The sequence below is a fragment of the Enterococcus sp. LJL98 genome, assembly GCF_054871745.1.
This window is the reverse complement of sequence record NZ_JBTXLU010000002.1, coordinates 57,672-115,342: the sequence shown is the minus strand read 5'-3', so window position 1 is coordinate 115,342 and position 57,671 is coordinate 57,672. Positions and strand designations below refer to the sequence as shown.

Here is a 57,671-nt window from a genome sequence, read left to right as displayed (position 1 = left end):
AACAAAAGAAATCGGATGTATGCTATGATGCCAACAGTTTAGAGTCTAATAAATAATGTGATTGCTTACGAATGATCAGCGATTGATACTTTCGATAAAACAATTGAGATTGGCAGGGAGATTTGCATGACAAACGCAACACCAAAGGTTCGTATGACACCAAAAGTGTTTTTGAATCAATTATTAACGGGGGCAGCTCAAGGAACGATTCTTTCATTGATTCCAAATGCTGTCATTGGTACGCTTTTTAAAAATTTTTCACATCTGGTAGTGATTCATCAATTGCTTGAAGTCGCCCAATTATTTCAAGTAGCCATGCCTTTTATTATTGCAAGTTTGATTGCCAAGCAATTTGATTTGGCTCCGATGAAGACCATGATTGTCGGAGCTGCTGCTTTTGCAGGATCTGGAGTCATTCAGTTTGATTCTGAAATCGGTCGCTTTGTGGCAGAGGGGACGGGAGATATTATGAATATTATTCTCACAGCCGCGATTGCGATTTTATTGTTTATGGGAGTGGGTTCACGCTTTGGCTCAGTGGAAATTATTGCTTTCCCCCTTGTCGTTGGGAGTCTAGCTGGTTTGATTGGGAAACTCCTTTATCCGTATGTTACGCAAATGACTCTTACTATCGGTCAAGTGATTCATCAATTTACCACCTTGCAACCGATTGTTGTGAGTATTTTAATTGCTTGTTCTTTTGCGCTATTGATTCTTTCACCCCTAACAACAGTTGGTGTCGCAATGGCGATTCAGTTAAACGGATTGTCTGCTGGAGCCGCTGCCATGGGAATAGCCTCGACAACGATTGTACTTGTGATTCATTCTTGGCGAACCAATCAATCGGGTGTTACTTTGGCCATTGCCTTGGGTGGCATGAAATTAATGATGCCCAACTTATTTAAATATCCCATTATTGTTTTACCTTGTCTCTTTACCGCAACCATCGCAGCGATTCCTACGGCATTTTTTAATATTTCAGGAACAGCGAGCTCAGCTGGCTTTGGTTTAGTCGGTTTGGTGGGTCCCTTAACGTCTTTGGAACTAGGGTTAAATGTGGTGCTTTTTGTTCTTTGTTGGTTTATTGTTCCGATTGTTTCTGGCTTATTTGCCCAGATGCTTTTTGAAAAGATTTTTAAACTTTACGATAGTCAGGTAGTTTTTAAATATCAAGGGTAGAAAAAACTTTTCGTTGTTGTTTTTATTTAAATGTTCAGAATTTTCAGTGAAGATGGAACATTCGAACGAGAATAAAACTTCCTGTTTTTTTAGGAAGTTTTTCTTGTATATACGAAGATGGAAAAGAAAAGGAGTGTTTTTGCATGAAAAAAGAGGGAGAAATGTTTTTAAGTTCATTGTTTTTAGGTCTATTGTTAGCTTTGTTCTATTTGTATACAGAAAGTGAAATCGTTGTGTTAGCAGTCACTTTCATAGTGAGTGGCGTGATTGAACGAATCTATGTATTTGGTAAGAAAGAAGAGAATAATGTGGTGTTCAACCACTATAAAGACTTACTAATTGTATATATGTACTTAGCAATGATTTCGATTTTGTTATTAAAATACGTTATTTTTCCTATATTTCAGATTGAACAAGGAAGTAACGGCTTTCTCTTCTTGTTCTTAATGGGCTTTTTTCTTCTAACCTTGCTGAATGTTTACCTGTTTAAAGGGGTGAAAAAAGTGATTGATGACTTCGTTCGGAGAAGGGGTTAGTGAAACGAAGGCTGATTTAAGCGAGTAGAGAGGAGAGTCGCTTCATTTCCTTCACCAATCATAGAAAATCAAGAATCTGCCGGTTTGTGCTATACTACAAGAGCATTTTGATTTGTTTTGTTATTGGAGGAGTTTTTTTATGCGTTTTAAACAATTTTGGGAATTAGCGGAAGTCTACACGGCACCCTTAAATCTCTTTTTAGTTTTATTAGGATGGGCTTATGGCAGTTTTCAGTATGGGATTCAATTAAATGCCGCCTTTTTTTTATATGTCTTGACGATTTTGTTGTTTCACTTAGCCGTCAATATTTTTAATCATTATATGGATTACCAAAATGCATCGGATGACCATGACTACAAGGAAAAATCAAATATTATTGGCCGAGACCAGCTTTCGTTAAAATTGGTTCGTTGGTATTTTGTTTTCTTTATGGCAGCTTCTTGCTTCTTTGGTCTCCTTTTAGTATGGCAAACGAGCCTTTGGTTACTGATTCCAGGAATGCTTGGTTTTTACATTGGGTTGTTTTATTCCTCTGGACCACGACCGTTAAATAGTCTACCGATTGCAGAAACGATTACCTCTTTGGCAAGTGGCTATCTCGTACCATTCGTTGCCTTTTATGTGTTAACTTTTGATCGACAAGAGAGTCTCTTAAAAAGTATGGATGGGAATTTTTTTCTTGTTTGTTTGCCCTTGGTTTTGATGATGTTTAATAATTTAATTGCCAATAATACTTGTGATTTAGAAGAGGATATTGTCAATCATCGCCAAACCCTTGTTTATTATATCGGCAAAAAAAATGCCGTCGGATTATTAAGATTTTTTTTGATGGGCAGTTTTCTTTTGTTACCAGTGCTGGTAATTGTCGATTTATCTCCATGGCCAGTTCTACTCTTGCTGCTTTTCCTACCGAAGCTGCTCCAAGGATTGCGTCCATATTTTGCCGTTCAAGAAAAGCAAAGGACCTTTCCTTTAGTCTTAAAAACAATGTCGGTCATGATGATTGGCTATCCTTGCCTTTATTTTATCGGTGTAATCTTTCGCTTATCTGTTCATTAAATACAGTAAAAACTCGACGAAAAAGCAGTCCAAGAGGCACTTTTTCGTCGAGTTTTTTTCTTAGTTTTTAGAAAATTGACTGTTGTAGAGATTGGCGTAGAAACCTTCATTCTTCATAAGTGTTTCATGGTCTCCTTGTTCGATAATGTCACCTTGATTCATGACTAAGATTTTATCGGCATTGCGAATGGTTGATAAGCGGTGAGCGATAACGAAAGAAGTTTTGCCTTCCATTAATTTGTCCATCGCTTGTTGAATCAACTCCTCGGTACGAGTATCTACTGAGCTCGTTGCTTCATCTAAAATCAACATTGGTGCTTGTTTGATTAAGGCACGAGCAATCGTCATTAATTGTTTTTGACCGACAGAAAGCTCTACGCTGTCATCTAAGATCGTGTCATAGCCTTTTGGTAAAGTGGTGATGAAGTGGTGTAAGCCAACCGCTTTACAAGCATCAACGACTTCCGCTTCAGTAATTTCTTCTTGGTTAAAAATCAGGTTGTCTTTGATACTTCCCTCAAAGAGCCAAGTATCCTGTAAGACCATACAAAATTGATTGTGGACTTCTTCGCGTGTCATCTGATTAATGGATTGTCCATCGATTTTGATGTCGCCGCTGTTCACTTCATAAAACTTCATTAACAAGTTAACGATCGTTGTTTTTCCGGCCCCCGTTGGACCGACAATCGCAATTTTACTACCCGCTGCTGCTTCAACCGAAAAGTCGTTAATAATTGTTTGATCCGCTGTATAACCAAAATTCACGTGTTCAAAAGTGACGTTGCCTTTGGTGTGCGTCAACTGTGTTTTTTTGTTTTCTTCATTGGCCATTTCTGGTTCACCGAGAAATTCAAACACGCGGTTAAGTGCGGCACTTGCGGATTGTAAGTTGCCGAATGCTTGCGCAAGCTGTGACAAAGGATTGGTAAATAAGCGAACGTAAATCATAAAGGCGACAATCACTCCAAAAGTAATCGTGCCATTTAACGCCAACATTGAGCCAATCACACAGACCATCACGTACCCAAAGTTTCCGATAAAGCCCATCATCGGCATCATGATACCAGATAAAAATTGTGCTTTCCAAACGCTGTCGTGTAAGTCGGTATTTAACGATTTGAAATTTTCAGTGACTTCTTTTTCAGCGTTATAGGTCGTAATGACGCTGTGGCCAGAGTAGATTTCTTCTGCATAACTAGAAATAGCTCCTAATTTCGTTTGTTGTGCAACGAAGTGTTTTTGGGAAGTGCCAAGAATCACACCAACCAATACGAAACCAACGAAAACGGATAAAATGACCGTTAGACTTAAGCGCCATTCACTCCGGAACATCATGATAATTGTCCCCACAAGTAGTGTGACGGAAGGGGCCAGTGTTCCTAAACTTTGACTTAACGATTGTCCCACCGTATCGAGGTCATTGGTGACCCGACTTAATGTATCGCCTTGTTTGTGCGAGTCAAAATACTGTAGTGGCAACCGGTCGATTTTTTCTGACACATGCCGACGTAGTTTTTTAGAAAAGTTTTGGGTGACAGTCGTAATGATATACCCTTGAAAGTAGGTCATTACGGCACCGACGATGTAAATAATCGCTAAAAAGAGGGCGATTTCTTTGATTTTATTTGTATCAATTGAAGAAGTTAAACCTGCGGCAATCGTATCAGTAATTTCACTGAGGCGATCAGGTCCCATAATCGTTGTAATGCTTCCAATTGTTGCTAAGACCAAGGCGAGGATAAATGGCAACGTATAGGCGCCGGCATATTTTTGAATGTTCGCCCAAGTCAGATGGCTTTGTGCTTGTTTCTTTTTACTCATTGACCAGTTCCTCCTTTGATAATTGAGAATACGCAATTTCTTGATAGACTTTGTTTTCTTTTAATAATTCTTGGTGTGTGCCTTTGCCAACAATGCGACCTTCATCTAAAACGATAATTAGATTCGCATCCATAATGGTACTGATTCGTTGGGCAACAATTAATTTGGTCGTTTGAGGTAATTGTTCTTTTAAGACACTACGTAAGGTCTTGTCCGTTTGATAGTCTAAAGCTGAAAACGAATCATCAAATAATAAGATTTCTGGTTGACGGGCGATGACACGAGCAATTGCTAATCGTTGTTTTTGCCCACCTGAAAAGTTGCTTCCTGCTTGTGCAACAGGAGCTGCAAGTTGTCCTTCTTCGCGTTCAACGAAGTCTTTGGCTTGTGCAATGGTCAAGGCTTCATAAATCGCTGGTTCATCTAATGGTGAGGCCATACTGGTACCCAAGGTCATATTTGAACGAATGTCTCCGGAAAATAGCACGGGTTTTTGTGGAATATAGCCAATCAGATTGTTCAACGTTTCGTGATCAAAATGATCTAATTTTTTTCCATTCAGTAAGATTTGACCTGTGGTTGTATCAAAGAGTCGCGGAATCAGTTTTAAGATGGTACTTTTTCCACTTCCCGTCGAACCGATAAAGGCAACGGTGTCACCTGCTTTTGCAGAAAAGCTAATATCATGTAGGACGGATTCGGCAGCGTTTGGATAAGTGAAGGAGACGTGATCGAATTGGATCGTTCCTTTTTCTTCAAGTGCTTCACTCTTTTGATTGGTAAAGTGAACAGAAGAAGAAAGGTGCAAGACTTCATTGATTCGGTTAGCCGCAACCATTGCACGCGGTAAAATGAAGAAAATCATGGTCATCATCATAAAACCCATTACGACTTGCATAGCGTAAGAAGTAAAGACAACCATATCAGAAAAGAGGTTGATTTTGTCCATCCCCATTGCGTCTTGAATTAAAAAGGCACCGATTAAATAAACTGCTAGGGTGAGACCAGTCGAAACAAGGGTCATCACTGGATTTAAGATGGACATCATTCTTCCTGTAAATAAGTTTACCGATGTCAACTCATCATTGGCTTTTTCGAATTTTTTTTCTTGGTAATCTTTGGCATTGTAAGCGCGAATGACACGTAGTCCTGTTAAGCTTTCACGGGTCACACTGTTGAGATTATCGGTTAAGGTTTGAATCATGGCAAATTTCGGACGAACGAACACCATTAAAATACCAATCGCGGTCATCAAGAAAATGACAGCAATCGCAGTTGTGGCAGTCCACTCCCAATTTTTATTTGCAATTTTTGTAATCGCCCAAACAGCAGTAACTGGACCTTTAATAATGACTTGAAGGCCCATCGCAATTAGCATTTGAATTTGCGTTAAGTCGTTGGTTGTTCGTGTCACCAGACTCGGTACTGAAAAGTGCTGAATTTCATTGGTGGAGTAGCTCGTCACTTGATTAAAGATTTGTCCTCGAATGCGAGTAATCAGTCCTGCTGCAATCCGAGCAGCAAAAAATCCGACGAGTACGGCACAAGCAAAGCTCAGTAATGAAAGGCCAATCATCTTAAATCCTGGCATCAGGATGTCATTGGTTGTCGTACCGGCTTGTTGTAAAAGCGTGGTGATTTCTGCCATGTAGGCTGGAATTTTTAGTTCTAAATTGACTTGTACTAAAATAAAAAGAATACTCAATACAAATAAAAAGCGTTCGGTGTTGCTAGATCGTTTAAAAAGACTAAACATGTCGATGGGTTCCCTCCTAGAGATAAGATCATAATTAACAAATATTACTGGATATTGGTTTTCATTGTTTCAACGACACGTAAAAAATGGCTCAAGTCGTCTTCACTTAAATTTTCTTTTAACTGCTTTTCGATATCTTCAAGCACAAGATGAATTTTTTTTGTGCTTTCAATTGCTTTTGCCGTTAAGACAATTTGATTGCGTCGCTTGTCTTTGGTCGAGACGTGACGTTCCACCAGCCCACTTTTTTCCATCCGATCGATTAACTGGCTAGCGGTCGGCTTACGAATGGATAAGGCTTCTTCAATATCTTTTTGATAGATTTCTCGTTCTTGTTGATGATAAATCAGATGAATCACCATCGCTTGCGGGTGGGTTACATGCGCAATTTGATGGGAACAAGCTTCCTGCTCCATCTTCCGACTAAGTAAAAGTGATAATTCTCGAATATGAAAACCAAGTTTGTTTTGATGAAAATCCATAACCATCCTCCTAATATAGTTAACACACGAACTATTATTGTTGATTGCTTAAAAAAAGTCAATCCATACGAATTATTTTCTTGAAAATTTCAATAAATAAAACGGACCAAATAAAAGACAGTAGAGTTGATATCAATGCTTTTGTTCCCTCATCTAATTTTCATGCTTTCAGCCTTTTTCGTGTAATACACGAGAAAGCATGTTAAACTATGGAAGCGAAAAAATATTATTAAGCAAGTCGAAGGCAGACACTCGTTACTTGTTTAATCGAAGGATGTTAGTAGATGAGTCAAAATAAGTTTTCAGAATATCGTTTAGAGGATACCATTATTCGTTCACTGACGGTATTAAAGTATGTCGAGCCGACACCAGTACAAAGAGAGGTCCTACCCTTACTGCTAGAAAAACAAGACGTGGTGATTAAATCCCAAACAGGTAGTGGGAAAACAGCTGCTTTTGGAATTCCATTAGCCCAATTCGTCGCTTGGGAAGAAAGAGCGCCGCAAGCCTTAGTATTAACGCCGACTCGAGAATTGGCGATGCAAATTAAAGAAGAGATTTTTAATATTGGACGTTATAAACGGTTGAAAGTTGAAGCTTTATTTGGCAAAACTTCCTTTCAATCACAAGTAAAAAGTTTAAAGCAAAGGACCCATGTCGTCGTTGCAACACCCGGACGTTTACGCGATCATATTGAAAGAGGCACGATTGATTTAAGCCAAATCAAAACGTTGATCATTGATGAGGCGGATGAAATGTTTGCCATGGGTTTTATCGATCAAGTAGAAGAAATCTTGTGGGAATTACCTCAAGAGCGCACCACCGCGCTATTTTCAGCCACCATGCCTGATGCCGTGAAAGAGTTAACGCATCATTTCTTAAAATATCCGAAATTCGTTGAGATTGCAGCGGATGAACAGTCGAAAAAAAGAATTCGCCAACAATTTATCCGAGTAGAAGAGGAGGAAAAATTAGCTACCTTAAGAGATTTATTTGTTGTTGATAACCCAGATAGTAGTATTTTATTTTGTAACACCCAAGTCATGGTCGAACGTTTAATGAAAGAGCTGGATCGTGCAGGGATTAAAGTCGATATGCTGCATGGTGGCATGGACCAAAAAGACCGGACCCATGTGATGAATGATTTTAAACGAGGGTATTTCAGACATCTTGTCGCAACGGACGTGGCCGCACGTGGGATTGATGTGTCGGATATTGCATTAGTTGTAAACTATGATTTACCAGATAAAACAGAAACGTACGTTCATCGGATTGGTCGAACTGCTCGATTTGAAAACAAAGGCAAAGCATTGTCTTTAGTGAATCGTCGCGACACTCGTTCATTTGAGGCGATTTTAGAAGCGCAAAATCATTCCTTGGAAGAAATTCCTCGCCCTAGTCGTGCCACGGTGGATAAGTACCGCTTGGCATTTGACCAAAAACAAAGGAAAAACCCGATGCTGCGCAAAGAAATTGGACTTGAATTTAAAACAGATATTATGAAAATTCATATTAATGCTGGGAAAAAAACAAAAATGCGTCCAGGAGACGTTGTAGGTGCGTTATGTAATATTGAAGGGATAACAGGTGAGGACATCGGAGTCATTCATTTAATGGATGTTTCGACTTTTGTTGAGATCTTAAACGGCAAAGGTAAAAAAGCCTTAAACGCGTTACAAAAGATGCCAATCAAGGGGCGTAAACGCCGCGTTAGCCGTTCAAATGAAACCGAGTATGAGCGTCACTTACGTAATGGCTATTAATTAGAGAAACAAAAGTTTAGAAAGGGTCGAAAGACTGTTTGCTAAACTTTTTTTATTTCGCTTGAAAAAGCGAGTATACTAGTATCGTAGAGAAAACATCCTAATCACGAGGGGAAGGCACCCGATTTGGTTTTTCTTTGGTGAAAATCGTTAATCCCTGAACCCTAATGATTCCTTTATCATCCTCTCGCTAAAAAAGAAAAAATCATTCGAATTGAAAGGAAAGAAAAATCTTGTTCATTGAAAAGAAAAAACTTTGTTTAGATGACGTAGAAGCAGGAAGGCATTATAAGAATTGTCAATTTACTCATTCGATGGAGCGTCTGCGATTTTCAGATATCACTTTTGAACGTTGTGAATTTCAACAGATCGACTTTGACGACAGTGAGTGGTTAGATTGTCGTTTTATTCATTTAAATTGGTCGAACAGTACGTTTAACAATAGCATTTTTTATCGTTGTGTTTTTGAAAAATGCAATTTAACTGGCGCAAATTTTTATTACAATAATTGGAAGAATAGTCAAGTCGTTGAATCGAAAGCGAACTATTTAAATTTCAGTGAGTCGGCGATTGAAACATGTGAATTTAACGAAACAAATTTACAGGAATCTTATTTTCAAAACGTAAAAATCAAAAAAGGGTTGAAATTCCTTCGTTGCGAATTAGAGGAGGCTGATTTTTTAGAAACGAAACTGAAAGATGTTGATTTTTCAAAAAGTTATTTTGAGTCATTAAGAGTCTCCATCGATCAAATGAAAGGTTGTATAATCAGCCCATTGCAAGCCAGTATTTTCATTCGTTTAATGGGCGTGAAAATTTCAGATGCCGATTAACGATTGGATATCGGATTAGCATTTTAAGTAGGAGACCAAGTCTGAGATAAAAGAATAGCCAACATTGAAAACCGAATGGTAAGAATAATAGGTAAAAAATGCCGATGAAATGGATTGACATCTGTTTTCAGCTTTGCTATGATTTGTTTTACCTTAAAAATAAATGAGTTTTTAATGAGTGAAAGATATTGAAGAGGAAAGTAAGTTGCTGAAATCGTTGAGAAGAGAGTCCTGATTGGTGAAAAGGGATAACGAAGAAGCAATCGAAAATGGTCTCTGAATCGTTTAAGTGAGCAAAATGAGTGAGCTTAAAACGGAAGCGCCCGTTATCGCGCCGCAGTATGCGAGTGATCAAGTACTGAAAGAGGTGAGTCCTTGGACTTGCAAAAAAAGGTGGTACCACGAATGAATCGTCCTTTTATTAGAAATTATTTCTAGTAAAAGGACTTTTTTTATTTTTAGGATGGGAGGAAAAAATAAAAAGCGGAACAAAGTATAATCTATGAGGGGGAAATCAAATGAAGAAATGGTTAAAAGCTTTCATTAGCTTCACAATTCTAGCGAATCTAGGGTTATTTATAGTGGGGTGTGGAAAAAAGTCAGAGGGAGAAAATGTCGTAAAATTGGGTGTTGTAGGTGAAAACAATGAACCTTGGGAGTATGTACAAGAGCAGTTAAAAGCACAAGGAATTGAGTTGGAACTAGTGAAGTTTACCGACTATCGTCAACCAATCACAGCCCTTGAAGATGGGTCTATCGATCTGCACTCGGCCTTAACCGAAATTTTCATGGATAGTATTAACGAAGAAGCTGGTTTTTCAAACACGACGATTGCCTACACGACACTTAATCCTTTAGGTATTTATTCAGAAAAGATTCAGACCATTGATGAATTAGAAGATGGCGCGTTGGTTGCTTTACCAAACGATGTTTCAAATGAAAGTCGGGCCTTGTTACTTTTACAAACGGCAGGGCTAATCGAACTGGATGCAAGTAAAGGCCTATTGCCAAGTGTGAGTGACATTACAAGTAATCCCAAAAAGTTAGATTTTAAATCACTTGAAGCCAATCAAACGGCACGTGCATTAAAGGACGTGACCATATCCCTGATTAATAATGACATGGCAGCAAATGCAGGTTTTGTACCGACAGAAGATGCGATTTACTTAGAGCCAATTTCAGATAGCTCCAAACCATATTATAATGTCATTGCTGCGCGTGAGAAAGATAAGGACTCTGAACTTTACGGTAAGGTTGTCGCAGCATACCAAACAGAGGAAGTAAAAGAAGTCATCGCAGAAAGTACGAAGCGTTCAAGCGTCCCAGTCTGGTAAATATCTGCTTATAAGTGAAAACGAACCCCTTTTGTTGAAGAATCTGAGGCAAAAGTGCTCGTATCTTTAAAATATAGCTTGCTCTCGAACCGGTTTTATCATTTATACTCAAGTTCATTCAAAGAAAGAGGGTATGATGATGCAAACGTATATGAAAATAAATCAAATGTATTTGTTCGTTCGGCTCCACCTTTCAGGCAATCAATTAACTATTTACAGTCAAAAAGGAATCGGTCGTACGAAAAAGAAAGTGATTGACTTGGAAAAAATCGATTGTTTACATGAAGCACACGCTTTTGGTAATCAACAAATTTATTTTTCCTATGAAGGCAACCATTATTGGATTTACGAATCGGGCTTAGGTCTGCTCGAGTACCTGACCAATCATTTTGTGGCGAAGGTGGGTTAGCAAAAATCAAGCCGCATTTACGACAGGAAGCAATCGTAAATGCGGCTTGATTTTTTTATTTCCCCCAAAACTCCTGGGCAATCGCTTGGCCTTGAGCAATCTTTTTCCATTGTTGGTCAATCGAAAGTTCGTTTCCGCTGTCGCAAGAAGCAAAACCGCATTGATGCGAAAGGAAGAGTTGGTCTTTTGGAAGGACCTCGCTCGCTTTTTCAAGCATTTGGTAAACGCGTTCTTCTTCATCAAGGTGTGCTGTTTTGCTTGAAAGTAGCCCTAATACAACTTCCACTTCAGGCCGGTCTTGTAACACCGCTAGTGCACTTAGATCACCCGCACGTTCATCATCCCACTCTAAAAAGAAGCGGTCGTAGCGTTGGTCACGCAGGAATTTTTCAGCAATCGATTCATAAGTCCCACTGGCTGCGTGGCGACTTTCATAATTTCCACGGCAGTTGTGTGTCCAGACTTTCAATCCTAGTGTATGGGCGTAATCGGCGATTTCATTATTAATTCCAACAAATGTATCAGCTAATGCTTCGAGCCCTTCTTTTCCTGCGGAGAAAAAACTTTGATCGTTTTCTTCAGAGAATAATTCCCATAAACAATCGTCAAATTGAATAATTTCGCCACCTGCTGCTTGATACTCGTCTAAAAATTCTTTATAAGCTTGAATGAGGCCGTCCTTTAATTCTTCTTTTGTTTGGTAGACTTGGTCTGGCCCATAAATCTGATTGATAATTCCTAATTCTGTGAAGGCATGAGCGGCACCCCAAACGGTTAATTTGGCAGGATGGTCGCCTGCTTGTGCTTTTAACTTTTTGTAAAGTGTATTGAAATGATGATTTTTTCCAGAAAGGGGTTGTGTGATTCGGACACCGATGTCTTTACGCGTTTCATAGGTCCCACCGTCATGATCTTGGAAAGTGTACCCTGTTTTTGCGATAAAACGTTCGACGCCTTCAAATCCCCAGACGAAATCAAGATGCCACATGGAGCGAGAGTACTCACCGTCTGTAACGATGGCAATGTTTTCTTCAATTTGTTTTGCAATAATTTTTTCGATTTCCGCAGTTTCTGTTTCTTTGTACCCATCAAAGTCGTCATAGAATGGATACTGAATATCATCCCGGACTTCGATTTGATTTTTGTATTCCAATAAATTTTTGGGGCGTAGTAAAGAGCCCACTAGTTGAAAGCGATCGGTTGTCATGTCTTTTTCCTCCTGATAAAGTGAACAAGTATTTGATGAAATCAGCATAACAGAGATTTTGAAAGATGACTTATATGGATTAATAGGAACGAGTGATAGTTTTAAACTATGACTTGTTCCTATTAGTCCATCAAACGGAAATAAGCATCGTTCAAAGGTCTTGAAAATACGCTTTCAATTGGAATGTGTTATACTGTGAAAAAGCAAAGGGAGTGGTTATGCATGGAATTTGTCACATTGAATACAGGAATTAACATTCCAATTGTTGGTAGTGGAACGAATACGTTTGGCAAGGTTGATCGTCAATATAAAGGTGAAATCAACCATGACACAACGGAATTACTCACTGCGATTCAAGCGGGGTATCGTCATTTTGATACCGCAATTTCCTATCGAAATGAAAAGGTTGTGGGTCAGGCCATAAAAGAAAGCGGTTTGCCACGTGAAGCCTTTTTTCTTACAACGAAAATTCCGGGGACACCTGAACACACGGACTGTGAACAATCCGTTATTCGAGCGGTGACAAGTAGTCTTGAACAGCTGGGCACCGACTACCTTGATTTGTTTTTAATTCATCATCCTTGGGCGAATTTAGGCGAGATGGTTTTAGTCTGGCAAGTATTGGAAAATTATGTTGAGCAAGGGACGATTAAAGCAATTGGGGTCTCCAATTTTGAAGAAAAAGAACTTGCTTATTTATTGGAAAATGTCCGGATAAAACCGGCTGTAAATCAAATTGAGTCTCACCCTGGAAATTGGAATGATGCCTTACTAGATTTTTGTTTGAAAAATGAGGTGATCCCGGAAGCTTGGGGACCTTTGACAAATGTCAGTGAGGAGGCCAAAGCACTTTTAACGGAAATTGGGCACTCTTATGGGAAAACTTGGGCACAGGTTGTTTTGCGCTATCAAATTGAACGAGGGGTGATTGTCATTCCAAAATCGCATGATATTCAACGACAAAAAGACAATTTGGCTATTTTTGATTTTACCTTAACGAAAGAAGAACGAGAACAAATCGCTCAACTGTAAGCGAAATGAAAAGCTATGACTGCTGTCATGGCTTTTTTGTTTGTTTCTTTTTCGCTAAATAGAAGACAGTGCTTTAGTGACGGAATCAGTGAAAATAACCCTTTCGTCATCATTTAGAAAGTGAATGAACCGATAATTTTCAGAAAAAGACTGCTTTTTTATTCAAAATTGTTTACATTTGGGACGATTCTTGCTAGGATAGTCATAATATTCTGTGCAAATTTTAATCTTTTGTTTATATTTTTATAATCTAAATTTAATTAAGAGGTGATGAGATGAAGTGGAACCGGAGTTTACCCAATGGGACGAAGGATAAATTATTTAAAGAGGCTGTTCAGAGCCATCAATTAGAAAGTATGATGAATCATCATTTCGAATCCCGCGGGTATCAACGGATTGAAACACCTTTAATTGAATTTGAAGAAGTCTTTGATGGGATGGATCAAAAAGCAACTTCTCGCTATCGTTTTTTTGATGATCAAGGAAGAATTGTCGTCTTGCGTCCAGATATGACCTTGCCAATTGGTCGAGTGATCAGTACAACCGGCGTAATTCCCCCAGTCCAATTATTTTATAGTGGGAAAGTTTTTCGGGTCAACAAAGGACATTCAGGAGAGTACAACGAACAATTACAAGCAGGGATGGAACTCATCGGCTACGATTCGTTAAAAGCTGAAACTGAGTGTTTAATAAATGGGGTCGCTCTCACACAAAAAAGTGGGATTTTTGATTTCCAAATTGAAATCGGACATGCGGCAATTTATCAACGAATTGTTTCGAGTTTGCACTTAACAAAAGTGGAGGAGAAACAATTTAAATGGGTATTGCAAAGTAAAAATACACGAGAAATGCAAATCTTTTTAAAGGCGTACCAAGCGCATGTTTTGTATCCCTTGGTGTCTCGTTTGCCTCGATTGTTTGGTGAACCAGCAATTTTAGACGAGGTGAAACAATTGACGAGTGATCCTGAAATTTTAATGAGCATTCAAGCAATTGAAACACTGATTGCTCGAATTCAACAAGTTTATCCAGAACAAGAAGTTACAGTTGATATTGGTTTGGTTCAAGAATTTAAGTATTATACAGGAATCACTTTTAAAGGTTACAGTGATCAGACTTCGGATTGTTTTTTTAGTGGCGGTCGCTATGATGAACTACTGACGGAATTTTCGGTCGAACCACTACCAGCCGTTGGGTTAGTCTTTTACTTAGATCGTATGCTCTACTTAAAAAATCGGAAAGGAACCTTCAATAAACTTCCGGGAATTCAGACCTTGGTTTTCTTTGAAGACGATGCCTTGTTGCTTGCTGAAGAAACATTGGCACAAGAATCGCTCAGTCGCTTCAGTTTGTATGCAACCTTAGAGGAAACCTTACAACATGCCCAAAAATGGCAAATTCCACGTGTGCTCCATGTGAAAAAGCAAGGTGTCAAGGAGATTCGGATAGGAGGCGTCAAAGGTGAGTAAATTAAAAATTGCTTTAACCAAAGGACGAATTGAAGCGAGTACGATTCAATTGTTAGAAGAAGTCGGGATTCGTTGTGATTTTTTACGTAATAAAAAACGAAAACTGGTATTTGAGAGTCCTTACGATGACTATGAGTTTATCTTAGTCAAGGCAGTTGACGTCTTGACTTATGTCCAACAAGGGGTAGCTGATATTGGGATTGTTGGGAGCGACGTGTTGAACGAAGATGAACGAGACCATTATGAAATGCTGGATTTAGAAATTGGACGCTGCGAGTTTTGTGTGGCTTCGACGCCGGATTATGCCATCGATGATTATCGTCGAAAAATTATTGCGACCAAGTATCCAAGAACAGCTGCAAAATATTTTCAAGAAAAAGGCGAAGACATTGAAATGATTCAAATTGAAGGATCCGTCGAAATTGCGCCTTTGTTAGGTTTGGCCGATGCCATTGTCGACATTGTCGAAACCGGAGACACCTTAAAAGAAAACGGCTTAATTGTTTTTGAAAAAATGATGCCAATTTCCACTCGTCTGATTGTCAATCCCGCCTCTTTAAAACGAAAGAAGCAAGCGATTTGTCAATTGGTCGACCAGTTAGAAACGCATATTCAACAAAAGAAAGTGGGGGTTTCGACATGAAAATCATTTCTGGCAGTTTCGATGAATTAAAACAAGTCCTTGAACAACAAGTCGATCCGTTAGAAGAAGCAGAGGTCGAATCAATTGTTAAAGCGATTCTTTATGATGTCAAAACAACAGGCGATGAAGCGCTTTATCGTTATACAGAGAAATTTGACCAAGTAACATTAACCGATTTCCGTTTATCAAAAGAAGCGATCGAAGCAGGCTATCAAGCGACAGCGCCCGCAGTAATTCAGGCGTTAGAGCAGGCAAAGCGTCAGATCACCTCCTTTCATGAAAAACAAAAACAAACGGGATTTGTTGATGCTGAAAAAACGGGTGTCATTCGCGGACAACTCGTACTTCCAATAGAAACAGTTGGTATCTATGTACCAGGAGGGACGGCACGTTACCCGTCTTCCGTTCTAATGAATGCTTTGCCAGCAAAAATTGCCGGTGTGCAACGCATCGTAATGGTGACGCCAGGTGCACCCGACGGCTTGCCTCATGCACTTTTAGCAGCAGCAAAAATTGCCGGTGTCGATGAAATTTATCAAATTGGTGGTGCCCAAGCGATAGCTGCTCTTGCCTATGGGACGGCAAGCATTCCAAAAGTGGATAAAATTGTTGGACCTGGCAATCTGTTTGTTGCAACAGCCAAGAAAATTTTGTTTGGCGAGGTGGCGATTGACATGATTGCGGGACCGTCAGAAGTTGTTGTTTTAGCAGATGAGCAAGCGAATCCGCGTTTTATAGCCGCGGATCTTTTGTCACAAGCTGAACATGATCGCTTGGCACGAGCGATTTTAATTACAACAAGTCAAAATCTTGCCGCAGCTGTTCAAGTTGAAATCGAAGAACAGCTGATCCAATTGCCAAGAGAAGCGATTGCGCGTGAAGCGATTGAACAACGCAGTGGCATTTTTCTTGTGGAAGACATTGAAACCCAATTTTCTTTGATGAATTTCATTGCTCCGGAGCATTTAGAAATTCAGCTAGTGGATCCGATGTCGCATTTAAGTCGGGTGAAACATGCTGGGTCTGTTTTTTTAGGGGCCTATGCCTCAGAACCATTGGGTGATTATTTGGCTGGACCGAATCATGTCTTACCGACGAGTGGTACCGCTCGCTTTTTCTCGCCATTAGGGGTCGAAGACTTTGTAAAACGTACGGCTTTTCTTTCTTATACGAAAGAGGCGCTTGCACAAGAAAAAGACGCTGTGGCTATCTTGGCTCGAGAAGAAGGGTTGGAAGCACACGCTCGTGCAGTAGAAATTCGATTTGAAGAAGTAGCATCAAAAGTGGAGGCTAGAAAATGAAAAGAGAAGCAAGGTTAGAAAGAAAAACCGGAGAAACTGCCATTAAGGTCTTTTTGGCACTTGATGAGCAAGACCCCGTTTGCGAGATTCAAACGGGCGTTGGTTTTTTTGATCATATGTTAACATTATTTGCGCGCCATAGTTGCATTAGTTTTAAATGTGAAGCAAAGGGTGATTTAGAAGTAGATAGTCATCACACGGTTGAAGATGTGGGAATTGTAATTGGGAAATGTTTGAAGGAAGCATTAGGTGAGAAAATCGGGATTACTCGATATGGTCATGAGTATGTACCGATGGATGAAAGTTTAGGTTTTGTGGCATTAGATTTAAGTGGTCGTTCTTACCTCGTTTTTGATGCGGCTTTTGATCACCAAAAGGTAGGCGATTTTGATACAGAGTTAGTTGAAGAATTCTTTCAGTCCGTCGCTTTTAATGCAGAGATGAATTTGCATTTAAAAGTTCTTTATGGGAAAAATACCCATCATAAAATTGAAGCCCTTTTTAAAGCATTTGGCCGAGCCTTAAGACAGGCGATTGCCATTGATCCGAAGATTAAAGGTGTGAATTCAACCAAGGGTATTTTATCATGAACAATCGGCAACAGGAACTTCAATCATGATTGAAGTGTCGATTTAAAAGAACATTTGCAGATTCAAGGAAAGTGGTGTCTATATGATTATTTATCCGGCAATTGATTTGAAAGCAGGACGGTGTGTCCGTTTATATCAAGGTGATTTTGCACAAGAAACGGTGGTCAATCCCGATCCAATTCAACAAGCAAAAACATTTGAAAAAGAAGGAGCCAAAGCGTTGCATCTTGTTGATTTAGATGGTGCTTTAAGCGGTGATTTAACGAATGAAACGCTTATTCATGGGATTCGTGAAGCAGTCCAAATTCCTCTGCAAGTTGGTGGCGGTATTCGCTCAATGGCGCAAATCGCTCGATACCTAGAACAAGGCATTGATCGTGTAATTATTGGCTCAAAAGCAGTTGAAGATCCGGGTTTCGTTGCTGAAGCAGTTGCTCAATATGGCGATCGAATTGTCGTTGGGATTGATGCCAAGGAAGGATTGGTTGCCACGCGTGGCTGGTTAGAAGTGTCAGAAAAAGACTATTTGAGCGTTGCAGAGGAAATGGCGAAGCTTGGGGTAGCCACGGTTATTTTTACCGATATTGACAAAGATGGGACATTACAAGGGCCAAATCTCATTCAACTCCAAGCGCTTGCGCAAAGGGTTCCTCAATTACAAGTGATTGCCTCTGGTGGCATTTGTTCGAAAGAAGATCTGGAGGCAGTCAAAGCGCTCGGTCTGTCCGGCGTGATTTCAGGAAAAGCATTATACAATGGCAATTTAACGATGAAAGACGTTGTGGAGGTTGGTCTATGAGTAAGTTAAAAAGAATTATCCCCTGTTTAGATGTGACAGCAGGACGAGTGGTTAAAGGAGTCAATTTTGTCGATTTACAAGATATCGGTGATCCAATTGCGATTGCACAAGCGTATGAGGCGGCAGGTGCAGATGAACTGGTCTTCTTAGATATTACAGCGACCGTTGAAGGGCGTAAAACAATGATTGATTTGGCTCAGAAAACGGCTCAAGCGATTCAGATTCCCTTGACCGTTGGTGGGGGTGTGCATTCAATGACGGCCATCGAAGAACTATTAGCCGCAGGAGTTGCGAAAGTATCGTTAGGTTCTGCCGCCCTGACCCATCCGTCGTTTATTCAAACCGCCGCAGAAACATTTGGTTCAGAAAAAATTGTTTTGGCGATTGATGCAAAAAAAATTGCTAGCACCAACCGTTGGAGCGTGTATCGTCAAGGGGGGCGCGTGGATACTAAGATTGATGCCATCGAATGGGCACAAAAAGTGGAACAATTAGGGGCAGGAGAAATTTTATTAACGAGTATGGACGGCGATGGGACGAAAGCCGGTTACGATCTTCCTTTAACCAAGGCAGTGTCAGATGCAGTGTCCATCCCAGTAATTGCTTCGGGCGGTTGTGGCAAACTCGAAGACATTGTTGAAGTTTTTCGTCAAACCTCCGTTCAGGGAGCTTTGGCTGCTTCCGTTTTTCATTACGGGGAGATTTCAATTGCTGAAATCCAAGCAAGATTAAAAACAGAAGGGATTGTTGCGTAGTGTGCGCTCCTGATTTTTCAAAAGGGCTAATCCCAGCAATTATCACCGACTTTCAAACGAAAGACGTCTTGATGTTAGCTTATATGAACGAAGAAAGTTACCAAAAGACGTTAGAAACAAAGGAAACTTGGTTTTACTCTCGCTCCAGACAGGAACTTTGGCACAAGGGGGCGACAAGTGGACACGTTCAAATAGTGAAAAGGATGCGACTGGATTGTGACTGTGACACCTTGTTGATCCAAGTCGAACAAAAAGGTGTGGCCTGTCATACTGGAGCGAAAAGTTGTTTTTTTCAAGTCGTAAAAGAGGAGGCAGACCATGGATAGTTTGGTGACTTTATATGAAGAAATCGTCACTCGGAGAAATACACCCAAAGAAGGGTCCTATACGAATTATTTGTTTTCGAAAGGCCTCGATAAAATCTTGAAAAAAGTTGGGGAAGAAGCCACTGAAGTCGTGATTGCAGCGAAAAATCACGACAAGGAAGAGCTCGTCGCTGAAAGTGCAGATTTGCTTTACCACTTACTCGTTCTGTTGGCTGAAAATAACATTTCATTAATGGAAATTGAAAAAGAATTAAGCGATCGACAAGGGAAAATCAGTCAAACAAAAGAGCGAGAAAAGATTATTGATCTCTAGGAAGGAAAAATAGATGAAAGAAAAAACGACCCTCTCCAGTTTAAGCCCCTATGTTCCAGGACGTCCGATGGCAGAAGTACAAAAAGAATTTGGTCTAGAAAAAGTTGTAAAATTGGCCTCTAACGAAAATCCTTTTGGCTCATCAAAAAAAGTCCAGGTGGTTCTTGCTGAGTCCTTAACAAACTTAGAATATTACCCAGATGGGAGTGCGAAAGACCTAAAAAGAGCGATTGCAAACTTTCATCAAATTTCGGAGGAGCGTGTCTTAGTTGGGGCGGGCCTCGATGATGTCATCCAAATCATTTCTCGGTCGATTTTGAACCCAGGTGATGAAGTGATTGTAGCAGACCCGACTTTTTCTCAATATGAATTACATGGAGTGATTGAAGGGGCGAAGGTTGTCAAGGTCCCAGTGCTCTCAAAAACCGGTGAAATGGACTTAGCTCAAATGCTTGCAGCGCTGACGCCTTTAACGAAAATCATTTGGTTGTGTAATCCGAACAATCCAACAGGAACTTACCTGCCTCAAAATCAAATTCGTGCATTTATTGAAAAAGTACCAGAAGATGTTTTAGTCATTAGTGATGAAGCCTATCAAGAGTACGTAACGGTCGAAAAAATTTCAACGAGCTTCCCTTTGTTAAATGAATTTTCGAATCTATTAGTCATGCGTACATTTTCGAAAGCTTATGGTTTGGCAGGGCTTCGAATCGGTTATGCCGTGATTCCTGAAAAGTTGCATCGCGCTTTTGAGATTGTTCGTCCGCCGTTTAATACAAGTAGTTTAGCACAAAAAGCAGGGATTGCCGCTTTGGCCGACCAAGCTTTTATCAAACAAACGGTGCGAGTCAATCAAGAGGAATTAGGGAAATGGGAACGATATTTGGATGAAAAAAAATTAGCTTACTATGTTTCTCAAGGGAATTTTATTTTCTTTCATGTCGAACAAGATGAAAAGCAACTAGCGAAAGCGTTGATGGAACGAGGGTTTATTGTCCGAGCTGGTTTGCGTTCGGAATGGTTGAGAATCACGATTGGACATTCAGAAGATAACCAGAAAATTCGAGAAATTTTAGAAGAGTTATTATAAAAAGGAAGGAGGCTATGACAAACGTCCTCCCTCCTTTTTTGATTGAATTTAAATGGGGATGGAATCTTTTTACGGTCATTGCCCTCCTCTTGAAGCCATCGATAGAAAAAAACATCCTAAAACGCGGATGTTTTTTAGCGGTACAGCAATAACCCCAGGATGCCCGTTGCGATTAAAATGAACATGGGATTGATTCTCCACTTTCGTAAACAAAAGAAAGAAAGCAGGAAAACAGGGACAGCAAGAAAGTTTATGGCTCCTTCAGTGAAATCAAAGGAGAGATTGCCGAAGAAGGCGATAGATAAAATTGAAATGGAAGCAGAGGCGATGAGGCCGACAGCAACCGCTTCTAATCCATTAAAAATATATTGAATCAATCTGGAATCTTGTTTTTTTTGAAAGAAACGATGTAAGAAGAGTGAAATGAGACAACCGGTGATCACCGTACAGACCGTTGCGACAATCGCTCCAGGTAAACCACCAATCCGCAAGCCAACAAAAGTTGAACTGTTTACGGCTAAAGGACCTGGTGTCATTTGAGAAATCGTAATGATATCGGTAAATTCCTTGATTGTTAACCATTGATTTTCAGTGACGATGATTTGTTGAATGAGTGAAATGGTCGCATATCCTCCGCCAATACTAAATAAGCCGATTTGCAAAAAACTAAAAGCGAGCTTCAGTAACACACTCATTTTAGCTTCCCTCCTTTTTGGCTAGAAACAATAAGAAGGCAATCATAACTAAAATTAAGAACATGGGGTGTAGGTTGAAAAAGTAGTTGGCGACAAAAACAATGATTGGGATAATAATAAAAATTTTCGCGTTTTTTTTCATGAGTTGTTGATACATAGTAAGAACCAAATCAACAATAATCGCAGCAACGCCAGCTTCCATGCCTTTTAGGACACTCGTAACAACCGGATTGGTCGAAAAAGAGGTATAACTATAAGAAATGACGGATAGGATAAGAATGGATGGGAGAATCGCCGCAATTCCACTGAGTAAAGCGCCTGTTTTTCGGTTGACTCTTTCGCCAACAAGTACCGCTAGATTCACTGCAATGGCTCCAGGAGAAGTCTGGGCAACGGTAGAGAGTTGATAAAGTTCATCTTTTGATAGGTATTTTTTATTCAGAACAAAGTATTTTTCCATCATTGGAATAACCACATAACCGCCACCAAAAGTAAACATGCTAATAAAGAAATTTGTTAAAAATAAGTATTTGTTTTTACTCAAAGAAACACCTCAAACTTTCATGTAATCACCTTTAATTGTACCATAGAATGGGCCAGAAACCCTTGTTTTATTGAAAGAAGTCCTAGTCAAAGGTTTGGTTTTATTCTTTAGGATGAAGAATTGGCTAAGAGGAAGAAGGCTAAAAAAATCCTGTGAATCAAACAGAAAAAGACTAAAAAAGTTTTGAATAATCGTGTCATTTTTTTTAAAAAAGTTGCTTGTAAGGGTCAAAGTGTTTGTGTATAATTAGTTTACAGTAAGAATATGATGATACGTAGATGAGAAAAGGTGTGGATTGATTTTACAGAGAGTTCCTGTTTGCTGAAAGGGAATACTTCAAGAAATATGACAATGGTCTCTGAGTATTAGTCACTGAATTGACAGAAGTCTTTAAGTGCTACAGTTTCGCCTGTTATCGCGATAGAGTATGACGGTACTCGAAAAAGTGGTTTACATTTTTTTATGTAGGCAAAAAAGGTGGTAACGCGGATATTTGATAAATTCAGCAAACTCGTCCTTGGCAAGTTATTTGTCATGGACGAGTTTTTTATTTTTATCAAGGAAAATGTTGGGAAGAAAATGGAGGGAAAGTAATGAGGAAAAGTAAAGGTTGGAAATTTTTTTTAGTGGGCGTTTTATTTTTTTCTGCAGGTTGTGGCTTAATAGAAAAATCAGATTCTGGGGAAATAGAGGATAAAAAAGAGCTAACAGTTGGTTTTATTGCAGGGACTCCTTATCGAGACCAGTTTGAACAAGGCATTGCCCCAACGCTAGAAAAGCAGGGCTATGCTCTTGATTATAAGGAATTTACGGAAGGAATCCAGTTGAATATTGCTTTGAATAGTGGCGATGTCGATGCCAATGTTTTTCAACACGAACTTTATATGGAATCTATTAACGAACGGGAATCCTTTAATAATATCGCCCTTATTCAAAATCCTACGCCCCCTTTAGGTTTATATTCGAATAAGCATGATTCGACTGACCCGGTGAAAGGTGCACGGATTAATGTTTCAAATGAAGCGGTTAATTTAATAAGGGGGTTACAACTGTTAGCTGATTTAGGTTGGATTACCATTAGAGAAAATATTAATCCCGCCACTACCTCCCTTAGTGATATTGTTGAAAATCCTTACGAACTGACATTTGTTGAAAGTGATCCAGCTTATGCGCCTTTAATTTTAGAAGACGTCGATTTTTCGATTATTCAAGGAGCAAATGCGATTGAAAGTGGCTTGTCTCTCACTTCGGCCTTGGCACTTGAGAAGGTGGCACCTCGTTTTACGATTATTGTTGCAGTTGCTAGTCGAAATCAATCTTCTCCTTTTGTGGAAGATTTAGTCGCAGCTTATAAAAACCCCGTATTTCAAGATTACATCGATGGGCAATCTCAATATGATGGTTACGCTCGCCCCGATTATTTTGTGACAAGAAATGAGTAGTAGGGGTTAGACCTACTCGAGAAATTTCAAAAAACACCAGTAGAAACGACTTGAATTTTCGTTTGACTGGTGTTTTTCTCTTGAAAATTGGAACCTCTCAATCCCCTTTGAATGTTAGTCCTTCGTAAAATCCAAATAATACTTATATTTACCACCCACATAGTAACACTCTGTATATTCTGAAAATTGGTTCGTGACGTCCTGATTAAATCGGACACGTTTTAGGATGGGTTCTGCTTTGCTTAATTTCAATAGCGTTTGCAGTTCTTTCGTCGCAATCATTGCTTCCACGTACTCGATTTCCTGTGCTGGATAAATCTCGAATTGTTTTAAATATTCATAAAAAGAACCATAATAGTCTTTGGATGTTAAAGAAAAATAGGATTTGTAAGGAACATAAGTGACGAAATAAGCAAGAAAATCTTCGTCGGTTCCTCGCACTCGTTTAAAAAGTAAAACATCTTCACCTGGATTAATTTTTAAATACTTGGCGATACGATAGTCTGCTGTAATTTTGCTGACTTCTGCCTGTAGGGTCGTCGCGATTTTCCCTTGCTCTAACATTTCTTGGGTAAAACTTTTAATCATCGTGACGTGATTGGTTGTTTCTGGAGAAAAGTGATTGACGAAAGTCCCTTTCGCTTTTTTTCGAATGAGTAAATTTTCTCGGGCGAGCTCGTCAATGGCTTTTCGAATCGTGATGCGACTGACATGGTAAATGTCGCATAAATCCATCTCAGTAGGAATGCGTTGTCCTTCGGTCCATTTCTCTGTCCGGATATTTTCTCTTAAGTCATTGGCGATTTGGGCATAAAGGGGTTGAGATTTTTGAGATTGTTGCATAATTGTCTCCTCCTTGTGTCCTATTGATATAACAATAGAGTCTAAAGCTTGATTTCATAGGATTTAAAATAAACAAAACGAGGGTTGAAAACGTGTTATAGTGTAGTCAAATAAATAAAAAGGGGACTACATTGATGAAGTATAACTTCAGACCAACGACAAAAGTCGCAACACCGAATCAAATTTTTACGGATTACCTATCTATTGTGACACAACTGAATCAAGAAATCCAAGACAAAAGTATGAATGTTATAACAATTGAAAATTACCCCATCGTCAATGAAGTTGAAATCAAAGAAGCCATTCTTCAACCATTAGAACCAACACTTACGGTTCATACAGATGAAATTTTTATTTCCTCTGAAGCATTGGAGGCGATGATTGCCCATCATTTAACTGATGACCGGGTGTTTGGTGTGATGAGTCACCATCATCTAGAGGCGTTCATCGATCGAAAGAAACTAGAACAGGTAAAAAAACAAATTCAACAAGTTATTTCTGAAAACGGTTTAGTTGCTATTTATGGAGTGGGTGCCAGTTTAGTGACGAAACCAGATTTACTTATCTATGCAGATTTGTCTCGTTGGGAGATCCAAATCCGTTATAAATCAGGTGAATTTAGTAACTGGCATGCAGACAATGCCGGAGAAGATGTGAATCGGATGTTAAAACGTGGCTATTTTTTCGAATGGCGTGTCGCCGATAAACAGAAGAAACGCGCGTTACCCGCATCGACTTATGTTCTTGATACACACCAAGCAGGACAACCAGTGATGATCAAAACGGCAGACTATTTAGCAGGGTTACAAACAATCGCCAAACAACCCTTCTCCTTAGTCCCGTTTTTTGACCCTGGTGTTTGGGGTGGTCATTGGATGCAAGAAACCTTTGATTTTCGAAAGGAAGAGGTCAATTTAGCTTGGAGTTTCAATGGTGTGCCAGAAGAAAATAGCTTACTCCTTGACTTTGGCGTGGGACAATTTGAAACACCAGGAAATAACTTAATGTTCTTTAACGGGGAAGAAGTTCTAGGCGATCGTGTCTTTGGATTGTTTGGAGAAGAGTTCCCGATTCGTTTTAACTTCTTAGATACCGTAGGTGGACAAAATTTAAGTTTACAGGTCCATCCAAAACTAAGTTATTTACAAGATACTTTTGGTGCAAATTACACGCAAGACGAAAGTTATTATATCTTACACGTAGAACAACCAGAAGCCAATGTTTACTTAGGATTTAAAAATGGCGTTGAAAAAGAAGATTTGATGGCGGCTTTACGTCGTGCAGAAGCGGGTGAAGAAGTCTTTGATGATTCGAAATACATTTATCAGCAACCAATTAAGAAACACGATCACTATTTAATCCCAGCAGGAACGATTCATTCCAGTGGAGCGGATAGTGTTGTCTTAGAAATCAGTGCCACACCGAATCGCTTTACGTTTAAATTATGGGATTGGGAACGACTCGATTTAGACGGGAAACCTCGTTCGGTCCATTTAGCACATGGTGAGCCGAATCTAGATATGCGTCGTAATGAAGATTGGGTGAAAAAAGAATTAATCAACCAATTTGTCGTGATGGGGCAAGGTGACGGTTGGATGGAAGAAAAAACGGGTCTTCATAAAACCGAGTTCATTGAAACGAGACGTCATACCTTTACTGATACCGTGCTTCATGAAAATCATGACAGTGTCAATGTCTTGAACTTGGTTGAAGGGGAAGAAGTGACCGTCGAGAGTTTAGATGGCTCTTTTGAACCCTTTGTCGTACATTACGCACAAACCTTTATTATCCCTGAAGCAGTGAAGCGATATAAAATTACCCCAACAGGCCCATCAGTTGGAAAAGAATGCAAGACGATGAAAGCTTATATTCGTTAGGATTGGAGGAGGAAGATGGACGCTTATTACTTATTATTTGATGTTGGAGGTACTGAAATTAAAATGAATGCACTTGATTCAGGGGGGACATTCTTGTACAAGGAACATCAATATGCACCTTCTTACTCGTTTGAATCAAAGGAAGTGATTTTAGACCACTTTCGAAAACTCATCTTTTCAGTGATTGATACTTTTTCAGAGAAGGTATTAAAAGGGATTGGTTTTGCCTTTCCTGGTCCCTTCGATTATGGAGAAGGCATCAATTTAATGCAAGGGATGCGTAAATATGAAGCGATTTATGGGGTAAACTTACGTCAAGTCATTCAAATTTGGCTAAAAGAAGAGCAACAACCTTTGGTACCGATTCGATTTGAAAATGATGCGACTTGCTTTGCGCTCGGTGAGTACCATCAAAATGCGGGATCTCAAAGAGGGATTTACCTGACCTTAGGAACAGGCTGTGGTTCCAGCTTTCTATCAGAAGGGAAAGTTGTCAAAGAAGGTTATGGCTTAAACGGCATGGGGATGATTTACGATGTGCCTTTTCGTGAAGGAATCATTGATGAATATTTATCGGTGAATGGGTTAAGACACCTTGCGGAAGTGAAAAATTATCCTTTTATCAATGGAAAGGAACTAGCCGAGGCCGCTCTGTCGGGTGATTCTTTGGCTCAAGAAATTTATCGAGCTTTTGGCACAATGATTGGGGAAGGCATCCAGTCTTTTGTTGCAGACTTTCAACCAGATGAAGTTGTTTTTGGTGGCCAAATTAGTAAAAGTATCGCTTTATACCATGAAGCGATTGCAGCAGCTTGTCATCCTTTGAAAGTGAACATTCGTCGAACAAAAGATACAACCACATCCACATTATGTGGAATATATCATGTCATAAAAGACAATCAATAGAGGAGATTTATTATGAAAAAGAAAACTTTGTATTTAATTCATCATTCTCATACGGATATTGGTTACACGGATCGTCAAGAGAAAATTAGCCGTTACCACGTGAACTTCATTCGTACGGCCATCCGTTTTTTAGATCAAATTGAAGCAGGAGAAGCACCACAATGGGAAGGTTATAACTACGTCTGTGAAAACTATTGGCAAGTCGAGCAATTCTTAGCCCATGCAACACTTGAAGAAAAAGCTTCTTTTGAAAAATACGTCGAAAAAGGCTTAATTGATATTTCTTTGACATACTTAAACTTAACGGAACTAATTGATAGCGAGATGTTAGATAAAAAATTTGCGGATGCGAAAAATTATGTCAGTCAGTTTAATCGCCACTTTGACTCCGCAATGACAGCTGACATTAATGGTTTTTCATGGGGTTACGCCGATTTAATGTACAAAAATGGCATTCGTAATTTCTACTCTTGTTTACATACACACCACGGGATGTTCCCCTTATTCAAAAAGCAAATGCCTTTTTGGTGGGAGACACAAGCAGGGGAGAAAGTTTTGGTTTGGAATGGCGATCATTACCAAATCGGGAATGACTTCTTGTTTTCCCCGAATACGGATCAAAGTAAACAATACGGTGTGGAAGGATTTACGGAACAAGATTGGGCGAATCAATTTGAAGTGACAAAAGAAAAAATCTTCGGATTCTTTGATATTTTAGAAAAAGAAAAGTATGAATGGGATTTTGTACCAGCGATGATTAGTGGAATTGTGACAGATAACTCACCAACCAGTCCGCGTATGATGGAAGGGATTCACCGTTGGAATAAGGTGTACGGGGATGAAATTGAAGTGAAATTAGTTACTTTAAATCATTTTTTTGAAATCTTAAGAAGTAAAGAAGATTTAGAGATTCCAACTTATAAAGGAGACTGGGCTGACTGGTGGGCAGATGGCGTTTCATCGACACCAGCTGGCGTGAAACTATATCGTGATGCACAACGAAAATATCGGATTGCAAATAAACTTGATCCAAAAGGAGAAAGAGGAACACCAGAAAAACTAAAAGAAGCAGAAGACAATTTGGTGATGTACGCAGAACACACTTGGGGCTTCCACTCATCCGTTTCGGAGCCTTGGGATGCTTTTGTCAATTTATTAGATACTCGTAAATTAGCTTATGCGATTAATGGCAATCGCTTAATTTCAGACCATTTAGACGATGTCCTAGAAACCTATGGCGAAGAACAAAGTCAATTAGACCGTGAAAGTTATTATAAAGTAATCAATCCGCATGAATCAAAAGGAAAGATGTTAACGAGCGTTTCTGTGCAGCACTGGCAAACAGTCGATGATTCCTATTTCTATACCTCTTTAAATGATTTCGTCGATGTCGTTGATTGTAAAACCGGTGAAGTTCTTGTTTCCCAAGCATCAAATAGTTCACGTGGAAAGAAAATTTCCTTTGTTTTAGAACTCGAACCAAAAGAAGAACGGATCATTCGCTTGAAACGAAAAGAAGCAAGCATAAGAATGAATGGTAAATACTATAACCATGCCCATGTTGGAACGGAGCAGATTGCCGATATCGCTCCCTATGAAGGTTTTACTCATGATGTTTCCATCTATGGTGTGAAAACCGATCATCTCGATTTAACAATTGATCCAAAGGTTGGGATTACTTCGCTCATTGACCGGAGTACAGGGGCTCAATTACTGCATCCAGACGCAGCCTACGCGCCGTTTTCTGGTATTTATGAAGTCACGGATTATTGTGAATCGAATCCCTATTCGGTTCGTAGCGTCATGGGACGTAACCGCAAAGCACCATCGACGGTTCGTAGTGGTTCAAAATTAGTGAATGTCAAACAATTAGAAGATGGCCCGTTATATGCTGTTTTATTATTAAAATATGAATTAGCCGGAACGGGAATGTATGATGTCGTCTTAACGATTCGTAAAGATGCCCCTCAAATCGACGTAACGATTCGTCTACAAAAAATAGGAGAATGGTCACCAGAAAACTTGTATGTTTCCTTACCATATATATAAACAGTACCCCCTCAAAAAACGAGGTTTTGGCACTATGTAAAACACCCCCCAGCTCAAACTGACTTGCCTCGTTTAATGTACCTAGCCATGTTTTGGCACTATGTAAAACACCCCCCAGCTCAAACCTCACGACTCTGAAAATCATGGTCGAAGATCTGCTTGCAGAACTCTCCCACAAAGAAAAAAAACAGGACAAAAAGGAGTGAGAGAAAACCACTCTCACATTCTGCTTACAGCAGTCGCTCTCGCTCCTTCGTTAAAATCAAAAGCCGTCAAGGAGATTTTGGAATGGACTGGAATCATTGAATCACTTAAAGAAATAAGCCTAGCAATCAGCATTTAACTTGATTACTAGGCTCACTTCGTTCGGTCAGGGCAAGCCCTAACAACCCTTGGAAAAGAAAGTAAAATTAAATGAATAAATTGAAAGGTGGAAACGTAGAATAGTTTAGAGGGGAAGTTATGCTATATTTATCTATGGCAACTTGCCCCTGAGAGGGGGTGCTGTTTTGGAAAATCTTATTTCGTTAGTTATCGCGCCACTATTTGTGGGTCTAGTCATTGTGCTAGTTGATCATTGGTTAGATGATTAAGCCGATAACATTGCAAGTTGTCTCTAACTCACACGTCAGCAGTCGCATCTGACGAAAAAAAAAGCCAACCCTACTCGCAATAGGGTTGGCTTTTGTGCTGTTTTGTGATTCTTATTTCGTTTCGCAAGCTTATTTTAGCACGAATTGAACTTTTGTTCAATTTTCAGTATCAGTAAGGAGAAAATGCTTTTGAACATTATCAAACCGCTTAGAATAGCGTTCACTCAACTCTTTATCAGGCATATCAGCAATTAAATTGCGGTATTTTTTTAGCCATTCTTCTGTGATAATCTCACTTTTATTCTCTCCAAACCCCATTCCTATCATCTTTTCATCACTTGCTACTTGCAGTCCTGAATCCAATTCAGCACGAATTTCAGCTACAAGGGCTTCTTTTTTGAGCCTTTTTTCTTCTTCACGAGCCCTTTCAGCCTTAACCTCAGCTTGGACTGTCTTTATTTGGCCGATTTTAGCGCCTACAGACAACGGAACGTCTTGTTCTGCTCACTCATCTCATCACTCCTTCCAGAAAAATGTTCCCTATTCGGTCTCCTTTTTTTCTTAAAAAATCTCACTTGGTTGTTCACTCAAAAATGAAAGCTCCCTATTCGGTCACTTCCTTTTTTTCCTTCCACAACCAACAATTTATTCTATCTCATTTTACTCCCTATGCGGTCTTAAAACAAGATAGAATAAATTCAAATACGCAAGCACCGCATTTGGTACCCAAATACATAGCTTGTCGAGGTGGATACTCCCCCTACGAACTCCCCCAATTCATACAAAAAAAGCAACCTTTAGGGTTGTTTTTTGCATGAATAATCGCTCTGAAAAAGTCGTCTATTCGACGATTTTTTCATTGGCTCTCTAAACAAAAATTGACTACAATTCCCGTCCTAATTTTTGTCTATCCACTGTTGCAGATAAACAAAAAAAACAAGCCTTAAAGGGCTTGTTTTTTCTTCAAAAAATTAATGTTTTAGTCTCGTTGTTTTTGCTCCTCTAAACGATTCAAATTTTACCATGTAGCTCCATCCATTTCAGACTCTTCATGACGATATCCATCTTTCGTACTTTCTGAAAGGATAATTTATAGGATTTTTTACGCGCTAAGAATTATTGAGGAATACCAATCTTGTTTATTTAATATTTTTAAAAATATTGATGAAACCAATAATAAAATTTATAAAATTAAATACGATAAGAAGCAAGATAATTGGAGTTAAAAAACTTGTAAACTCCTGTAGTGACCAATATTCATCAGCAGCTATACCAGTATTAAGTAATATGTATAGAGAACTTCCGATAGTAATAGAACAATTAATTAATAATAATAAATTTATTTTCTTCTTCAATTTACAAACACCTGCTTTGTCTGATTAATCATATCCTTATTTATGTCTATTAACTTAGTTAAAGTTATTTTTCCGTCTTCTATAACTGCTAATGAGGGAACTGATTGAATATTAAAATCAACTAAAATTGACCCAAATTGAGGAGAGTCTCTAAATTTATCAGTGTCAAAATAATAAACATTTTTGTTAGCACTTTGTATATATGATTGTAAGACAGGACGATATAACTCACAGTATTTACAACTAGCTCTTCCAAAATAAATAATTGTTCTTGAATCCTCCTTTTTCAAATTATATATTTGATTAGCAGTTACTATTGGTGTGATTTTTTGTTCTTCATATGATGGAATGCATGAAATGACAAAAATAAAAATACTTATTAATATTATAATGAAGAGACGTTTTTGTTTCATCATGGATTGCATTTGTTATTAAAATTAGCTGTTCCGGTTCTCCAAGGCTCTATATTCCATGGTGTTTTCCACCAACCAGCAAAATCTATGTGGCATATATATTGACTTTTCATACTACTTGTATTTTTCCAATTACTATCTTTAGAATGTTTATCTAATAATTTATTCCAACTATCATTTCTCTTAGCCGATTCTGCATTTGGACTACCATTTGTAGTCGTTAAAATAGTTTTTGGGGAGATAGAAAGTGACTTCTTTCCATCTCTAGTAATCCAGCTACTAGAGTTAAAATATGAGGAGTAAGTCATACTGCGAATAGATGTGTAAGCAGTAGCATGTATCTCTCCCTCAATATTACTAGTATCTATAGTTTGTATGATTTTATTGTCTTCCACTTTTTTTTCGATAATTAAATGTGAAAGATCATTTCCTTTTGTATCAGTAATATCAAGAAAGGAAATCGATCCAATATATTCTTTATTTTCATCTCTGATTTCAGTGACATCATTTACTAAATTTAATTCCAAAATTTCTTTTTCTGCTGATAAGTGAGACTTGATTTCAAAAGTATATGTATTTTTATCGCTAACATTAGCATTAAATTCATACTTTTGTAAACCATTATCAATTTTATATGTCTGTGGTTGTTCATTAAAAATCCTGGTGCTATGGATCTGTTCTAAATTGATTGAAATCTCTTTGTTTTCTTCGGCATTAATAATTGTACCTTTAACCCCAGCTACAACGATTGTAACACCTAACAATAAACTAACAAAAATCTTTTTCATACTAACCCTCCGTATACTTAATACTTATTTTATTTTCTTTCTAGACTTAGCATAGATACCTCTCTTACAAATAAAAAGCACGTAAATGTTTACATTATGTAAAACAAACATAATGTAAACATTTAAATAATATTAATCTGTTAAATGTTATTTCTAGTTACTTTATTTTTTTATTTGAGTGAATTCCTAAAACTAATAAAATAATAGGAAATATATAAAGAAACCTGGAAAAGGCACTAGAATTGGTACTAAATAGATAATGGATACCTAGAAAAATAAAAATGGAGCCTGTCAAATAAATCGCTGCAGCTATTTCATTGTTCTTTTGCATATAAATCCCCTTATATCTTTATTGGTATTTAGGTTTGATATATTTATCGTGACGAATATGATCTTTTCTATATTGAACATTACCAGTTGCTTTACCATTTTTAAATTCTTCAGTTTTAATAGTTCTAAAAGTGAAATCTCCCCAAATCCCTAATCGGCTCATTCTTTTTGAATCTGCCGGAATTTTTGTAGTAATCCCATTAGTAGAAGAAAAACCTATATTTATAGTCGTACCACTATATTTATAACTTCCAGAAACAGAAAATGAACTACTTGCTGATATCGAATAGCCACTTGATGGGGACCAGCTTGGAGTTCCTGAATGATACCCAACCCATAACATATTTTTCTTTTCTGAATGTGTTATTGTTGTTTTCCAAGATGTGCCTGTAGAATAATCTCTACTTTGTTTTCTATTTGGATCCTCATATTGCAAATAAAAATTATAATCCTCTTCATTGTTGAATACAAGCGTATCTCCATTTGGAACAGATACACTGTACTCATTAGTATCAACGACTTCATCTAACAATACTAGTGATGAAGTCGTTTGTGAATTGGATAAGTCGTCTGCGTATGCTACAGTACCGGAACTACTTGATAAAAAAATTGCTGAAAGTGCTAAAGCAGATACACTTAATATAAAACATTTTCTCATGAAAAAAACCTACTTTCTTTTTTTATTTTTTATTACTAAATATATAGTTTGTTATTGGCATAAATGTATCATAAATATGTTAGAGAAAACGCTTTTTACCCTGAAAGGTCGAAAATCATGCCTGAACGGTTAAAATATGGCATTTTTATAGGTCATTCAGAGGTCCTTGTGTCTTCTTTTCATAGTCCTACAAAAAAAGCAAGCTGATATGAGCTTGCTTTTCTACAAATAAGTGACTGTTTCGCTATTTCAGCTTTTCTAAACGGTTCAATTCTTTGAAAAATTCAAGAACCTCAGGATAAAATTCCTTGTAATCAATTTTGTTTTCCCAATTGTTTACCGTCCATTTTTCCAGTTGTTCTTCAAATTGTTTTGACTTCGCTAAAAGCTCGTCAGGCAATTTGACGGCAGAAGCAGACACTAGATCCTCATTCATTTTTACTTCTTCGGAATTGGCTTTTTGCTTCAATGCCTGCGACGCATTCTTCATAAATGATGAATACGCGGAAAATCGTTTGAACCCTTTCTTCTCAACCATATCTGTGCCGATTTTCATAGCTAAATCGGCACGTGCTTTTGTTAATTGTTCTTCTAATTTCTCAATGTTCAAAATTTCCGCCTCCTAAATTTAAAATTAAAACACACGAGCATAGGATATTTCACGATACAACTTAACCTCATCTGAAGCCAATTGTTCGTCTGTAGGATTGATGATGAACGTATGATAATCTTGTTCTAATTCGTCCATCAAACAAACAAAACGCATAGTTTTTTGCAAGGTGTTTAATGATTCATTGTTTTTAACCGCTTCAAACTCTTCTTTTACTTTTTCTAGTGAACGCATCTATTTTGCCTCACTTTTCTTTTTTTCATATTCAGCTAATCGACGTTCTAATTCTTGACGTGTTTCCTCGTTTACCTCAGGCTCTTCATGCTGATAACCATCTTTCGCCCACTCAGGAAGTTCCTCTTTTCTAGTGGCTTTCTTCGATGAATTTTTCTTATCGAATTTCCCATCAACCCATTTATCAGGATTTTCTTTTTTGAATGAAAACTCATAAGCTATAACAGGTGTACCACGTTTATTAGACTTTATTTTCTTGACTTTAAGACCCTTAAAAAATTGAGGTAACTCTCTCAAAACAGGTTTAATAACATTTTTATCTATTTCACTAGGACCATAATAATCAGGAGTATCCAACAAGCGTTTGAAATCAGCAATACTATATTCTTTTTTTCCGATAGTTCGCCATTGTTTTAATAGACGATACATCGTTTTAGCGTAGGTTGATTTTATTTGAGTAAATTCTTCTAGTTCATACGTAGTAAATTCAACGTTTAATTGATTCACAACGTATTCAAATTCTTCTGTAACCTTGACCTTGACAGACATTTCACTTAAATCATCAGCCCAATCAACACGAAAACGACTAAACAGATTCATTAACTCCAAAGAATTTTTAGTTCGTTCAATGTAATGAATTTGACTAATATTTTTCACTAATTTTTCCATCGTATCCTCGAAGCGTTCATTATGAGTGATGGTATATCGGGCTAATTCAGCTAAACCATATTTATCGAACTCTACTTCTCTCGTACCTTCGTCACGTAATTTAGCAATAATGGCAAAGAAAAAATTCATTTGCTCACGAGTCCATTTTCGCATGGGGACGGTATTTAAATCATTATGATATTTCACTACCTCTTTCATTATAAAGACAACATATAGTCTTTATGAACCGACATTTAGTCTTTATAAACCGACATTTAGTCTTTATGAACCGACATTTAGTCTTTATAACGTCCAAAAAAGCCTTTAATACCAAGGGTTACAGAATTCCTAAACATGTATTTAAACATTACTTAAACATTTACTTATGGCCAACCAGTCGCAACAGCATGTTTCTTTGAAAAATCAGGCACTATTTTCCGGCCGGGAATCGACCAATTACCAGGTTCGAATACCAATTTTTATTCATTAGACAATGGTGTACTACTAACAAATGAAGCCAAACATGTTTTCATTGCGATGAAAGATACGCCCCTAGTGACACTTGGTTCGTTGGAAAGTAGTCTCATTGAATTATGTGATGAAAAGAGCGAGAAGAAAAATAAAGAAGTTTTATACTCTTGGGCAATGAATAACTTTTGGGAAACGAACTTTAAAGTTGATTTATCAGGATTTTATGAGTTAGAGTATAGTGTCTATTTATTACCTAGCCAAGATGCGACAGCAAGTACATCGATTCAAAATGCGCGGAACTTAATTGAAGGGTTTGTAACAATTCCTTATAATCCAACAACGACAGAAAAAGCAGCTTTTTAAGAAAGGGCTATTAAGAATGAAGAAAAAATTACACGTTGTCTATAAAACGCATTTAGATATTGGGTTTACCGATTTGGCAGCGAAGGTTGAGGAGCAATACCTCGATGATTTTATCCCTAAAGCCTTAGATTTAGGCGAAAAGATTCCAGATAAATTCACTTGGACAACCGGCTCTTGGTTAATTGCGTTTTATTTGAACCACTCAGATGTAACAGCTGAAAATAAAGAAAGGATGCGCCGAGCCATTGAGAAAGGGACGATTCGTTGGCATGGGTTACCTTTTACAATTCATACCGAGTTAATGGATGGGGAATTGATGCGCTATGCTACGTCAATCTCTAAAGGTTTAGATAAAGAATTTGAGAAAAAAACAATTGCTTCGAAAATGACTGATATTCCAGGCCATACAATTAGTATGGTTCCTTATCTCGCAGAAGCTGGTATTGAGTACATGCATATCGGAGTCAATGCGAGTTCCGCATTACCGAAAGTACCAGCCATGTTTCGCTGGAAAGCAACAGATGGTTCTGAAGTTATCGTTCACTATGCAGTAGATTATGGCGAGGTTTTCGAACGGGAAGACTGGTCAGATGCCCTATATTTTGCTCACAGTCATGACAACATGGGGCCACCATCAAGTGTTCAAGAAGTGGAAGCACTCTTTGTTCGTTTAGAAAAAGAATATCCAGATTATGAAGTTATTCCTTCTTCTCTAGATGCTTTTGCTAAAGGAATTTTGAAATACAAAGAGACCTTACCAGTGATTGAAGAAGAGATTGCCGATTCCTGGATTCATGGAATTGCTGCCGATCCTAAGAAAATTGCCGAATACAATTCTTTACTCCGCTTGAGAAACAAGTGGTTAAAAGAAGGGAAAATCACTCGGGATTCAGATGCGTATAAGGGGCTGTCCGCACAATTACTGTTCGTTGCAGAACACACGTGGGGGGCGAACGGCAACGTTTATTTACCCGAGTATCGCCATTATCTCTTAGATGAATTTGAAGAAGCCCGTAAGCGTGACTTAGTGACTTTTAATCATGACCGAACGACCATGGATTTCGCTGATTTAATGGCTTATGTGAGTACGGATATTAATTGGGAAAGTAAAGCCGATAGCCGTCGCTACAGTATCTATGAGGAATCTTGGCAAGAACAACGAGACTATCTCTACAAAGGCATTGACGCATTGCCAACAGATTTACAAGTAGAAGCTCGTGCCTTCCTCGCTGGAGAAAAAGAAATTCCAGTTGTCAAAGCAGAGGGAAAAATCATGCCAGGTACACGTTATGAATTTGGCGAGATTGTTTTTGGGTTCAGTACCACAGGTGCCATGAACCAATTAATCATTGATGGCTTTGATTTAATTGAAGAGGGCAAGGAGTTTGGTGGTCTATCTTATGAACGTTTTGACTTTAGTAATTATTCAAAATTTTTTAGTCAGTATAGTCGTTTAACCCGTTGGACGACGAGCTGGGCGCTAGGCGATTTTGGTCGTCGTGGTATTGAAGCCTATCCACAAATTCGTCATGAAATCTTAAAACCTTTTATTGTCGATAGTCGAATGAATGTCAATGGAGATGTGATTCAAGTTGCGATTGATGTCGCTTATCTCGAAGACGAAGTGAAAAATTGGGGCGTACCAAAGAAAAACACCCTTGTTTATACCATGGATTTAGCACAACACAGTATCGATTTCGCTTATAAGTGGGAAGACAAGCAAGCCAATCGAATGCCAGAAGGTTATTGGTTGGAAACAAGTATTAAGGTTGCCAATCCAACACGATGGGTGATACATAAAATGAATCGTCCAGTCAGTCCGTTAAATGTTCTTGAAAATGGTAACCGTAACATGCATGTGCTTTCTGAAGAAGGAATGACTTACACAGGCTATGAGGGGTGTTTTAATTTAACAACGATTGATACACCGTTAATTTCTCTCGGTCGTCGTGCATTGTTAACCTTTGATAACCAAATACCAAATCTCAATGATGGCTTATTCATTAATCTCTTTAATAATGTTTGGGGGACGAACTTTGCCGCTTGGTACGAAGGAGACATGACGGCTCGTGTGACTTTCAAATGGGCAACCAATCAGATCATCTAGTGCTGAATGAAAGGATATCCCCCAAAAACATGCCTCCATTTAGAAAAAGACTTTGTGTCAATCAAAAGGGCTACGTTTTTTCGTAGGCCCTTTTTTATGGCTAACGGGAGAAGTGGCAGAGTTCTTGAAATCATGGTATATTGATAAGTGAATGAAAAAACAAAGAGTGACGCATTTAGATTTCAAGCAGTTTAAAACGCATTCTTTTGTTAGGAAGAGGGGAAAAGATAGATGGCATTACCAAATTGTCCAATGTGTCAGTCAGAATATACTTATGAGGATCGAGGTTTATTTATTTGTCCAGAATGTGCGCATGAATGGACAGCCAGTGACATCGAGGAAGCTGTGAATGAAGATTTATTTATCGTGAAAGACATTAATGGCAATATTTTGAGTGATGGCGATAGCGTAACAGTTATGAAAGATTTAAAAGTAAAAGGTGCACAAAGTGTTTTGAAAATGGGGACAAAAGTGAAGAGCATTCGCTTAGTCGATTCAGACCATAACATTGATTGTAAAATTGATGGCTTTGGGCCGATGAAACTGAAATCAGAATTTGTTAAAAAACTATAATTTAGCTGATAAAACGACACTTGATTTTATTAAGGGAAATCTTGATAAATCAAGTGTTTTTTATTATAAAATCAATTGAAAAGGCTTTCTGTTCAGAGGCTTATATGGTAAGCTTAGTAGCGAAAATAAAGTTTTTAGGAGTGAAGAAGAACGGAAAATAAAAATGTGAAACATGAGTTAGATGGTATCCATTTTGAATTGAAAGAGGCCGTGGATTTTTCCTTTTTAAAGTCATTTGGGCATGTCTTTTGTGTTTTTGATCAAAATGATTCTGGCAATATTAGCTTTGGTCTTCAAAATGAGCAGGGAGAAAAATTCTTTGTCAAAATTTCAGGATGCCTGACACAGAATGGTCCTGAGAATCGAGTAGCAGCAATCGATACTTTACAAAAAAGTGTGACCCTCTATCAAGAATTATCCCATCCAACACTCATTCAATTGGTGACTTCAGGCTGGTCAGGTGAACTCTTTTATGTGGTGTTTTATTGGCGTGAGGGAGCCTGTTTGTTTGACCATTGGAATTTTGACAAATACCAACAAAATCCAGCCTTGATTGCCCCAAAAGAGCAGTTTAAACAATTACCAACAATCAAGAAGCGCCAAGTCATGGAACAGATTTTTGAATTTTCAGAATTTCCGAGTGAGAAAACCCACTATTTTAATGGTGGGATGATCGCTCGGAGACGTACTGTAAGAATGTAGGGAAACTTGCATTTAGTGACGATCTAAAAACTCAGCTCGTCCAATGAAGAAACTGAACTGCTGGGAACTCGTAAAGCTAACTTAACTATAACGTAAGGATAATCAAACCTAAGCGTGAATGTAGCGAAAGCAGAAAAAATAAGTTAGATCGCATAAGGTTAAATCCTAAGTGCCTAGATAATCGAAAATCAGCATCCAAGCCTAGAAATAGGAAGGTTCAACGACTATTCCTCTTGAGGGAAGTAGAATCAAGCGATTCGAAGTGGTTTCGCCGTACTGGGTAATGCCAACGGATAAGAGATAGTCTGTGCTTGCATGAAAGTGTAAGAAGTTCATAAGAGAACTGCGTAGAAGTAGCGAATCTACGTGAACAAAACTCTACACAACAAAGGAATAAGTTTTAATATTTGTGTATATAATAATTAAATTCGAACACATCCTGATATAGAATCAAATCATGGATAACGAATACAGACATTCAAAAACAACTGTTTCGTTAATCAATTACCACTTTGTTTTTTGTCCTAGATATCGTCGAAAAATATTTGTTGATTCCGAAGTGGACGTTAGATTTAAACAGCTCGTATCAGAAATTTGTAACGACAACGAGTGGAACATTTTAGCAATAGAGACAGACAAAGATCATTGTCATCTGTTCGTTAATGTTCAACCGACTGAATCACCAGCATCAGTAATGAAGGTGATCAAAGGGAGAACTTCGAAAGACCTTAGACAAGAATTTGAGCATTTAAGCAGAATGCCTAGTGTTTAGACTCGATCTTACTTTGTATCTACCGCAGGAAATGTATCTAGCGAAACAATCAAACGATATGTAGAGAATCAAAGAACAAGATATTGATTAAGTTAAGGAGGTGTACAGAAATGAAAAAGGCGCATAAAATCAGAATTTATCCTAATGCACGTCAGGAAATTCAATTTCAAAAAACTTTTGGTTGTGTCCGGTTTTATTGGAACTTTCTATTAGACCAACGCATAACGAATGATAAGATGAAAAAAGAAGACCCTGAATACATTGAAAATAAATTGACCTACGCTGGGCTGAAAAAACAAGAAGAATATTCTTGGTTAAAAGAAGTCGAAGCACAACCATTAAGTCAAGTGACGATGGATTTGAATAAAGCGTACAAAAATACGTTTAAGTCTAAATTTGGTTTTCCAAAATTTAAGAGTAAAAAATATTCAAAAAAATCTTACAGAACTGCAATGGGGATGAAGGTTAATGGTCGATATTTCTATGTCGCAAAGGTTGGTTGGGTCAAGATGGCAGAAGGATTGCGATTCAACGGGAAACTAATGAACGTAACGATTAGCCAATCGAAATCGGGTAAATATTTTGCAACGTTTTTAGTCGATACTGAAAACATTCAAAAAAAACCTGTGACAAACGCCATCGGATTAGATTTAGGCTTAGATCATTTCTGTATCACATCCGCAGGAGAGAAGATTGACAACAATCGATTCTATCGCTCTCTTGAACAGCGTTTAGTACGTGAGCAAAGAAAGCTTTCTAAGCGTTTAGAAGTTGCAAGGAAGCACAATCGAAAATTAGATGAGTGTCGCAACTATCAAAAACAACGTGTGAAAGTCGCTCGCATTCATGAAAAGATTCAAAACCAAAGAACCAATTTTTTACATCAACTTTCTTCAAAACTAACTGATGAGAATCAAGTCATTTGTATTGAAGATCTCAATGTAAAAGGAATGGTTAAGAATCACAAATTAGCGAAGTCAATTTCAGACGTCTCTTGGAGTGAATTTACTAGACAATTAGAATACAAGTCAGAATGGAAAGGTCGAATACTCGTTCGAGTCAATCGATTCCTCCCAAGTTCGCAAATCTGTTCTTCTTGCGGTCATAATGACGGTAAAAAAGAACTGGATATTCGTGAATGGACTTGTTCTGATTGCGGAGTGATTCACGATAGAGATATCAATGCAAGCATAAATATTAAAACCGAAGGACTTTCGGGGATCGCTTAGTAAATTTAGTACCGTTAGGTGCTATTACCTAAGAACCCCACGGCTTTAGTCGTGTGGAGTGTCAGTAGGGGAGTATCCAGCTTCTGTTTTAGAAGAAATCAGACAACAAAATCGTTTTATCCCATTAGAACAAGAACAAACGGAGTTTTCAGGTTTGGAATACGAGGTTGTAATGAAGGCAGTGGCTGAAAAACCTGCGGAACGTTATGAATCAATCCAGGAGTTTTACCAAAACTGATTAGATTGTTTTTAGAAAAAATATAAGGAGTGTAACAGCATGTCCAATAGTTTAGAGAAAATTTTAGAAAGAACCAAGTGGTTTCGAGAAGATCGCTTTGGGATGTTTATTCATTGGGGATTGTATGCGATTCCAGGACGAGGAGAATGGGTGCAAACTTATGATCGGATGAGTACGGAAGAATATTATCAATATTTTGAGGCCTTTAATCCCACTGATTATGACCCGAAAGCTTGGGCAAAAGCAGCAAAAGAAGCTGGGATGAAATACGTGGTGTTAACAGCTAAGCATCATGATGGTTTTTGTTTGTTTGATAGTCAGTATACGGATTTTAAAGCGACAAAAACAGCGATTGGTCGGGATTTAATTGCTGAGTATGTGGACGCATTGAGAGAAGTAGGATTGAAAGTTGGTTTGTATTTTAGTTTAATTGACTGGCATCATCCGGATTATCCAAAGTATAACGACTGGCACCATCCCTTACGCGGTCAAGAAGCTTATAAAGATGAAGTCATTGACTTTGATAATTACTTAACATACATGCACAACCAAGTGGAAGAATTAGTGACGAATTACGGCAAGCTAGATATTTTATGGTTTGACTTTTCTTACGATCAGATGACAGGAGAAAAGTGGCGGGCAGAAGAACTAATGGCGATGGTTCGTAAACATCAACCAGATGTCGTCATTGATAATCGTTTAGAAACTTCAGGGGAAGCTTTTGGAAGTATCGTTTCTGAAAATCCAAGCAATTATTCTGGCGATTTCTTTAGTCCAGAACAGCTCTTACCGCCCGAAGGTATTGTCAATAACGCAGGAATTCCCATCCCTTGGGAATTGTGTATTACCATGAACAACAACTGGGGCTATAATCCAATTGATAAAGATTACAAAACAAGCAAAACATTAATTCGGAAGCTCGTTGAATGTGTCAGCAAAAATGGAAATATGTTATTAAATGTTGGTCCAGATGCCAAAGGGAAAATAAACCACGAAAGTTTAACCATTCTCCAAGGCTTCAACGACTGGATGACAAATAACAGTGAATCGATTTATGGTTGTGGGATGGCTCAAGAACTATCGAAACCGGAGTGGGGGTACTATACTCAAAAAGAGAATATTCTCTATGCGCATGTTTTTGATCAACCGATTGGTCCATTAGCTGTTCCGGGACTGGCGAAAGAGCGAATTAAACGTGCTTCGCTCTTGTACGATGGCAGTGAAATAAAGGTTTCGGATAGTTGGACGACAAAAGCTTTTGATTCTGTGACCTTTTTAGAATTTGGTGGGGTCTCTCACTTTACCTATGCGCTTCCAGATGAAGTTGATACGGTGATTAAAATTGAACTTTATGAATAACCGTCAATCTTGACAATTTGAAAACTTTCAGTAGAATAGAGTAGAGAAAAGGATAGTTATTGCGACAAAAGCAAGCTTGACCTATGATATTGATGAGAACTTACTGTTTTTAGACGTAAGTGTCTTTATCGATGCATAGGTCTTTTTTTATACTTTGATATAGAGGAGGGGAGTTCTTTGATTTATCTAAAAAAACTAAATAATAATGCGGTCCTAGCAATGGATACAGATAATAAAGAAGTGATTGCTATGGGGAAAGGTCTAGGCTTTAACATTGTAGTTGGCGATGAGATCGCTCCTGAACGAATTGAAAAAGTTTTTTCATTAAAAGACATTCAAGCGAACAAGCAATTACAAGAAATTGTTGAGACCATTCCGATCGAGTTTATTGAATGGACACAGGAAATTTTTGGATACGCAAAAATACATGTGAGCGCCGACATCAATGAGAGCGTCATTCTACATCTATGTGATCATATTTATATGGCAGTGGAACGAAAGAAACAAGGCATTACGGTAAAAAATGTCATGCTCTGGGATATTCAACGTTTTTATCAAGAAGAGTACCAAGCGGGATTATTTGCTGTCAATTTAATACGTGACATGACTGGGATTGAGTTGCCAGAAGATGAAGCAGGTTTTATTGCAATTCATTTAGTGAATGCGCAATTAAAGCAAGCAACAAAATCCGTACATGAAATGACAAAATTAATCGAAGAAATTGAACAAATCGTGCGAATCGTTTTAGGAATTGAAATTGATATGCATTCTGTTTACTATCATCGTTTTATTACTCATCTTAAATTTTTTGCTCAACGTTTATTTTCGAATCAAACTTACGAAGTACAAGAAGTGGGAGAGATGATGTCTCTCGTGAAAACCCGTTATCCAGAGGCAACTGCTTGTGTAGGGAAAATCGAGAAGTTTATTCAAGATAAATATGCCTATACCTTAAGTGAAGAGGAAGTTTTGTACTTAAGTATTCACATTTCTAGAATTATTCAAGTATCAAAGTAAGTTTATTTATAAGGATAGTTACATTCAGTTGGCTTAACCTTCATATAAAAAAACCATAAGGAGGATCGTCACGTCTTTTTATCAGAAAAATTATATTGAAGGAGAAATGGTAATGGGAAAATATGAATCACTAGCAAAAGAAATTGTTAAAAATATTGGTGGAAAAGAAAATGTGAGCAGTTTAAGTCATTGTATTACGCGCTTACGCTTTAAATTACAAGATGACAACATCGCACAAGACGATGTATTAAAAAATATGGAAGGAATTGTCACCGTCATGAAAAGTGGCGGACAGTATCAAGTCGTGATTGGCAATCATGTGGCAGAAGTTCACCATGAAGTCCAACAATTATTAGGCAATATTGAAGGAAATCAAGCAACTGTTTCTAATCAAAAAATGAAGCCTTTAGATGCTTTTATCGATGTCATTTCAGGGATTTTTCAACCGATTTTAGGAGTCATGGCTGCAACTGGAATGTTAAAAGGGCTAAACACTCTGTTTGAAACACTTGGTTGGTATAGTGCAGAGTCAGGTGCCTACATTGTTTTTAACGGAATCGGTGATGCCTTATTCATGTTCTTACCAGTCATCTTAGGGTACACTGCTGCGAAAAAATTTGGCTTGAAACCAATGGTCGGACTTGTCGTAGGAGCGATTATGTGTTATCCAGGATTACAAAGTTCCACCTTATCTGGAAGTATGGAACCACTTTATACTTTGTTCGAAGGAACGATGTTTGCTTCACCAATCTACATTGATTTCTTTGGTTTACCCATTATTTCAATGGATTATACTTCAACCGTTGTACCGGTGATTTTTGTGGTGTTCTTTGCAAGTAAATGTGAGCAGCTTTTAAATAAAATCATTCCTGATTTAGTTAAATTCTTTATCGTTCCTTTATTGACCCTCGTTGTATCCTTAGTAGTTGGACTTCTTTTAATCGGTCCTTTTGTCACTTTTGGTTCGACTTTCATTGCGCAAACCATTATGAATATCCGTGATTTTTCACCGATGTTAGCTGGTGCCGTAGTTGGTGGCACGTGGCAAATTTTAGTGATTTTTGGGTTACATTGGGGCTTTATTCCAATCTACATTAATAATATCGTGACAAATGGTTATGATAATGTCATGATGCCTTTCTTTGCCTGTACCTTTGCCACTTCTGCAGTTGTTTTAGCGATTTTCTTTAAAACGAAAGACAAAAAACTAAAAGAAATGACGATTCCAAACTTTATTTCTGGAATCTTTGGTGTTACAGAACCCGCAATTTATGGGATTTTACTTCCTTTGAAAAAACCATTTATTATTAGTTGTATTGCTGGAGCAGTAGGTGGTGGGTTTTACGGAGCTTTCAACTTTAGGAAATTTGTCATGGGTGGAATGGGAATTTTTGAATTTCCAGGTATGATGAATCCAGATGGTACCATGGATAATTTATATGTCGCCTTTGCCGGAGTAATCATTAGTTTTATTTTAGGCTTTGTGTTAACGATGCTTTTATTTAAAGATAAAAAAGAAGTCGCTTTATCAGGAAATCATTCAATCGTAGTGACAGAAGAAGTGCCTGTCGTTAAAAGTAAGAAAAAATTAAAAACAATCGTTCTAGGAAGTCCATTAGTAGGAACAGTCATTCCTTTGAAAGAAGTTAAAGATGATGCTTTTGCAATGGAAATTTTAGGCAAAGGGGTTGCCGTCTTACCGACAGAAGGAATTGTGGTTGCACCAGTAGCTGGAACGGTTACGACATTGTTTCCTTCGCTACATGCAATTGGAATTACCTCAACGGATGGCATTGAAATTTTAATTCATGTGGGAATTAATACCGTCCAATTAGAAGGTAAAGGTTTTGAGGCTTTGATCAAACAAGGAGATACGGTTGAAAAAGGTCAAAAATTACTAATCTTTGATATCCCACTTATTGAAGAAGCTGGCTTTAGTCTTGAAACCCCCGTTGTCATTACAAATACCGATCAATATTTAGATGTGATTGCTGCAAATATTGAAGAAACAAAACAAGGAATGGATTTAATTAACGTGTTAATAGACTAAGTTAGAAAGGATGAGGATGGAATTGAAGAAGAACTTTTTATGGGGTGGCGCAACGGCAGCGAACCAATGCGAAGGGGCTTTTAACGTGGATGGACGTGGCCTTTCAAGTATTGACTTATGTCCAACAGGAGACAGCCGCGGGAAAATGATTCGTGGATTGGACACAAATCTCACCTTAGATGAAGAAAAATATTATCCTTCTCACAAAGGGATTGATTTTTATCATCATTATGCAGAAGATATCGCGCTGTTTGCAGAAATGGGATTTAAAGCCTATCGATTTAGTCTGTCTTGGACACGAATTTTCCCAAAAGGGATCGAGGAAGAACCGAATGAGGCTGGTTTACGTTTTTATGAATTAGTGATCGATGAGTGTTTGAAATATGGGATTGAGCCCATCGTAACGATTTCTCACTTTGATGTTCCTGTTTATCTGATTGAAACAATTGGATCTTGGCGCAGTCGTGAAATGATTTCCCATTATTTGCGTTTATGTGAAGTGGTTTTTACACGTTTCCAAGGGAAAGTGACCCATTGGTTGCCTTTTAACGAAATCAATATGATTTTGCATGCACCTTTTATGGCGGCGGGCTTAGTCTTTGAAGAGGGTGAAAACCAGACGCAAATCAAATACCAAGCGACCCATCATGAATTAATCGCGAGTGCGCTTGCTACAAAAATGGCTCGAGAAATCGATCCAAAGAATCAAATTGGTTGTATGTTTGCAGCGGGAAGCACGTATCCATTTACGTGTAATCCAGAAGATGTTTGGCAAGCTTTACAAGTTGACCGGGAAAACTATTTCTTTGTCGATATTCAGGCACGAGGTTATTATCCAAATTATGCTTGGAAGTTTTTTGAAGCAAATGGAATTGACCTTGAAATCGCAGAGGGAGATTTAGAGCTTCTAAAAGCCTATACCGTGGATATTATCGCCTTTTCTTATTACAATAGTCGTTGTATTTCCGCCGACCCAAGTGCAGTGAGTCTAGCAGAAGGGAACCTCTTTGCTTCTGCTAAAAATCCTTATCTTGAAGCGAGCCAATGGGGCTGGCCGATTGATCCAAAAGGGTTACGGATTACGTTAAACGAAGTCTATGACCGTTATCAAAAACCGCTCTTCTTAGTTGAAAATGGTTTAGGCGCGGTGGATGAAGTGAAGGCAGATGGGACGATTTCTGATGACTACCGGATTGATTATTTAGCCAAACATATTGGTGAGATGGTGAAAGCCGTAGAAGAAGATGGCGTTGATTTAATCGGCTATCTTGCTTGGGGCTGTATTGATATTGTGAGTGCTTCAAGCGGAGAAATGAGTAAACGCTATGGCTTTATCCACGTCGATGGCGACAATCAGGGGGAAGGTAGCTACACTCGCTCAAAGAAAAAATCTTTTGACTGGTACAAACAAGTCATTTCAAGTAATGGAAAACAATTGAGTTAAGAATGAAACTAGAAAAAGGGACCGTGAAAATTGCACCAATCTCAGTAGTTAGATTTTAAGTCGAACTTTTGAGAGGGGAGAAAAATCACAGTCCCTTTTGTTGAAAAAGACGAAATTTGTCTTTTTATCGTGTTCAGATTTTAGTAAGTTATTTTGCAATCCATTCAATATCAAGTTTCTCTACCGTATTTAGAATGCTTTTAATTGGTAGTTCATCTGAAATAATTGCTTTGTAGGAATGCAAATCGTTAATTTTAAAAAAACTATTTTTGGAAAATTTTGAACTGTCAATGAGTAAAAGTGTTTCTTTGGCTTTATCTAGTATCCTTTTTTTAGAGTAAGCTTGACCAAGGCTGGCCTCGTAGACACCATTAGCATCGATTCCTCTAGCAGAACAGATTGCTAAGTCAATATTAAAGTGATTAATTAGGGAACTTTCTAAATCAATGTTAATAATCGAAGGACTTTGATGTTGGACTTCTCCACTTGTAATAAAAATCTGCATGCTGGGATTTGCATACTGTGAAAGTAAATGAGCAGTATTTAAACCATTTGTAATCACAATAAGATGTTCAATATCAGCTAAGTATGGACATAATTCACAAACAGTCGTACTAGAATCTAAGTAGACACACATGCCGGGTCCGATAAAATCTTTTGCTAAATTCGCAATCAATTTTTTTTGTTCAAGTTGTTCATGTTCTCTGATTTGGTGTGTAGGTTCTAACGTATTAAAATTATTTAAAACAATTTCTCCTCTGTGACGCTTGAGAACACCCTTCTTTTCTAAATCAATTAAATCTCTTCGTAAAGTAGAAATACTAGAAAAGGTTATTTTTACAAGGTCTTCATGTCGAATTCTTTTTTTCTCTTGAATTAATTCGGTAATTTGCTTTAATCGAGCTTCTTTTGACATAAAATAAAACTCCTTATACGTATTTAGTGCATCTGTTTCTTGGGAGAGAAACGAAGATTTTATCTAACGATACCATTAAAATGAACCGAAGTGAACTTTTATTTGAATTATGATGACCTAATTCTATTCTATCGTTCAAATATTGAAATAATTGTTCAAAAGTATATAATTATTTTAACAGTTATCACAATTTATTGAAAGCGCATTCTTTTTTTGAAGGGAGGATAAATTGTTAAAAGGGGTTAACCATTATTAAATTATAAAGGAGGGAAGCGTTTGTTTCAAAATAACATGATTGGCTATTATTATTGATTAAATTTGAAACAAACAAAAAACGATGAAGAAAAAAATATTAGTGGGAATATCATTAGGTCTAGCTTTGCTTGCTTTTTCAGGATGTGGAAACAAGGAGTCATCGGTAGAAGGAGAACAAAAAGAACAAATCGCCACTACCGGATATCCGATTTCAGATGAACAAATAAAAATGACAATGATGCTTCCTGCAGGTCAAGTACCTTACCAAGAGAATGCTTCTGCACAAGCTCTAGAAGAATTAACCAACATAAAATTTGATTATATTGAAGTTCCTGATAGTGATTTTTATGTGAAAATGCAATTGGCTTTTGCCTCAAATGATTTACCAGATATTTTATATGGTGCAGGGTATCATTTGAAAAATATTCGCCAAATTGAATATGGCAATCAAGGATTATTACTACCTTTAGAAGACTTAATTGATGAGTATGCACCAAATCTAGTAAAGGTTTTGGAAGAAAATCCTGGAATTCGGGAATCAATCACTTCTCCAGATGGACATATTTATGCATTACCGCGGATTTTCCCGTTAGAAGATTCTGTTCCGGTGTATATTAGTCCTCTTTGGTATAACAATGATTGGTTAGAAGCGCTCAATGTTCAAGAATTACCGAAAACAACAGATGAACTTTATCAATTATTAACAGACTTCAAACAACATTTTAAGGAAAAAGAAGGCAGAGATGTTATTCCATTTTCAGGTGGAAATGGTATGCTCGTTTTAAGAACATGGTTGTTGCCAGCTTTCAATGTGAAAACTCAAGGAATTGAAGAACACGACGGGATTGTCCGGTTTTCTCCAGCAACCGATGATTATTTAGCTTATTTAACTTATATGAATCAATTATTTACAGATGGACTATTAGATAAAGAAATTTTTTCTCAATCATATGATACTTTTTCAGCAAAAGTTCAAAAAGGTGATGTCGGTTTATTTGAAGCATTCTACTCAAATGGTGTAACGGGTAAAACAATCGAAGAATCAGTAAAAGATCCAATGTTTCATCCAATAAAATCAGAATTAAGTAAGGACTTTTTAACACCGGGTCATCCACGTTTGGTAAGTGGCGCATTTGCTATTTCTAAGAATAATCCGAACCCTGCTGCTGCTATTCGCTGGGTAGATTATCTATATACCAAAGAAGGAAGCGATTTAATCAACGTTGGACCAGAAGGAGACTTTTGGGAATTTACTGAAAATGACTCCGGAGAGAAAGTCAGAGTCTTTACAGGAAATGATAGTGATAAGATGGAAGAGGCAAGAGGCCGTGTAGCTTTAGACTATGGATTTAATGCTCCAGGATTACAAGTTGATATTAAAGATGACATCCGAGTTGATAAAAATGAAGAAAGTATTTTAAAAGATTTCTTTTTTGATGAAGTTCGCGAAAAAATCTTAAAATATGAGGAAGTTCCTTTCCCAATTATGCACTTGACGGAAGAAGAAAACCAAAAAGTTGCAGATATCATGACTGATGTTAATGTCTTAGTTGAACAAGCCGAAGCAAAATTTATTACGGGAGTCGAACCACTTTCTAATTACAAGAAGTATGTAGAAACACTAGAAAAAATGGGGATTCGTGAAGTAGAGGAAATTTATCAAAATGCTTATGATCGATTTGCAAATAATTAATACGAAGCGAGATTTAGATAGGAGAATGAAATGACGCAATTACGAGAAGATATCATTCCAATTGATATGACAGAGGTGGAACGACCGATTTCGAGAGGATTAGAAAAAAAGTTAGAATGGTTTCAAAACCAAAAGCTTGGCGTCATCTTTCATTGGGGACTCTATACAGAAACCGCAATGGGAGAATCCTGGCAATTAGTCAAAAACGCGGATTGGACACGGAAAAATGGAATGTGGCGCGATGATTTAGATGTACTAAGGGTTGATTATTGGGATCGAATGAAAGAATTTAATCCTATAAAATTCGATCCAACTCAATGGGCAAACATTTGTAAAAAAAATGGTGTAAAGTATATTGTTTTTACGACTAAGCATCATGACGGTTTTTCTTTATATGATACAAGAGTGAGTGATTTTAAAATAACGTCCCCTCAATGTCCGTATAGTAGTCAGCCACAAGCAGATGTGTATCGGTCTGTTCTGGAAGCTTTTAGAGCAGTTGACATAGGAATAGGTGCTTATTTTTCTAAACCAGATTGGCACTCTCCTTACTACTGGATACCTGGAAAAGATGCAGACAGTAGTATTGCTAACTACGATCCATTGGAAAAACCTTCAATTTGGAAGAAATTTAATGACTTCACACATGCCCAAATTAAAGAAATCTGTACTGAGTATGGAGATTTAGATATTTTATGGTTAGATGGTGGCTGGGTAAATGCATCGAACAATGAAATGCTGGATATGGATGCGATCATAGCAGATGTTAGAAGAAAAACCCCCGATTTAATTGTTGCAGATCGAACAATTGGTGGTATTTACGAAAACTATCGAACGCCAGAGCAACAAGTTCCATCGAAAATCATTCATGATCCGTGGGAAAGCTGTATTACTTTAGCTGATAACTGGTGCTATCTAAAAGATGATGTTTACAAACCTTTTGAAGAAGTTCTCGAAATGTTTTTGGAAATTGTCTCAAAAGGAGGGAATTTGTTACTAGGCATTGGTCCAAAATTTGATGGTACTTTACCAGAAAAATCTGTGCAACTCTTGAATAGGCTGGGCGATTGGCTTGAAATATTTGGTGAAGGAATTTATGACACTCGACCATTTGATTTTGGAGAACATAGTGGTGTGTATGCAACTAAAAAAGAAAAGGAACTTTTTCTTTTTTATCGCCATGAACTATCAGGAAATCAAATAAGCTTGAATAATATAGAAAATAAATTGCTTCGCGTAATCGATTTACAAAACAAAAAAGCAATAGATTTCACCAAAAACACGATTACATTACCGGAGACCGAAGCGTATATTGGTTGCTGTAAACTTAGAATTGAATAATTAATGAAACCCTCGACTAAAAAACTAGTCGAGGGCTTTTATAAATATTTACTCGCTTCACGAATACTTAAAGAAGCCATTTGTTCGGTGTGCCGGGCAAGAAAATCTCGTACCCAATCCGGATTGGTTTTACTGTAATCGCGTAAACTCCAGCCAATTGCTTTGTTAATAAAAAACTCTTGACTACCGAAGTTGTTGACGATTATTTGTTCGAGTAGTTTGGTATTCGTCTGCTCTTTTCGCAAAAGTTGATGATTGATGGCGACACGACGGATCCAAAAGTTTTCGTCGGTACTCCATTCAAGCATCAAGGATTCGACACTCGGGTTATCTAGCGCGAGGACACCGAGTAGGGCATCAAGGGCATCGACCGTATCCCACCAAGATTTCATTTCAATTAATTGTCGAATGTTTGGAAGGTCTTCGGTGGTCAGTTGTTTTTTTAGACGCAAGAGATAGTCCGTGCCCAAGTATTGAAATTCTCGCTGCTCTTTTTCCCAACATTCAAAGACGAAGTCCCAATCGATTGTGGACGGGTTGCTGGTTTGATAAAATTCACGGGCAAGTTTTTGACGATCAGGAGCAGAGATACCTAAAAAAGGGAACTGATTGCGCATATAAGCAGCCATCTTCTTTGCTTTCTCCAAATCTGCCGCTTGATAAAATTGGTTGAAAATCTTCCTCATTTGGTTCTCCTTACTCTTGTTCTTGAAAAGAAAAGGTAATGGTCACAGGATTGTGATCAGAATTGGCAAAACCTAAATCATGAACTTCTGTTTTTTCAATTAAGACATCTTTTGATACGATGAAGCCATCAATTAATGAAACAAAAGTTTCGCCAGGCGTATATCCAGTTCCGTTTGCTCGAACAGTGGGGATTTTTGCTTCAGAAAAATCTTTTTTCACGACAGAAAAATTTTCGGATAAAAAGTTTTCTGGGAAGGGATGGGTCCAAGTTTCAATCGTTTGTTCTGTTCCAAAGACGTCAGGGCTATTGCCTAATAAATCATGATTGAAGTCACCACCGACAATGACACTACGTCCATTTTGATACTCTGCTTCCATTATTTTGGCTAATTTTTTTATTTGATTGTCTAAGATTGTCGTATCTTCAGTAAAGGCAGATAAATGCACATTGATTAATGTAATTGGGCGCTCCTCAATCGTCGTTTGCGTAACAGTGAAGGAACGGTCGAGATCAAAGAATTTATTGAAATTTGTTTCGATAGGGACCGAATAACGGATGCTACCTTCAATTGGAAATTGGCTCATAGTCAGTAAACCAGAGTTCGATTTACCAATTGGTTTTAAGATGGGATAAAACAAGTAACTCGAATCATAATTTTGCCCAAAAACACTGTCGTAATAGTTAAGCTCTTTTTCTAAATGTTCGACTTGATTCACCTTAAAAGAGCGATGAGCCCAAGTATCGACTTCTTGTAAAAATAAAAAATCAGAATGAAACGTTTTAAGATTTTCAGTGATCCCATCTAAATTTTCAAGGACGGTTTCTTTGTTATAGGCACGGGAATATTTCCCTCCATCCATAAAGAAGCTATAGTCTGCTGTATGTGCGGCGTAGCCAATATTAAAGCTTGTCGCCGTATAACTTGTTTGTAGTGGATCGAATGTTTTTAATTGGCCGCTGGTTGCCGTTAGCTTTTGTTCATCGGGTAAACGATTATAATCAATAAAAAGATAAGCCAGATAGCCACCCAAAAGTAAAAGGAAAGCAGCAAGGATCCCACCGAAAGCCAGTAAATTTTTTTTCAAAAGAACACCTCCATTAAGTTAAAAATAGTATAACACACTGATAGAAAACAAGTCGCGTGAATCCAAGGATTGGTTTATGGTATAGTAAAAAAGGAAGAAACAGGTTTATTTACCCAGGAGTGATTACGTGTCAAAAAAATTAGCAGATCATTTGAGTGTCTATAAAAGGTGGTATCCCAAAACCTATCAACTCGCAGAATATCCTTTAGAAGGACGAAAAACGTTGACTGTTAAGAACCGGCAAGAAATTTATCAACGGCTAACCATACCGCAACGAGAGCTGATTGAAGTCCATAAAAAGTATCAAATGGGTTCTTTTTTTCTCAATCATCATTATTTGATCGATGAGGAGTGGCTCTTCGAAACGGTTAATATTGATGAAAACTATAATCGTAAAAAGAAACGTTACAAATTATATTGCCAGTGCGGGAAGGCTGTGAAGTATCAATTTATTTTAAAATCAAAAAAAAACAAAGAAGAAATCGCTTTGGGCATCACGCACTTCACCGATCATTTAGGGGTGCGCCCAGAAGTCGCAAGTGAAATCAAAAAAGGCATCAATCAAGTAGACATGGCTTTAGATGAATTGCTTTGGTTAAAGGAAAAGAAATATACTTTCCCAGAAGATTTATGGCAACAATATTTATTCACTTTATACCGAAATCAACAACTGATTGAACCCGTAGAGGTGAACCACGTTTTAGCCAAACGGGTATTGACCTTTCGGAACGCGGAGATGCCCATTTTTGTCGCTGACTACTTGGCGTTGTTAAATGAAATGCGTCTCATTGAAAAAGCGAGTGCAGTCAAAGGACAACCCAAATTTATTGGAGAAAAGAAAGGCTTTGAGGACTATTCTCGCCGCTTTATGTTAAGCGAAGAAGTGGAGGAAAAGACCTATCATCCCACCAGTGTGGCTTTTTTTGAAAAATGGCAACAACTAGAAGAAACAGAACAGGTGCGCGTCTTTGAAGAATTTCAACAGTTTGTTCATCAGAAAAAAAGTAAAGGAGGCAAACCTTGTTAAAAAAAGATTCCGATCATTACTTACAATTGCACACGCATCATTTATTTGTTCCGTATACAAAAAAAGAAAGAAGGGTTCGTGTTCTCTTACCTAAAACTTACAAAGAGAATCAAGCACAGCGTTACCCAGTACTTTATATGCATGATGGTCAAAACGTTTTTTATAGCCGTGAAGCCTATTCAGGCCATTCATGGAAAGTAATTCCCCATCTCAAACGCAACGCTCAAATTCCTGAAATCATGATTGTTGCGATTGATCATGATGGAGAAGGACGTTTAATGGAATACACTCCTTGGGAAATGAGCCCTACAGAAGTGGAAAAAACTCAGACGATTGGTGGACTTGGCCAATGGCATGCGCAGTGGATTGTTGAGGAAGTGATGCCTTTTGTGAATCGAACTTACCGGACACAGACTGAAAAAGATCAAACGTTTCTAGCAGGAAGTTCCCTAGGGGGATTGATGACAGCTTATATGGGGGCAGCTTACCCTGATGTTTTTGGCAGATTAGGTATTTTTTCTCTTGCTTCTTGGGTCAACGATGAAACGTTTTTAGACTATGTTGGAAGTCATCCGCTTCATCCCGAGACGAAGGTCTACTTACAAGTAGGAACAAGCGAAGGAAATGTAGCCGACCAAAGCTTCACTACTCGAAATGTGAACCAAGTGTATTTAAATAGCTCCCTTTGGTATTATCAAACACTGCTACGAACCGGTCATTCATTAGAAAAAATTTGGTTTCGAATCCTCGCGGATGAAACCCATTCTGAGAAGTATTGGGCAACCCATTTTGGGGAGTTTCTAGTTTATTGTAGCCAATAAAAAAGGGGACAAAGGCGTGTTGTTCTGAAAAACTGGAAGAAAGTTCGAGCAATTGGCTTTTTCAATTGCTCGAATTTCGTGAAGTTTTCGAAAACTCAGACTGTTGTGCCCATGTATCCATCAAATGGACGTAAAACAACAAGGGGTTGTGACAGCTGTCACAACCCCTCTTCCCTTTAGCTTCTTCCTTGTTCAGCTAACTTTTTCAAATAATAAGGCATTTGCATCCGCCACCAATCCCAATCGTGGGGAACATCGAATCCCCAATAATCAAACCAACCAGGAATCTTTTTCTTTTCGAATATACTTTCCAGTCGTCGTGTATCCGCCACATGGGGCTCTTCCCAAGCACCTTGGCCGACACAAATAATAAACGTGTTTTGACGATAGCGGTCAAGGAACCAAGGGTCATGTAATTTTTCTAGATAATCAATCGGTGAATTGAAATAAACGCTTGGACTGTCTCCGTATTCGCCAGTGAAAAAACGTGCGTCGTAAGAACCACTCAAAGCTACGCTAATATCAAACACGTCCGGATGGCGCAAGGCAAAATTGATCGTGTGAAAAGCCCCCATACTACAACCGGTCACCATTAAAGCGCCAGACCATTGACTTTCTTTTTTGATCAAAGGGACAAGTTCTTGAATGATATATTGATCGTATCGATTATGAGCATCTCCCATTTCGGTCGGGCTTTTTTCTACTGCAAACCATGACTCTTTATCATAAGAATCAGGTGTATAAAATTTAACGAGTCCTTGGTCGATAAAAGATTGGCAAGCAGCAATCATACCAAAATCTCCGTATTCATTTTGGCTCCCACCTGAGGAAGGGAAAACGATGATTGGTTTTCCGTGATGACCATAAACGTTAAATTCGATTTCTTTTTGTAAAAAATGACTGAACTGTTTTCTTCGTTCAAAATGCATCGCTACTCCTCCTTCCCTGATTGATGAATCAATTGGATCCATTCAAAAAGTTGCTGTTTATCGGGCGTGCGAATGAGATAGCCCTCATCGCCCATAATTTGAGCGAAAATCCCTGGAATCGATTGGATACTGATCAGTCCTTTACCTAAAATGCTCTGAAGTTCATCATTGGAATAACGGTAAGGGGCATTTTGGTTTTTTCGTGAGACGTAAGCACAATGATAGGGACGGGTGACTTCTTCAGTAAATTCATTCGTGGCAACGAGCTGTGCATAACCTCGAAAGACATCAATATTATTTGCATAATTAAACATATCAACTGACAGACCACCAGGAGGACGCATATTCACTTCGAGTGGGATGATTTTCCCTTCTTTTTTCGTCCGGAAAAACTCTAAATGGAAGAAACGTTCTTTCACATGAAATGCTTCAACAATGCGCTTGCCCATTTGAATGAGATCTTCCGGTATTTCACGCGGAATAAAATAAAACATTTCACCATTTTTTTCAACAGTATCAAGCACGGCTTCGCTATAATGAAAAGTTGAATAAAAGACGATTTTTCCATTTGCATCCGCTAGGCCATCAAAAGTCTCAATCTCACCTAAAACAAAGGCTTCCATAATATAGGACACGGTTGGATTCCAATGGGTGAAAAACGCCTGGAGGGCTTGTTGATTGTCAATTTTGTAAGTGTCACTCGCGCCAACTCCGCTATCTGATTTAATAATCACCGGATACTTTAATTTTTCTGCTAGTTGAAAGGCGTCTTCTTGATTTTTAAAAACACGCCCGTCAGCAACTGGGAAGCCAAGCGAACGAAAGACTGCTTTCATGTGTGATTTTTGCCGAATCATTGGAATTTCTTGGACCTGGTAACCAACAACATTGAAATCCGTTCGTAAACGAGCGTCTAATGCTAACCAGTGCTCGTTATGTGATTCAATCCGGTCAATTCGACCATATTTATGAGCAAAGTAAGCGACCGCTCGATAAACTTGTTCATAGTCCTCCATGTTATCTACACGATAATATTCAGTCAAAGCCTCTTTTAAAGAAGGGGATAGTTGCTCGTAAGGCACGTCAGCAATTCCCAAAGTTCGTAGGCCGTGTTTTTTTAGTTGTTGTGCAAAAGGGGTGAAATTGTCTGGAAAGTGGGGAGAGATTAAAATGAAATTTTTTTTGGTCATCGGAATCACCTTCTTATCAATCGATTTTTTATTATCATAGCATATTTATGAGTGAAACTCTAATTTAAAATTCTTTTATTTTTAATGAAGTGAGAGGGAAGACTTCGAAAGAAAATCCTTTTTTTATTCTCTTTTATTCGAAATGGAAAAGAAAATAAAAGAAGGAAAGAATTCTTTTTTAGGAAATCTTACCTTTTTTTAGATGGGAAAGCCTGTTATATCAACTTTTGTTATTTCTACACATTGATTAAATAATACACATTGCCAAAAAGAGGGTATGCGCTTACATTTAAGTTGTGAGTTGCGACAGCGTTTTCATCTAAGGCGTTACTTAAGAGGAACCGAACAAGGACGAAAAGAACCGTACTTGTTCATCGTGCGAAAGTAAGAATTAGATGAAGAAGTCTAGCAAGCGAACAAGTAGACGATTTCTAGTTGAAACGACAATCGTATTTCACTAGAAAAAGGAAAAAATGATAGGGGGAAAATGTAAATGAGAATCAAAAACAAGCTTGTATTAGGGATGGGAATTGCTTTATTTAGTACATTATTAGTCGCTTGTGGTACAGGTACTAGTGATAAAGGAAAAGAAACAGGCAGTTCAAAAGCCGAATCTTCGGTTAAATTAAATAATGAGAGCCAGTTTCCAATTGTGGCAGACGGCGAAGAACTAACCCTAAGTATCATGGGACCAGGCATGGGGCTAGCCGAATGGGAA

The 57,671-nt window shown here is 38.1% G+C and carries 56 protein-coding genes, 1 pseudogene and 1 other annotated feature (1 of these 58 only partly in view); of the genes and pseudogenes, 38 read left to right on the top strand and 19 right to left on the bottom strand.

Annotated elements, in window-relative coordinates; all coding sequences use genetic code 11:
• Positions 1-126: 126 nt before the first annotated feature.
• The 3 genes from ACYSNO_RS04180 (at position 127) to ACYSNO_RS04170 (ending at position 2,775) form a co-directional block, all read left to right on the top strand.
• Positions 127-1,179, top strand: coding sequence for a PTS sugar transporter subunit IIC (locus ACYSNO_RS04180; protein WP_461729821.1), 1,053 nt, complete (start codon positions 127-129; stop codon positions 1,177-1,179).
• A gap of 143 nt (positions 1,180-1,322) precedes the next feature.
• Positions 1,323-1,715, top strand: coding sequence for a hypothetical protein (locus ACYSNO_RS04175; protein ID WP_461729820.1), 393 nt, complete (start codon positions 1,323-1,325; stop codon positions 1,713-1,715).
• Positions 1,716-1,854: 139 nt separating this feature from the next.
• A complete protein-coding gene (locus ACYSNO_RS04170; RefSeq protein ID WP_461729819.1) occupies positions 1,855-2,775 on the top strand; it encodes a prenyltransferase in 921 nt (306 codons plus the stop codon).
• Between the two features lie 60 nt (positions 2,776-2,835).
• On the opposite strand, the gene ACYSNO_RS04165 is transcribed toward ACYSNO_RS04170, so the two are convergent.
• The 3 genes from ACYSNO_RS04165 to ACYSNO_RS04155 are packed head-to-tail and all read right to left on the bottom strand — an operon-like array spanning position 2,836 to position 6,834.
• Positions 2,836-4,596, bottom strand: coding sequence for an ABC transporter ATP-binding protein (locus tag ACYSNO_RS04165; protein ID WP_461729818.1), 1,761 nt, complete (start codon positions 4,594-4,596; stop codon positions 2,836-2,838).
• Positions 4,589-6,352, bottom strand: a complete 1,764-nt coding sequence (locus ACYSNO_RS04160; protein ID WP_461729817.1) for an ABC transporter ATP-binding protein — start codon at positions 6,350-6,352, stop codon at positions 4,589-4,591. Before ACYSNO_RS04160 ends, ACYSNO_RS04165 begins: the two co-directional genes overlap by 8 nt.
• A 44-nt stretch (positions 6,353-6,396) precedes the next feature.
• The gene (locus ACYSNO_RS04155) at positions 6,397-6,834 is read right to left on the bottom strand and encodes a MarR family winged helix-turn-helix transcriptional regulator (protein ID WP_461729816.1); all 438 of its coding nucleotides are present in this window, start codon (positions 6,832-6,834) and stop codon (positions 6,397-6,399) included.
• Between the two features lie 284 nt (positions 6,835-7,118).
• On the opposite strand from ACYSNO_RS04155, the gene ACYSNO_RS04150 reads away from it, so the two are divergent.
• From ACYSNO_RS04150 to ACYSNO_RS04135, 4 genes are all read left to right on the top strand, one after another.
• The gene (locus tag ACYSNO_RS04150; protein WP_461729815.1) at positions 7,119-8,597 is read left to right on the top strand and encodes a DEAD/DEAH box helicase; all 1,479 of its coding nucleotides are present in this window, start codon (positions 7,119-7,121) and stop codon (positions 8,595-8,597) included.
• A 233-nt stretch (positions 8,598-8,830) separates the two neighbouring features.
• Positions 8,831-9,430: a pentapeptide repeat-containing protein gene (locus tag ACYSNO_RS04145; RefSeq protein WP_461729814.1), complete on the top strand. Its 600-nt coding sequence runs from the start codon at positions 8,831-8,833 to the stop codon at positions 9,428-9,430.
• 179 nt (positions 9,431-9,609) lie between these two features.
• Positions 9,610-9,851: a binding site (T-box leader), on the top strand.
• A gap of 97 nt (positions 9,852-9,948) precedes the next feature.
• Entirely contained in the window at positions 9,949-10,764 is an 816-nt protein-coding gene (locus ACYSNO_RS04140) for a MetQ/NlpA family ABC transporter substrate-binding protein (protein WP_461729813.1), read from the top strand.
• 139 nt (positions 10,765-10,903) lie between these two features.
• Positions 10,904-11,173 carry a hypothetical protein gene (locus tag ACYSNO_RS04135; RefSeq protein ID WP_461729812.1) on the top strand — a complete coding sequence of 90 codons (270 nt, stop codon included), beginning with the start codon at positions 10,904-10,906 and terminating at the stop codon, positions 11,171-11,173.
• Positions 11,174-11,228: 55 nt separating this feature from the next.
• Here the strand turns inward: ACYSNO_RS04135 and ACYSNO_RS04130 are convergent, their stop codons facing one another.
• On the bottom strand, positions 11,229-12,380 hold the full coding sequence (locus ACYSNO_RS04130) for a cobalamin-independent methionine synthase II family protein (RefSeq protein ID WP_461729811.1): 1,152 nt from the start codon (positions 12,378-12,380) through the stop codon (positions 11,229-11,231).
• A gap of 222 nt (positions 12,381-12,602) precedes the next feature.
• Between ACYSNO_RS04130 and ACYSNO_RS04125 the strand changes: the two genes are divergently transcribed.
• From ACYSNO_RS04125 to hisC, 10 genes are all read left to right on the top strand, one after another.
• Complete coding sequence (locus ACYSNO_RS04125; RefSeq protein WP_461729810.1) at positions 12,603-13,412, top strand: aldo/keto reductase family protein; 810 nt, start codon at positions 12,603-12,605, stop codon at positions 13,410-13,412.
• Between the two features lie 275 nt (positions 13,413-13,687).
• Positions 13,688-14,881, top strand: coding sequence for an ATP phosphoribosyltransferase regulatory subunit (hisZ, locus tag ACYSNO_RS04120; RefSeq protein WP_461729809.1), 1,194 nt, complete (start codon positions 13,688-13,690; stop codon positions 14,879-14,881).
• Entirely contained in the window at positions 14,874-15,524 is a 651-nt protein-coding gene (gene hisG / locus ACYSNO_RS04115; protein ID WP_461729808.1) for an ATP phosphoribosyltransferase, read from the top strand. Before hisZ ends, hisG begins: the two co-directional genes overlap by 8 nt.
• The gene (gene hisD, locus ACYSNO_RS04110) at positions 15,521-16,825 is read left to right on the top strand and encodes a histidinol dehydrogenase (protein WP_461729807.1); all 1,305 of its coding nucleotides are present in this window, start codon (positions 15,521-15,523) and stop codon (positions 16,823-16,825) included. The genes hisG and hisD overlap by 4 nt, the downstream gene beginning before the upstream one ends.
• Positions 16,822-17,415 (top strand): imidazoleglycerol-phosphate dehydratase HisB, encoded by a 594-nt coding sequence (hisB, locus tag ACYSNO_RS04105; RefSeq protein WP_461729806.1) that lies wholly within the window; start codon positions 16,822-16,824, stop codon positions 17,413-17,415. The genes hisD and hisB overlap by 4 nt, the downstream gene beginning before the upstream one ends.
• 82 nt (positions 17,416-17,497) lie before the next feature.
• Positions 17,498-18,214 carry a 1-(5-phosphoribosyl)-5-[(5-phosphoribosylamino)methylideneamino]imidazole-4-carboxamide isomerase gene (gene hisA, locus ACYSNO_RS04100; protein ID WP_461729805.1) on the top strand — a complete coding sequence of 239 codons (717 nt, stop codon included), beginning with the start codon at positions 17,498-17,500 and terminating at the stop codon, positions 18,212-18,214.
• Positions 18,211-18,969 carry an imidazole glycerol phosphate synthase subunit HisF gene (gene hisF / locus ACYSNO_RS04095; protein WP_461729804.1) on the top strand — a complete coding sequence of 253 codons (759 nt, stop codon included), beginning with the start codon at positions 18,211-18,213 and terminating at the stop codon, positions 18,967-18,969. Before hisA ends, hisF begins: the two co-directional genes overlap by 4 nt.
• Positions 18,969-19,295, top strand: a complete 327-nt coding sequence (gene hisI, locus ACYSNO_RS04090; protein WP_461729803.1) for a phosphoribosyl-AMP cyclohydrolase — start codon at positions 18,969-18,971, stop codon at positions 19,293-19,295. The genes hisF and hisI overlap by 1 nt, the downstream gene beginning before the upstream one ends.
• Entirely contained in the window at positions 19,288-19,608 is a 321-nt protein-coding gene (gene hisE / locus ACYSNO_RS04085) for a phosphoribosyl-ATP diphosphatase (RefSeq protein ID WP_461729802.1), read from the top strand. The genes hisI and hisE overlap by 8 nt, the downstream gene beginning before the upstream one ends.
• Positions 19,609-19,621: 13 nt before the next feature.
• Entirely contained in the window at positions 19,622-20,698 is a 1,077-nt protein-coding gene (gene hisC, locus ACYSNO_RS04080; protein WP_461729801.1) for a histidinol-phosphate transaminase, read from the top strand.
• Between the two features lie 134 nt (positions 20,699-20,832).
• Here hisC and ACYSNO_RS04075 read toward each other — a convergent pair whose 3' ends face one another.
• Together ACYSNO_RS04075 and ACYSNO_RS04070 are read right to left on the bottom strand one after the other, a co-directional pair.
• Positions 20,833-21,393, bottom strand: coding sequence for a chromate transporter (locus tag ACYSNO_RS04075; RefSeq protein WP_461729800.1), 561 nt, complete (start codon positions 21,391-21,393; stop codon positions 20,833-20,835).
• 1 nt (position 21,394) lies between these two features.
• Positions 21,395-21,937, bottom strand: coding sequence for a chromate transporter (locus tag ACYSNO_RS04070; RefSeq protein ID WP_461729799.1), 543 nt, complete (start codon positions 21,935-21,937; stop codon positions 21,395-21,397).
• Positions 21,938-22,530: 593 nt separating this feature from the next.
• On the opposite strand from ACYSNO_RS04070, the gene ACYSNO_RS04065 reads away from it, so the two are divergent.
• Positions 22,531-23,379 carry a MetQ/NlpA family ABC transporter substrate-binding protein gene (locus ACYSNO_RS04065; RefSeq protein WP_461729798.1) on the top strand — a complete coding sequence of 283 codons (849 nt, stop codon included), beginning with the start codon at positions 22,531-22,533 and terminating at the stop codon, positions 23,377-23,379.
• 114 nt (positions 23,380-23,493) lie between these two features.
• On the opposite strand, the gene ACYSNO_RS04060 is transcribed toward ACYSNO_RS04065, so the two are convergent.
• Positions 23,494-24,222, bottom strand: coding sequence for a GntR family transcriptional regulator (locus tag ACYSNO_RS04060; RefSeq protein WP_461729797.1), 729 nt, complete (start codon positions 24,220-24,222; stop codon positions 23,494-23,496).
• A gap of 134 nt (positions 24,223-24,356) precedes the next feature.
• On the opposite strand from ACYSNO_RS04060, the gene ACYSNO_RS04055 reads away from it, so the two are divergent.
• From ACYSNO_RS04055 to ACYSNO_RS04040, 4 genes are all read left to right on the top strand, one after another.
• Positions 24,357-26,099: a class I mannose-6-phosphate isomerase gene (locus ACYSNO_RS04055; protein ID WP_461729796.1), complete on the top strand. Its 1,743-nt coding sequence runs from the start codon at positions 24,357-24,359 to the stop codon at positions 26,097-26,099.
• Positions 26,100-26,114: 15 nt separating this feature from the next.
• Positions 26,115-27,005 carry an ROK family protein gene (locus ACYSNO_RS04050; RefSeq protein WP_461729795.1) on the top strand — a complete coding sequence of 297 codons (891 nt, stop codon included), beginning with the start codon at positions 26,115-26,117 and terminating at the stop codon, positions 27,003-27,005.
• 12 nt (positions 27,006-27,017) lie between these two features.
• Positions 27,018-29,054 carry a glycoside hydrolase family 38 N-terminal domain-containing protein gene (locus ACYSNO_RS04045; protein ID WP_461729794.1) on the top strand — a complete coding sequence of 679 codons (2,037 nt, stop codon included), beginning with the start codon at positions 27,018-27,020 and terminating at the stop codon, positions 29,052-29,054.
• Positions 29,055-29,539: 485 nt separating this feature from the next.
• On the top strand, positions 29,540-29,647 hold the full coding sequence (locus tag ACYSNO_RS04040) for a type I toxin-antitoxin system Fst family toxin (protein ID WP_461729793.1): 108 nt from the start codon (positions 29,540-29,542) through the stop codon (positions 29,645-29,647).
• 156 nt (positions 29,648-29,803) lie between these two features.
• On the opposite strand, the gene ACYSNO_RS04035 is transcribed toward ACYSNO_RS04040, so the two are convergent.
• The 7 genes from ACYSNO_RS04035 to ACYSNO_RS04005 form a co-directional block, all read right to left on the bottom strand.
• Entirely contained in the window at positions 29,804-30,133 is a 330-nt protein-coding gene (locus tag ACYSNO_RS04035; protein ID WP_461729792.1) for a hypothetical protein, read from the bottom strand.
• Positions 30,134-30,998: 865 nt separating this feature from the next.
• Positions 30,999-31,415 carry a thioredoxin family protein gene (locus tag ACYSNO_RS04030; protein WP_461729791.1) on the bottom strand — a complete coding sequence of 139 codons (417 nt, stop codon included), beginning with the start codon at positions 31,413-31,415 and terminating at the stop codon, positions 30,999-31,001.
• Positions 31,415-32,203, bottom strand: coding sequence for a DUF2599 domain-containing protein (locus ACYSNO_RS04025; RefSeq protein WP_461729790.1), 789 nt, complete (start codon positions 32,201-32,203; stop codon positions 31,415-31,417). The genes ACYSNO_RS04030 and ACYSNO_RS04025 overlap by 1 nt, the downstream gene beginning before the upstream one ends.
• Before the next feature lie 349 nt (positions 32,204-32,552).
• Entirely contained in the window at positions 32,553-33,191 is a 639-nt protein-coding gene (locus ACYSNO_RS04020; protein WP_461729789.1) for a hypothetical protein, read from the bottom strand.
• Between the two features lie 244 nt (positions 33,192-33,435).
• Positions 33,436-33,801 (bottom strand): hypothetical protein, encoded by a 366-nt coding sequence (locus tag ACYSNO_RS04015; protein ID WP_461729788.1) that lies wholly within the window; start codon positions 33,799-33,801, stop codon positions 33,436-33,438.
• Between the two features lie 24 nt (positions 33,802-33,825).
• Complete coding sequence (locus ACYSNO_RS04010; protein ID WP_461729787.1) at positions 33,826-34,035, bottom strand: hypothetical protein; 210 nt, start codon at positions 34,033-34,035, stop codon at positions 33,826-33,828.
• Positions 34,036-34,902 carry a replication initiation protein gene (locus tag ACYSNO_RS04005; RefSeq protein WP_461729786.1) on the bottom strand — a complete coding sequence of 289 codons (867 nt, stop codon included), beginning with the start codon at positions 34,900-34,902 and terminating at the stop codon, positions 34,036-34,038.
• Between the two features lie 318 nt (positions 34,903-35,220).
• Here ACYSNO_RS04005 and ACYSNO_RS04000 point away from each other — a divergent pair, with 318 nt between their 5' ends.
• The 11 genes and pseudogenes from ACYSNO_RS04000 to ACYSNO_RS03950 all read left to right on the top strand — a co-directional run bounded on the left by ACYSNO_RS04000 (position 35,221) and on the right by ACYSNO_RS03950 (position 47,008).
• Complete coding sequence (locus ACYSNO_RS04000; protein WP_461729785.1) at positions 35,221-35,517, top strand: hypothetical protein; 297 nt, start codon at positions 35,221-35,223, stop codon at positions 35,515-35,517.
• Between the two features lie 16 nt (positions 35,518-35,533).
• A complete protein-coding gene (locus ACYSNO_RS03995; RefSeq protein WP_461729784.1) occupies positions 35,534-37,624 on the top strand; it encodes a DUF5054 domain-containing protein in 2,091 nt (696 codons plus the stop codon).
• Between the two features lie 231 nt (positions 37,625-37,855).
• Complete coding sequence (locus tag ACYSNO_RS03990) at positions 37,856-38,197, top strand: zinc ribbon domain-containing protein YjdM (RefSeq protein ID WP_461729783.1); 342 nt, start codon at positions 37,856-37,858, stop codon at positions 38,195-38,197.
• A gap of 165 nt (positions 38,198-38,362) precedes the next feature.
• The gene (locus ACYSNO_RS03985) at positions 38,363-38,899 is read left to right on the top strand and encodes a protein kinase family protein (RefSeq protein WP_461729782.1); all 537 of its coding nucleotides are present in this window, start codon (positions 38,363-38,365) and stop codon (positions 38,897-38,899) included.
• 457 nt (positions 38,900-39,356) lie between these two features.
• A pseudogene (gene tnpA / locus ACYSNO_RS03980) lies at positions 39,357-39,758 on the top strand (IS200/IS605 family transposase).
• Positions 39,759-39,781: 23 nt separating this feature from the next.
• Complete coding sequence (locus ACYSNO_RS03975) at positions 39,782-40,900, top strand: RNA-guided endonuclease TnpB family protein (protein WP_461729781.1); 1,119 nt, start codon at positions 39,782-39,784, stop codon at positions 40,898-40,900.
• Between the two features lie 58 nt (positions 40,901-40,958).
• Positions 40,959-41,138, top strand: coding sequence for a hypothetical protein (locus ACYSNO_RS03970; protein WP_461729780.1), 180 nt, complete (start codon positions 40,959-40,961; stop codon positions 41,136-41,138).
• A gap of 39 nt (positions 41,139-41,177) precedes the next feature.
• Positions 41,178-42,497, top strand: a complete 1,320-nt coding sequence (locus ACYSNO_RS03965) for an alpha-L-fucosidase (RefSeq protein WP_461729779.1) — start codon at positions 41,178-41,180, stop codon at positions 42,495-42,497.
• Positions 42,498-42,674: 177 nt separating this feature from the next.
• The gene (gene licT / locus ACYSNO_RS03960) at positions 42,675-43,514 is read left to right on the top strand and encodes a BglG family transcription antiterminator LicT (RefSeq protein ID WP_461729778.1); all 840 of its coding nucleotides are present in this window, start codon (positions 42,675-42,677) and stop codon (positions 43,512-43,514) included.
• A gap of 112 nt (positions 43,515-43,626) precedes the next feature.
• Positions 43,627-45,564, top strand: coding sequence for a beta-glucoside-specific PTS transporter subunit IIABC (locus tag ACYSNO_RS03955; RefSeq protein WP_461729777.1), 1,938 nt, complete (start codon positions 43,627-43,629; stop codon positions 45,562-45,564).
• 16 nt (positions 45,565-45,580) lie between these two features.
• On the top strand, positions 45,581-47,008 hold the full coding sequence (locus ACYSNO_RS03950) for a 6-phospho-beta-glucosidase (protein ID WP_461729776.1): 1,428 nt from the start codon (positions 45,581-45,583) through the stop codon (positions 47,006-47,008).
• Positions 47,009-47,156: 148 nt separating this feature from the next.
• Here the strand turns inward: ACYSNO_RS03950 and ACYSNO_RS03945 are convergent, their stop codons facing one another.
• On the bottom strand, positions 47,157-47,924 hold the full coding sequence (locus ACYSNO_RS03945) for a DeoR/GlpR family DNA-binding transcription regulator (RefSeq protein WP_461729775.1): 768 nt from the start codon (positions 47,922-47,924) through the stop codon (positions 47,157-47,159).
• 355 nt (positions 47,925-48,279) lie between these two features.
• Here ACYSNO_RS03945 and ACYSNO_RS03940 point away from each other — a divergent pair, with 355 nt between their 5' ends.
• Both ACYSNO_RS03940 and ACYSNO_RS03935 read left to right on the top strand, forming a co-directional pair.
• Positions 48,280-49,872 (top strand): extracellular solute-binding protein, encoded by a 1,593-nt coding sequence (locus ACYSNO_RS03940; RefSeq protein ID WP_461729774.1) that lies wholly within the window; start codon positions 48,280-48,282, stop codon positions 49,870-49,872.
• A 30-nt stretch (positions 49,873-49,902) separates the two neighbouring features.
• Complete coding sequence (locus ACYSNO_RS03935; RefSeq protein WP_461729773.1) at positions 49,903-51,213, top strand: alpha-L-fucosidase; 1,311 nt, start codon at positions 49,903-49,905, stop codon at positions 51,211-51,213.
• Positions 51,214-51,251: 38 nt separating this feature from the next.
• On the opposite strand, the gene ACYSNO_RS03930 is transcribed toward ACYSNO_RS03935, so the two are convergent.
• Together ACYSNO_RS03930 and ACYSNO_RS03925 are read right to left on the bottom strand one after the other, a co-directional pair.
• Positions 51,252-51,899, bottom strand: coding sequence for a DNA alkylation repair protein (locus tag ACYSNO_RS03930; protein WP_461729772.1), 648 nt, complete (start codon positions 51,897-51,899; stop codon positions 51,252-51,254).
• A gap of 10 nt (positions 51,900-51,909) precedes the next feature.
• The gene (locus ACYSNO_RS03925) at positions 51,910-52,986 is read right to left on the bottom strand and encodes an endonuclease/exonuclease/phosphatase family protein (RefSeq protein ID WP_461729771.1); all 1,077 of its coding nucleotides are present in this window, start codon (positions 52,984-52,986) and stop codon (positions 51,910-51,912) included.
• 127 nt (positions 52,987-53,113) lie between these two features.
• On the opposite strand from ACYSNO_RS03925, the gene ACYSNO_RS03920 reads away from it, so the two are divergent.
• Both ACYSNO_RS03920 and ACYSNO_RS03915 read left to right on the top strand, forming a co-directional pair.
• Positions 53,114-54,013: a hypothetical protein gene (locus ACYSNO_RS03920; protein ID WP_461729770.1), complete on the top strand. Its 900-nt coding sequence runs from the start codon at positions 53,114-53,116 to the stop codon at positions 54,011-54,013.
• Positions 54,007-54,834: an alpha/beta hydrolase gene (locus ACYSNO_RS03915; protein ID WP_461729769.1), complete on the top strand. Its 828-nt coding sequence runs from the start codon at positions 54,007-54,009 to the stop codon at positions 54,832-54,834. Before ACYSNO_RS03920 ends, ACYSNO_RS03915 begins: the two co-directional genes overlap by 7 nt.
• Positions 54,835-55,010: 176 nt before the next feature.
• Here ACYSNO_RS03915 and ACYSNO_RS03910 read toward each other — a convergent pair whose 3' ends face one another.
• Together ACYSNO_RS03910 and ACYSNO_RS03905 are read right to left on the bottom strand one after the other, a co-directional pair.
• Positions 55,011-55,763, bottom strand: coding sequence for an esterase family protein (locus ACYSNO_RS03910; RefSeq protein ID WP_461729768.1), 753 nt, complete (start codon positions 55,761-55,763; stop codon positions 55,011-55,013).
• Positions 55,764-55,765: 2 nt separating this feature from the next.
• On the bottom strand, positions 55,766-56,953 hold the full coding sequence (locus tag ACYSNO_RS03905; protein ID WP_461729767.1) for an ATP-grasp domain-containing protein: 1,188 nt from the start codon (positions 56,951-56,953) through the stop codon (positions 55,766-55,768).
• 493 nt (positions 56,954-57,446) lie between these two features.
• Here ACYSNO_RS03905 and ACYSNO_RS03900 point away from each other — a divergent pair, with 493 nt between their 5' ends.
• Positions 57,447-57,671 carry the 5' end (the start) of a type 2 periplasmic-binding domain-containing protein gene (locus ACYSNO_RS03900; RefSeq protein WP_461729766.1) on the top strand. The gene runs 1,434 nt beyond the window's last position, so only the first 225 of its 1,659 coding nucleotides appear in the window; the start codon lies at positions 57,447-57,449; the stop codon falls past the right edge of the window.

Bases quoted from the DNA above. Each gene is read 5' to 3' on its own strand.
- ACYSNO_RS04180 (WP_461729821.1), top strand. From the start codon at position 127: ATGACAAACGCAACACCAAAGGTTCGTATGACACCAAAAGTGTTTTTG.
- ACYSNO_RS04175 (WP_461729820.1), top strand. From the start codon at position 1,323: ATGAAAAAAGAGGGAGAAATGTTTTTAAGTTCATTGTTTTTAGGTCTA.
- ACYSNO_RS04170 (WP_461729819.1), top strand. From the start codon at position 1,855: ATGCGTTTTAAACAATTTTGGGAATTAGCGGAAGTCTACACGGCACCC.
- ACYSNO_RS04165 (WP_461729818.1), bottom strand. From the start codon at position 4,596: ATGAGTAAAAAGAAACAAGCACAAAGCCATCTGACTTGGGCGAACATT.
- ACYSNO_RS04160 (WP_461729817.1), bottom strand. From the start codon at position 6,352: ATGTTTAGTCTTTTTAAACGATCTAGCAACACCGAACGCTTTTTATTT.
- ACYSNO_RS04155 (WP_461729816.1), bottom strand. From the start codon at position 6,834: ATGGATTTTCATCAAAACAAACTTGGTTTTCATATTCGAGAATTATCA.
- ACYSNO_RS04150 (WP_461729815.1), top strand. From the start codon at position 7,119: ATGAGTCAAAATAAGTTTTCAGAATATCGTTTAGAGGATACCATTATT.
- ACYSNO_RS04140 (WP_461729813.1), top strand. From the start codon at position 9,949: ATGAAGAAATGGTTAAAAGCTTTCATTAGCTTCACAATTCTAGCGAAT.
- ACYSNO_RS04135 (WP_461729812.1), top strand. From the start codon at position 10,904: ATGCAAACGTATATGAAAATAAATCAAATGTATTTGTTCGTTCGGCTC.
- ACYSNO_RS04130 (WP_461729811.1), bottom strand. From the start codon at position 12,380: ATGACAACCGATCGCTTTCAACTAGTGGGCTCTTTACTACGCCCCAAA.
- ACYSNO_RS04125 (WP_461729810.1), top strand. From the start codon at position 12,603: ATGGAATTTGTCACATTGAATACAGGAATTAACATTCCAATTGTTGGT.
- hisZ (WP_461729809.1), top strand. From the start codon at position 13,688: ATGAAGTGGAACCGGAGTTTACCCAATGGGACGAAGGATAAATTATTT.
- hisD (WP_461729807.1), top strand. From the start codon at position 15,521: ATGAAAATCATTTCTGGCAGTTTCGATGAATTAAAACAAGTCCTTGAA.
- hisB (WP_461729806.1), top strand. From the start codon at position 16,822: ATGAAAAGAGAAGCAAGGTTAGAAAGAAAAACCGGAGAAACTGCCATT.
- hisA (WP_461729805.1), top strand. From the start codon at position 17,498: ATGATTATTTATCCGGCAATTGATTTGAAAGCAGGACGGTGTGTCCGT.
- hisF (WP_461729804.1), top strand. From the start codon at position 18,211: ATGAGTAAGTTAAAAAGAATTATCCCCTGTTTAGATGTGACAGCAGGA.
- hisE (WP_461729802.1), top strand. From the start codon at position 19,288: ATGGATAGTTTGGTGACTTTATATGAAGAAATCGTCACTCGGAGAAAT.
- hisC (WP_461729801.1), top strand. From the start codon at position 19,622: ATGAAAGAAAAAACGACCCTCTCCAGTTTAAGCCCCTATGTTCCAGGA.
- ACYSNO_RS04075 (WP_461729800.1), bottom strand. From the start codon at position 21,393: ATGAGTGTGTTACTGAAGCTCGCTTTTAGTTTTTTGCAAATCGGCTTA.
- ACYSNO_RS04065 (WP_461729798.1), top strand. From the start codon at position 22,531: ATGAGGAAAAGTAAAGGTTGGAAATTTTTTTTAGTGGGCGTTTTATTT.
- ACYSNO_RS04060 (WP_461729797.1), bottom strand. From the start codon at position 24,222: ATGCAACAATCTCAAAAATCTCAACCCCTTTATGCCCAAATCGCCAAT.
- ACYSNO_RS04055 (WP_461729796.1), top strand. From the start codon at position 24,357: ATGAAGTATAACTTCAGACCAACGACAAAAGTCGCAACACCGAATCAA.
- ACYSNO_RS04050 (WP_461729795.1), top strand. From the start codon at position 26,115: ATGGACGCTTATTACTTATTATTTGATGTTGGAGGTACTGAAATTAAA.
- ACYSNO_RS04045 (WP_461729794.1), top strand. From the start codon at position 27,018: ATGAAAAAGAAAACTTTGTATTTAATTCATCATTCTCATACGGATATT.
- ACYSNO_RS04030 (WP_461729791.1), bottom strand. From the start codon at position 31,415: ATGAAACAAAAACGTCTCTTCATTATAATATTAATAAGTATTTTTATT.
- ACYSNO_RS04025 (WP_461729790.1), bottom strand. From the start codon at position 32,203: ATGAAAAAGATTTTTGTTAGTTTATTGTTAGGTGTTACAATCGTTGTA.
- ACYSNO_RS04020 (WP_461729789.1), bottom strand. From the start codon at position 33,191: ATGAGAAAATGTTTTATATTAAGTGTATCTGCTTTAGCACTTTCAGCA.
- ACYSNO_RS04010 (WP_461729787.1), bottom strand. From the start codon at position 34,035: ATGCGTTCACTAGAAAAAGTAAAAGAAGAGTTTGAAGCGGTTAAAAAC.
- ACYSNO_RS04005 (WP_461729786.1), bottom strand. From the start codon at position 34,902: ATGAAAGAGGTAGTGAAATATCATAATGATTTAAATACCGTCCCCATG.
- ACYSNO_RS04000 (WP_461729785.1), top strand. From the start codon at position 35,221: ATGAAAGATACGCCCCTAGTGACACTTGGTTCGTTGGAAAGTAGTCTC.
- ACYSNO_RS03995 (WP_461729784.1), top strand. From the start codon at position 35,534: ATGAAGAAAAAATTACACGTTGTCTATAAAACGCATTTAGATATTGGG.
- ACYSNO_RS03990 (WP_461729783.1), top strand. From the start codon at position 37,856: ATGGCATTACCAAATTGTCCAATGTGTCAGTCAGAATATACTTATGAG.
- ACYSNO_RS03975 (WP_461729781.1), top strand. From the start codon at position 39,782: ATGAAAAAGGCGCATAAAATCAGAATTTATCCTAATGCACGTCAGGAA.
- ACYSNO_RS03965 (WP_461729779.1), top strand. From the start codon at position 41,178: ATGTCCAATAGTTTAGAGAAAATTTTAGAAAGAACCAAGTGGTTTCGA.
- ACYSNO_RS03955 (WP_461729777.1), top strand. From the start codon at position 43,627: ATGGGAAAATATGAATCACTAGCAAAAGAAATTGTTAAAAATATTGGT.
- ACYSNO_RS03950 (WP_461729776.1), top strand. From the start codon at position 45,581: ATGGAATTGAAGAAGAACTTTTTATGGGGTGGCGCAACGGCAGCGAAC.
- ACYSNO_RS03945 (WP_461729775.1), bottom strand. From the start codon at position 47,924: ATGTCAAAAGAAGCTCGATTAAAGCAAATTACCGAATTAATTCAAGAG.
- ACYSNO_RS03935 (WP_461729773.1), top strand. From the start codon at position 49,903: ATGACGCAATTACGAGAAGATATCATTCCAATTGATATGACAGAGGTG.
- ACYSNO_RS03930 (WP_461729772.1), bottom strand. From the start codon at position 51,899: ATGAGGAAGATTTTCAACCAATTTTATCAAGCGGCAGATTTGGAGAAA.
- ACYSNO_RS03910 (WP_461729768.1), bottom strand. From the start codon at position 55,763: ATGCATTTTGAACGAAGAAAACAGTTCAGTCATTTTTTACAAAAAGAA.
- ACYSNO_RS03905 (WP_461729767.1), bottom strand. From the start codon at position 56,953: ATGACCAAAAAAAATTTCATTTTAATCTCTCCCCACTTTCCAGACAAT.